This is a genomic window from Oscillibacter sp. ER4 (genome assembly GCF_000765235.1).
GTDB lineage: Bacteria > Bacillota > Clostridia > Oscillospirales > Oscillospiraceae > Hominicoprocola > Hominicoprocola fusiformis.
Genome location: NZ_JPJG01000056.1, coordinates 1 through 53,274 on the forward strand (window position 1 = coordinate 1; position 53,274 = coordinate 53,274).

Consider the following 53,274-nt stretch of genomic DNA (forward strand, 5'->3'; position numbering starts at 1 on the left):
ATTTATGAAAGGAGAGTAACATCTATGAAAAAGTTACTCGCAATGGTGCTGGCTCTGGTCATGACTCTGTCTCTGGCCGTCAGCGCCAACGCAGCTTTTAAGGATGCTGACAAGGTCAACGAGACTTACGCCGAAGCAGTCGACGTGCTCAATGGTCTGGGCGTCTTCAAGGGCTACGAGGACGGCTCCTTCAACCCCACTGGTGACATCACCCGTGCTGAGGTTGCTGCGATCGTCTACCGCATCTACACCGGCGACACGACCGACAAGCAGGCCGGTCTGTACGCCAGCTACAACAAGTTCAGCGACATGAACGGCGCTGGCTGGGCTGCCGGTTACATCGGCTACTGCGCGAATGCTGAGTTCGTCAAGGGCTATCCCGATGGCACATTCAAGCCCTCTGGCAAGGTCACCGGCTACGAGGCTCTCGCTATGATCCTCCGCGCTGTCGGCTACGACAAGAACGGTGAGTTCTCCGGTGCTGGCTGGCAGCTGCATGTTGCTCAGGTTGCCCAGCAGAACGGCCTCCTGAAGAACGTCAAGGGTGTTGACCTGAACAAGGCCGCCTCCCGTGAGCTGGTCGCCGAGCTTCTGTTCCAGACCATCACCAAGGCCAACATGGTCACCTTCACTCCGGCCTTCGGCTATGTGACCGATAAGGTCGCTGACCTCGACCAGACCACCCTCGGCTACAAGACCTTCGAGCTCCAGTCCGTCTCCGGTGAGATCTCCAAGGTCAGCTACATCGACAAGACCACCCAGTTCACCTATGAGGTCGCTAAGAAGAACAACGCGACCAAGACTGAGACGAAGGAAGTCCTCAACGTTGATGCCGGCTTTGAGGCTCTCGGTTACGAGGGTTATGTCTGGGCCGTCCCCGGCGCCAAGACCAACACCCTGACCGCTGTTTCCGCCGCTTACCTGACCGGCGAATCCCTCGGTTCCTCCACCAACGGCACCGCTTATGGCGAACTGACCGACAAGGACAACGATGCTTACATCGCTAACGATGCCGCTCGCGTCTACTACAACGGCGTGCTCGTTACCGGTACGCTCACCTCTACCATTGCCAAGATCAACAAGGTTGGCGTGAAGGTCGACTTCATCGACAACGATCACAACGGCAAGACCGATGTCGTCGTCGTCACCGAGTACACTGCCGCTCTGGTCAACGGCATTGCCAAGGATACCACTTCCACCGGCTCCAACGCTGTTGAGAAGAACAAGTACTACTTCAGCGAGGGCATCGGCGGCTACAAGGCTTCCGCTGTCTGCTGCGCTGACGAGCTGGCTCTGGACGATCTCGTCACTGTTGTCGAGTACAACAAGGCCATCTACGTCAAGAAGGCTGACTTCGTGAGCGATACCTTCTCCGCCATCAACCGCAACAAGGTTGGCGCTGCTCCCTATAGCTACGACATCGGCGACAAGACCTATCTCGTTGCTACCAATAGCTACAATAATTTCAGTGCTGAGCGCCTGTTCAATAAGGACAACCTGAACAAGAAGGTCGACATCTACACCGATCCCTACGGCCACATCATCTATGCCGAGCTCAGCAAGGCTGACGTCAACTACCTGTTTGTTCTCAAGAACGACCACACCAAGGCTACCACCGGCCTGACCGACACCAAGGTCGTCTTCGCTGCTGATGCCAAGGAAGACGTCATCGGCGTGAACAAGGTTGGCGATCAGAAGATCTTCAACGTCAACGAGATCGACAACCACATCTACAGCTACACCGAGAACACCAACGGCAGCTATGCGCTCAAGCTCGCTCACACCGACGACATGACCGCCAGCTACACCACCAAGACCGCTCAGTGGGGCGACCTCGGTGTGAACAAGAACACCAAGGTCATCGACCTGCGTACCGGCAAGGACAACGCTGTCTACACCGGCTATGACGAGATCCCCAGCCTGACCAAGGCCACGATCTGCTACATCGCGAACGATGACGACATCATCACCCTTGCTTACCTGATCAGCGGCACCAACACCGAGGATCTGACCGCCGACCTGATCGTCTTCACGACCGACGCGAACAAGGAGAAGAAGGTCGATGACGAGACCTACTTCTACCTCGACGTCATCTCCGACGGCAAACTGGTTGAGAACTATGAGCTCACCGAGAAGCAGTATAACTACATCGTTAAGCTCGGTGTCGGCGAGTACGTCTACGACGAGAATGGTACGCTTGACTCCTACATCGCCTTCCCCGAGGAGTGGCTCGATGCTAAGTGGTCCGACGGCACCATCAAGATCGGCGATAAGACCTTCAAGACCATCAACGATGATGTTGTCTACAAGGTGCTCGACATCACCAACGGCAAGTCTTATGACCTCACTCGCGTAGTGATGGGCGATCTTGGCCTTTTCGAGCAGGACGGCAAGGTCAACGTCAAGGCTTACCTGCACTATGACAAGAAGAACAACGCTGTTACCGAGCTGTACGTGATCGTCGGCGAAGAGGCTACCGGCGCTGCAACCGTGACCGGCACCAATCCCGCTTACACCTACATTGTTGACAATGCGCACAACAAGATCACCACGATCGAGAAGGCTGCTGAGGTTCTGAAGGCTGCTGACTTCCTGCGTGAAGCCAAGGTCAACAGCTTTGTCGGCAAGCTCAACGACAAGGGCGACGGCAAGGCCGCTGCTACCGCTTTTGAGCTGGTCGCTACCGGCTGCGCTTCTAAGGTCAATGCTGCCAATCCTCAGACCCTTGATGTTGTCGCTAAGGGCACTGACATGACCGTTACTGTTTACACCGACGCGGCTGCCGCTACCGCTCGCGACTCCAGCAACAATGGTGTCATGAACTTCGAGGACGACACGTATAAGCAGGCTGCTGACAACTGGTTTGTCTTCACCATCAAGAATGCTGATGGCAAGGTTGCTTACTTCAAGATCAGCCAGAAGCTGCTGAGCGCCGCTTGCACCGTAGAGTCGAAGAACCAGCAGAACGTCAAGATTGAGGGCACTGAGATGAAGGTCGCTCCCAATGTCGCTGACATGTCGACCGATGCTGCTACGGCCCTTACCAACATCAAGGCTAACCTGACCGTCCCCGCGGGCGCTACGGTTTCCTATGCTGATGGCAAGCTGACCGTTACTGCTGAGTGCGGTGATCACGTTACCGTGTACACTGTTAAGTTTGTTCCCTCTATCTAATTTCAGCAAAAAAGAAGACCCCCTCGGGGGTCTTCTTTTTTTATTTCTTTAGTCCATAAAGTACCGCGCTTGCGCCCGCGCGCCCAGTGAATTTGAGCGTCAGGCTTTGCATCGAGTTCCAAACCGCGTCTTCATTGAGCAGTGCGCCGCTGACACCTTCGTAACTGCTGTTGCGGTTCTGCGTGGGCGTGTGATATCCTGCGCCTACGCCTCTATACGCGGGGAAAATCCACGCGACCGTGGATGCGCGCCCGCCGGTGGCGTTGCCCAGCTCGCCGAGGTTTTTATCGTTGCACAGCAGTTCAATTTTGCCCGCGTCACTTACGCTCGAGCCCGCTGCGTTCACCGACGCAAACACCAGAAACGCGCGGTAGTCCGCCATGTTCAGCGCCGAGAGGTCGTAGACGATGCTGCCGTTCGCCGCCGTCGTCGTGCGCACATCGCCGAGCGACACGAGCTTGATCTCCTGCTCCACCGCCACGATCTGCTCTTGCACGGCGGCGATCTGCGCGTTCACGCTTTCCGCGTCCGCCGCGCGGTTTATCGCGTCGGCGTTCGCCTTGAGCGCCGCGTCGATTTTACCGAACGCCCCGTTAAAGTCGTCCATCTTGATCTGATCCGCCTTGACCCATTGCGGAAGTTTGTAATTTGGTGTCGTCTCCATGCTCTTTCCCCCAAATTTTGATAATGTTGGAAAAGGCACCGCACACCCCCCTGCAAACGCGGGGACACTGCTGCATGGTTTGCCTTTTCATGATACGCCGTATCATGAAGCAGCGTTGCACACAACGCGGCAAAAAGTTGTACCGCCTCCGGTATTAGAATTCACGATACCACAAATTGCCGCGTTGTGTGCAACGATCCCCGTTGTGCGCGGGAACTTTTTCGGCTATCATGCGTCTATAGAAGTATCCGAAAGAAACGAGGACTGACCGATGAAAAACCTCCTTTCCCTCCTGCTCCCCCTCGCGCTGGCCCTTTCCCTCGCCGCCTGCGGCGAAAAAAGCGCAGACGAGGCCGCGCGCCAAACCCCGCCGACACTGACGGTGACAAGCGCAAACGCTTGCAGCGTCACCCTCAAAAGCAGCAGCTACGACTGGACCTACACCCAGGGCCTACAGAGCATGACCGACATTGCCTGCGGCGCGCACCCGCTGGACGAAAACTGCCGCGATATCACGCCTGTACTGGAAATGCCCTTTACAGTGTCGGCCGCCTATTTCTACACCGTGACCCTCGATTTCGGCGATAATTCGCCTGATTCCGCCAGTCTCCGCTGTTGGCCGTCCGACGCCTGGGGCAGCACCGGCATGCCGTCCGAGACCGTGACCGCCCAGCAGCAGGATAACGGCACATTCCGCGCAGAACTGCCGCAAAGCGACGGCATTTTCGCCGTCGACGCGCTCTGGGACGGCAGCAGCGCGACCTACACCTTCTGCACGCAGGCGGAGGGGAGCGAAGAGCTCCACCCGGGCGCGGTGCTCAGCATCGGCGAGAGCGAAGACATCCGCAAGATCGACATCTCGTGGCGCAGCGGCAGTGTGAACATCTATGCCGCCGAGCAGAGCGCGCAGATCAGCGTGAAGGAGGAATCCACCGCGCCGCTCGCCGAGAGCGAGAAGATGGTCTGCGCGATCGACGGCGACACGCTGCGCATCCGCTTCCTCGGCGACGCTTACCGCGGCAGCTACGACGGGGAAAAGTACCTCGACGTGGGACTTCCGAGGGAGCTGGTCAGCGCCGGTCACTTTGAGGAGATAAAAGTCGAAACAACGGACGCCTACACCATCGTGGGCGCGGACGTTTCCGGCAGGATCAAGCTTTCGACCGTCGGAGGCGACGCGCGCGTGATGGGCGCAACCTGCCCCACGGTCGAGATCGAGACGGTGAGCGGCAGCGTGGGCGTGGTGGACGGCACATGGGGGGAAATTGAGCTCTCGACCGTCTCCGGCGTGATCGAGCTTGCGGGCGAAGCGGAAAATGCCGAGATCGAAACCGCGAGCGGCAAGGTGGAATCGCCGGCGCGCTCGGCGCGCTGGACTTCGAAAGCGTCAGTAGTGACCTGATTTTGGCTACCGAGCGTGCGCTGCGCCTTGATGCCGAAACGGAGAGCGGCAGCATCTATCTAACCCTTCCCGCGCAGGACGGGTTTACTCTCGACTATGAAACGAAAAGCGGCGCGTTCCGCTCCGCGCTCACCGAGCGCGAAGGAGCGCTCATCACCTGTCTCGACGACCACGCGACGCACTACTCTGTGCCCGCGCTCGACGGCGGCGCGGTGAGCGAGCTTACGATCGAAACGATGAGCGGCGAGGTGACAATCGAAGCCTCTTCCTCGGGCAGCAACTGAAGCGAACGAAAAAAGAGAGCGGCAACGCCGCTCTCTTTTTTCGTTATTTCTCATCGATTGCAAGCCACGTCTGGTCGAAGCCGTAGGGAAGCAATTCCTTGATGTGCAGGCGCTTTTCTTCGTTGTCCTTGTTCAGGCAGATGACCTCCATGTCGGGGCCGAACTCGTAGAGCACCTGACGGCACGCACCGCAGGGGTAGCAGTAGTCGTCGCTGCGCCCCGCGATGACGATGCGCTTGAAGCGCCGGTGCCCCTCGCTCACGGCCTTAAACGCCGCGGTGCGCTCGGCGCAGTTCGTCAGGCCGTAGCTCGAATTTTCGATGTTGCAGCCGGTGAAGACCGCGCCGTCCTCACATTCGAGCGCCGCGCCCACGGGGAAGTGGGAGTACGGCACATACGCCATGTCCAGCATGGCGACGGCCTTCGCCTTGAGTTCTTCTAACGTTGCCATAAAAACGCCTCCTCACCAGTCTACGCCGAGATCAGGACGGACTTGCGTATCCATGATGTCCTCGGCGTTATAGAATTGCAGATAGCGGCTGCGCGCGTGGCGCAGCGTGGTGCCGTCCGGATGCAGACGGTCGCAGATGACGGCGGAAATGTCGGGCTTCACATAGCTGAACGAACTCGTGCCGACGCTCGCGAAGATGCGGAAGCCCTGGCTTTGCAGGTACTTGAAGCGCTCGCCGGTCTGGTGCCAGTCGTCACCGTCGGGACGGCCGCCGTGGGGGTAGAACAGAATTTGCGTCGGACCGACGAGCGAGCCGACCTCGTCCGCCCAGCGCTCGGTGTCGTTGATGACGGTCTGGAGCGGCTTCGTGTCGAGGCGGATGTGGCCCCAGGTGTGGCTGCCGAACGTCCAACCGGTCTCCTTCAAACGCTGGATGACGGGCTTGACGGCCTCAATCTCGCTCGCGCGGTAGGCATCGAACGCGGGGCGGTCGGGCGAATCTGCCGCGATGTCGCGGTCATCCTGCGTGCGATAGCCTAAAATACCCTGATAGCCCGTCAGCGAGAAGATGGCCTTCGCGCCGTTGAGTGAAAAGTCGGGGTGCTCGTAGACAAACTGGTCGAGAATGGGCGTCGCGTCGAGTTCCTTGGTCAAAAAGGTCTCATTTGTGTACGGATCGGTGCACTGCGCCCAGATCTCGCCGTCCTCGCCGACGACGAGCTTGCTCGTGAAGCCCTCGTCGAGCATATAGGGGTAGTAGTTCACGTCGTCAAAGCTGATGACGAGCGGCTTTTTGCCCTCTGGCAGCATCAGGGTGTTTCGCACCATGTGCGTGCCGGACTCGTCCGTCACCTCGCTCCACACGTCTTCCATCGCGACTAAGATGTAGCCCTTGTCGTACACGGACTGCAAGATCTTCTTGTACTCGTCCGCCGTGACCATCCAGTCGTCGAGGCCGTAGCGTTGGTCCTGACTGGCATTGCAGTCGTGGAAGGCCCACTGCGGATAGGCGATGATCGGGTGGAAAAAGAGGTGCTCCACCACCTGATCCGGTCCCCAGGCCTGCGTGAGCTGGTCCTCCGACCAGTAGTTGCGCACGGCGTCATAGGGGTCGGCCGTGTCGCCGGTGTTGTTGTCGGTATCGCCGCCATTCTCGTCCGTGACGGTCTGATTGTCGCCGTCGGACGGCGTCGTCTTGTCGCCGCAGGCAGTCAGCAGCGACAGCACCATCAGCACGCTGAGCAGCAGTGCAAAAAAGTGTTTCATGTCAAAATCTCCTCTCTCAAAACTGCGGGGCTATTATAGCAGACTCTATTTCTTTTGACTACGCTTTTCACGCTTTTGTTCCCATTTGTAACTATTTACCACAAATAATTAAAGCGTCACAGCTTTTCGCGTCCGCAGACGGGAAATGATTTCGAATCGTTTTTTGGCTTCGACATGCGCGTGCCAAAAAACTCTTCTCGCTCCGCGCGTGTCGAAGCCGCCCTTTGGGCGGCAAGGCACGAAGCGGAGTGTAATTCTCAAAAAACAAGGGACACGGTTTCCGTGTCCCTTGTTTTTTGAAGAATTAGAAGTCTGCGTTGCCCACGGTGCGGGGATGCAGCTCCACGTCGCGGATGTTGCCGATGCCCGTTAAATACATCACCATGCGCTCGAAACCGAGGCCGAAGCCCGCGTGACGGCAGGAGCCGTAGCGGCGCAGGTCGCAGTACCACCAGTAGTCCTCGGGATTCATGCCGAGCTCGCGGATGCGCTTTTCGAGCAGCTCGATGCGCTCCTCGCGCTGGCTGCCGCCGATGATCTCGCCGATGCCCGGAACGAGGCAGTCCGCCGCGGCGACGGTCTTACCGTCGTCGTTGAGGCGCATATAGAACGCCTTGATCTCCTGCGGATAGTCCGTGACGAACACGGGGCGCTTGAAGATCTGCTCGGTCAGGTAACGCTCGTGCTCAGTCTGCAGGTCGATGCCCCACTCGACGGGGTAGTCGAACTTCTGGCCGCTCTCCTTTAAGAGCTTGACCGCCTCGGTATACGTCACGCGGCCAAAGTCGGAACTCTCGACGTGCTGGAGACGCTCCAGCAGGCCCTTGTCGACAAAGCTGTTGAAAAACGCGAGATCGTCCGGGCAGCGCTCCATGACGCGGCGGATGATATGCTTGACCATCGCCTCCATGACCTCAAGGTCGCCGTCGAGGTCGCAGAACGCCATCTCCGGCTCGATCATCCAGAACTCGGCAGCGTGGCGCGCGGTGTTGGAATTCTCGGCGCGGAACGTGGGGCCGAAGGTGTAAACGTCACCGAACGCCATCGCGAAGTTTTCGGCGTTGAGCTGGCCGGAGACGGTCAGGCTCGTCTTCTTGCCGAAGAAGTCCTTGCTGTAGTCGATCTGGCCGTCCTCGGTACGGGGCGGGTTTTCAAGATCCAGCGTCGTCACCTGGAACATCTCACCCGCGCCCTCGCAGTCAGAGCCGGTGATGATGGGGGTGTTGACATAGACAAAGCCGCGGCTCTGGAAGAACTCGTGCACGGCGTAGGCCGCCGCGCTTCTCACGCGGAACGCCGCGGAGAAGAGGTTCGTGCGCGGACGAAGATGCTGGATGGTGCGCAGATATTCGACGCTGTGGCGCTTTTTCTGTAAGGGATAGTCGGGGGAGGACGCACCCTCGACCTCGATCTCTGTTGCCTTGACCTCGAGCGGCTGCTTGGCCTCGGGCGTCAGCACGACGGTGCCGCGCACGATGAGGGCGGCGCCCACGTTCTGCGCGGCGATCTCCTTATAATTAGAAAGAGAATTCGCATCCATCACAACCTGCAAATTGCGGAAGCACGAGCCGTCGTTCAGCTCGATGAATCCGAAGGTCTTCATATCGCGGATGGTCTTCGCCCAGCCGCATACGGTGACGCTTGCGCCGCCGTACTGCTCTTTGTCGGCGAAGAGCGCGGCAATTCTCACTCGTTCCATAATAATTTTCCTTCCTTTTGTGGGTTTTCACGGGATAATAGAGGTATTATATGCCACTTCCCGTGCAAATTCAAGCCCCGCTTTGTATTGACTTTTGACAAGTTGTATGTTATGATGCAATCTTACCTCAAAAGGTAAACGTGAAACTTTCACCTATTACTTTACAGGAGGATTTTAACATGAACAAGTATCTGGATATCGCCCCCGAGGTTGCCGAGGCTCTTGCCGCCGGCAAGCCCGTCGTGGCGCTCGAATCCACCATCATTTCCCACGGCATGCCCTATCCCCAGAACGTGGAGACCGCGCTCAAGGTCGAGCAGATCATCCGCGACGCGGGCGCCGTGCCCGCGACCATCGCCATCATCGGCGGACGCCTGAAGGCGGGCCTTTCCAAGGAAGAGATCGACTACCTCGGCCGCACCGGCGCGGGCATCCCGAAGGCTTCCCGCCGCGACCTGCCCGTGCTCGTCGCGCAGGGCAAGGACGGCGCGTGCACCGTCACCACCACGATGATGATCGCCGACATGGCGGGCATCCGTGTGTTCGCCACCGGCGGCATCGGCGGCGTGCACCGCGGCGCGCAGGAGACGTTCGACATCTCCGCCGACCTCGAAGAGCTGGCCAACACCTCCGTCATGGTCGTTTGCGCGGGCGCGAAGTCCATTCTCGACCTCGGCCTCACGCTCGAATATCTCGAGACCCACGGCGTGACCGTCATCGGCTACGGCACGAGCGAGCTGCCCGCGTTCTATACGCGCAAGTCGGGCTTCGGCGTCGACTACGAGCTCGACACGCCGGAGCAGCTGGCCAAGGCGTTCCACGTCAAGCGCGAGCTGGGTCTGCGCGGCGGCTTACTCGTCACGAACCCCATCCCCGAGGAGTACTCCATGGACAAGGAAGTCATCGACAAGGCGATTGCCGAGGCCGTTGAGGACGCGAAGAAGGACGGCATCCACGGCAAGGCCACGACGCCGTACCTGCTCGCCAAGATCAAGGACCTGACCGGCGGCGACAGCCTGGATTCCAACATCCAGCTCGTGTTCAACAACGCGCGCCTCGGCGCGGCGGCGGCTGTGGAGCTCAGCAAGCTCGAAAAGTGAGATATTTTGTCACCTATCTCGCCGCGATCAATCTAATTACGTTCTGCGTCTACGGCGCAGACAAGCGCCGCGCCAAGATATCGGGCGCGCGGCGCGTGCCCGAAAAGACCTTATTTGCACTCGCGCTGCTGCTCGGCAGCGCGGGTGCTCTTTTCGCAATGAGGGTCTTTCACCACAAGACGCGGCACTGGTACTTCCGGTTCGGCATTCCGGCGATCTTACTCTGCCAGTTAGCTCTGGGAGTATATGTGTACGTGCGGTTTTTCGCGGCATAAAAAATTTTGAAAAATTTGAGATTTTGTGAAACAAAATCGACGCTTTCTGCGTCTAATCAGTGAGGCAAGGGGAAGACGGGCGAACGGGAAGATGAAGAATTTATGAATTTTGCATTTTTCTGTTCCCTTATTCCCCGCGGCATGGTAAAATGCCGATGTATGAGAAAGGCTCTGTGCGCGCGGAGCCAAGATCGAAACAACAAGAAAGGATGAAGAAAATTATGAAGAGATTTCTCTCATCGCTGCTGGCGTTGACTATGATTTTAAGTCTGGTCATCGTTCCGGCGAACGCGGCAACGACCGAGGGAGCATCGGGTGCGATTACGATTACTCGCTCACCGGCCTCTGGAATCATTAAGCAAGGCGATACCGTTACTTTTTCTGCAACGGCAACTGTTACGCCCAGCGGTGGTACTGCAACTGCCGCTACTATGTCTAATGTGAATTGGTCTGTTAGTGGAACCGGCAGCACTGGACAAACGAGCGGCGACAATTATGTCGTTACTGTTGGCAGTACAGCTTTCACTGTCACTTGCACGGCGAACTTATCTGCAACGCCGGAAGGTAGCGAAAACCCTGTAACTGTTGACGGTGCTTCCCAAACTACTGACTCGATCGCCGTACTTTCTGCTCAGGCAGCTTTTGAAGCGGCTGCTAAGAAAGTTACTTACAACGGCAGAAAGTATGCAGTTACCGGTAGTAGCGCTACGGTTTACTACTTTGAGGAGTCTTTTGACGCTTCCAAGCTTGGCATTGAGGTGACTGGTTCTGCCTATTCTAATGCTACGCTGACGCACAAGGCTGACAACACCTATACTGTTAAGGCCAGCAACGCAGATAATGCTCCCAGCGTAGAAATTACCATCAATTCTCAGAAGACCACTCCTACCGTCAGCATTACTCCGGGCTTCGGTGCGAACAGTCCCATCAAGGGTCACACTTACACCATGTCTGCCAACTATGCAAATACTTACAACAGCACGGACGTTACTGCTGGTACTGTCAAGTATGTGTGGACGGTTGAACACGGCGGCAGCTCGAACAGCACGTCTGCAAGCACGAGTTCTACTTTTAATTGGAAACCTACTGACGAGGGTTCATACAAAATTACTTGTACTGTAACTGAGGGTTCTTCTCCGGCTGCAACGCATTATGAGACCTACACCGTTGTTGCTGAACCCTATCAGGCAATCTCTTCCAACGATGGCAAGACCACTCTTAGCCTTACGCCCGATAGCAATACCGTTTACATTAACACCCCGCGCATTCAGTCTAAGACCGACAGCAAGGTCGTCTATGGTACGAGCGATACTGCTCCCAACACTGTTACTTGGAAGGGCTTGGACTACAAGGACAGCAGTGACAGCAAAGTTGTCAAGATCTCCGGTCACGATGTCACCGGTCTCAAGAAGGGAACTGCAAAGGTCATTGCTACCGTTGAGTTCCGCGGTGCAGAGTATACTGTTGAGTACACCATCAACGTCACTTCCCTTGATGCCGACACTTCTTCCGTTACCAACGGTGATGAGATCGAGTACACCCAGCGTGAGCTGAAGAATCTTCTGGAAGACGCAATTGACGATGTTTATTCGTCTTTCTCTTCCAATGATATCACCATCATTAAGCTTGTTGAAAATGCATCTGGCTATCTGACTCTCAAGGATGATAGTACCACCCTGAGAACCGGCAACAGCATTGATGGTACTCTGACCATTGCTGCCAAGAAAGGCTACATCGGCGATGCCACGTTCAAGCTGATTGTCAATAATCGTTACACTGTTACCCTGACCGTCCGCGTCGACGGCGACAAGGACATCAAGGACACCGTGACCGGCACTTCCGCCAACAAGTCCGTGACCTTCACCAACAGCGATTACGATTCCCTCTATATCTACGAGGGTTCCAGCTTCAAGACCGAGAAGTATGACGGCGACTGGAGCAAGACCAGCGGCCACACCGATTGGAAACTCGTGTCCAAGAACAAGGACTATACCGTTTCTACCAGCGCGTTCGACAAGAACGGCAAGGCTACCCTGTATGTCGTCGCCGTGGATGACGGCATCGCCTCCACCGGTACGATCACGGTTTCTCAGAAGTCTTACGACATCAACTACAACGTTGTCGCTGGTAAGAGCGTCAGCTTCTCCCAGAAGGACTTCGAGGACTTCCTCGAGGATTACGCTGAGGACGACGGCAAGTACAACCCCAAGAAGGACGACATTTCCTTTGACCACGCTGTCCTGACCTCTTCCGTCCCCAGCACCAAGAACGAGGGCACGCTGTACTATGGCAGCACCGAGATCACCTCTTCCAACAAGAGCAAGACTGACATGACCGACATGGACAAGGTCAGCTTCGACACGGTCTCCAAGCCCAGCAAGGACACCGTCTCCCTGACCTTCCGCGTCTATGGCGAGATCGAAAAGCCCAACAGCAAAAAGCCCGACAAGGTCAACTATGACGTCAACGTCGTGATCTCCGTCGTCAAGGAAGACATCACCTACACCGTCGGCATCGACGACACCGTCCAGCTGACCGCGCGCGACTTCGTCAACTTCCTGCAGGACGCCAGGACCTCTTACCGCAAGGCTGAGCTCGACTATGTCAAGTTCGACGTGAGCGGCAAGAACGTCTCCTCCTACGCTTATGGCGGTCTGTACCGCTCTTACAGCAGCTACTCCACCGGCAAGCTGGCCGACAGCACCGACAAGTTCTACTATGAGCCCTCCCGCACGCAGTACGACCTTGCGGACGTCGCCTACCACACCACCAGATGGGCCGAGGCCGGCAAGACCGTCTACATCCCCTTCACCGTTTACGGCACCAAGGGCGAAGAGGCCTCCGGTACGATGGCTATCACCATCGCCCAGACGATGAACTTCATCGACGTCAAGGCGAGCGACTTCTTCTATGAGCCGGTCAAGTGGGCCGTGAACAACAAGATCACCAACGGCACGTCCAGCACGACCTTCTCCCCGTACAAGAACTGCAACCGTGCCGAGATCGTGACCTTCCTGTGGCGCGCCGCCAAGTCTCCGGAGCCGACCATTACCCGCAACCCGTTCAGCGATGTGCAGTCCGTCAGAGACGCCAGCTACTACAAGGCCATCCTGTGGGCCAGCCAGAACGGCATCACCGCTGGCACCACCGCGACGACCTTCTCCCCGTATCAGGAGTGCACGCGCTCCCAGATCGTGACGTTCCTGTACCGCTACGCCAAGGCGACCAACACCACGACCTACAACCCGTTCAAGGACGTCAGCTCCGTGAACGAGGCGAGCTACTATAACGCCATCCTGTGGGCTGTCGGCAAGGGCATCACCCAGGGCACCAGCACGACCACCTTCTCCCCCTACGCCTCCTGCACGCGCGGCGAGGCCGTGACGTTCCTGTATCGCTACGTCAACGGAGTAAAATAACTTAAAAAATGCCGTCCCGAAAGGGACGGCATTTTTTATTTCTTGCGCTCCGCTGCAGCGCACGCGCCGTAGGCGCGCACGTTTGCGGAGCGAGAGGTGTTTTTTCTGACGCGCTTGTCGTCAGAAAAAACAATTTGAATTTATTTCGCCGCGGGAGCGGCGAAACTCTGCGAGGCGGTTGGGGTGGTGGGCCCCCCTTGCCCCCCTGCAACCCGCCCGACGGAGTCGGGCGGGTTGCGTTTACTCTTTTCTATTCTGTAAACTTTTGTTCAAACGCCTTTACGGGGGTTCAAAAAGCGTGTAGAATGGCAACATCAAGATTTTAGGAGTGTTTTTTGTGAACAAATTCCGCGATGCCCTTTACCGCTTCATGTATGGCCGCAACGGCGTGGATGCGCTGAACTGGGCGCTCGTGATCCTTGAGCTGGCCGTGAGCATTCTGAGCTCGATCATCCGCGTGCAGGGCGTTTCCCAAGCCCTGTACTTTGTGTCGATGGTGCTGATGTTCATTGTGCTCATCCGCATCTTTTCGCGCAATCTCGCGCGCCGTCAGGCCGAAAACGCGAAGTTTCTGACCTGGTGGACGCCGAAGGCGAACGCCATCCGCGGCGCGAAGGCACGCCGCGCCGACAAGGCGCACAAATACGTCCGCTGCTCCTGCGGCGCGTACTGCCGCGTGCCGAAAAACATCGGCAAGGTCGAGCTCACGTGCCCGAAGTGCGGCAAGAAAAAGGTCGTCAAAACGTGAAAGAAAAAATCCGTCCCGCGGGACGGATTTTTTTGTAAGAAAATCAATTCTCCGCCGTCTTATAGACAGAAAGGGGTGAGGGCGCTGACGAATTTTGAAGAGGTGTACGCCGTGTACTTCGACGACGTATATCGGTATCTGCTTTCGCTGTCCGGGAGCGAGAGCGTCGCCGAGGAGCTGACGAGTGAGACGTTTTTCCGTGCGATGGACGCCCTCGACCACTTTCGGGGCGAGTGCAGCGTGCGCGTCTGGCTGTGCCAGATCGCGAAAAATCTGTATTATTCGCAGCTGCGGCGCGAGAAGCGGCTTGCCCCGCTCGAAGACTGCCGGATCGCCGAGGAGCGCCACGAGGAGGAGTTAGAAGATCACAGCGAGGCCGCGCGCATCCAGGAATTGCTGCACGCGCTCAGAGAGCCGTACAAGGAGGTCTTCATGTGGCGCGTGTACGGTGAGAAGAGCTTCCGCGACATCGGCGCGCTCTTCGGCAAGACGGAAAACTGGGCATGCGTGACGTATCACCGCGCCAAGCGCATGATCCGCGAGGGATTGGAGGACGACTGAAATGGACAAAACTTGCAGCATCGTGCAGGACCTTCTGCCGCTCTATGAGGAAGACATGCTGCGCGTGGAGACGAAGGAATTTGTGGACGGGCATTTAGCGCAGTGCGCGGCCTGCCGCGCCGAACTTGACGCGCTGAAGGCGGACGTGAAGCCCGCGCCCGTCAGCGCGCAGCCGCTGCGCGACTTGAAGCGGCAGCTTCGACGCAAGAAGCTGACCGCCGTACTGCTGGCCGTCACACTCGCGCTGACGCTGGCGACGGCGGGATTCGCGTATCTCACCGCGCCGCAGTATTTGCCGTACAGCGAGACAGAGTGGGCGATCTCGCGCTCGCCCAGCGCGCTCGCGGACGACGGCTCGGCAGCGGATGGGCTTTCTGATCTCAGCGGCGCGGAGAGCATCTCCGTCAGCCTGCTCGTGCCGGTCTCCGGCGCAGAGGTCACAAACACGCAGGACCCCAACAGCGGCAAAACCATCTACTTCATCACCGCATGGCGCACGCCGCTCGACACATGGCGCGGCGCATTCGACAAAACTGGGGGCGCTCCGAACACACACAGCGCAAATGATCGCACACAGCGCGAGGCGGACGCACTGCAAGGCGTGCTCGCCAAGGCGGAGTCCGCGCGCACGCTTTTCACGCTCGACGCCGCGAACTGCGCGGCAGTCTGCTATTCTCAGAACAACGGGCAGGACGATGTGCTGCTCTGCGGCAGCATGAACGGCGGCATCATTTCGCTGCCGAGGCTGGCGTTGGGCTATTACGTTTTGCTATCGTTAGCACTCCTTATTACGCTGGGTATTGCATTTTTCGCCTGCCGCAGGAAGAAAACGGGCAAAGCGCTCGGCTATCTCGCGCTGATTCCCGCGAGCTATCTTGCCGGTCATCTACTCGTCAAGGGTTTCACGACGACGAGCTACCAGATGCAGCGCGACTTCTCGCTCATTATCCTCGCCGCCGCGCTGATCTACGCCGCGGTCATGCTGGCGATCAACCTCTGGCGGCAGAAGCGGGAGAAGGTGTAAAACAAACAGGAAGAGACGCGAATGCGTCTCTTCCTGTTTTGGCGCAGCGGGAGGGATTCGAACCCTCGTGAGGTTTCCCTCAAACTGATTTCGAGTCAGCCCCGTTATGACCACTTCGATACCGCTGCATATTCAGTTCGCTGTTATCAGCCAAACTATTATGCCATAACTTTTTGCGTCTTGCAAGGTCTTTTTTCGCATTCGGGGCATATTCTGTGCGTATGAAGACTGTCTATTTATCGGTACGCCTGAAAAATTACGAAAATGCGCTCGCGCTGGTCGGTGCGCCGCTCACCGAAACGCCGGAGAACGCGGACGTTTTGCTGCTGCCCGGCGGGGGCGACATGCACCCGCGCTTTTACGGTCAAGCGCTGAACGGCTCGGAAGATCTCGACGAAGCACGCGACGCGCGTGAGCTCACGCTGATTGACAACTTCCTGTGCGCGGGAAAGCCTGTCATCGGCATCTGCCGCGGGCTGCAAGTCCTCAACGTCTATTTTGGCGGCACGCTGTGTCAGCACATCGAGGGCCACAGTCAAATTGACGGCGTTGACCGGCTGCATGCCATCAACACCGCGCCGGGCCTTCTGCGCGAGCTGTACGGCACGCGCTGCACGGTCAACAGTGCACACCATCAGGCCGTCTGGCGGCTAGGGACGGGGCTTCAGGTCTTCGCCTGCGCGGAGGACGGCACGGTCGAGGCCGTCGGCCACAGGACGCTCCCCGTCTTTGCCGTGCAGTGGCATCCTGAGCGGCTGTGCGGCGCGTTCGCGCGGCCGGAAAGTGCTGACGGTGCAAGGCTTTTGCGCGCTCTACTCAGATAACATAAAAAAGTGCAGAAAAATTCTGAAAAAACGTTGACAAAACGGGACACTGATGCTATTATAACAGAGCTGACGATTTTTGCGGAGGGCGCATGCAGGTGTAGCACAATGGCTAGGGCACCAGCCTTCCAAGCTGGGGATGCGGGTTCGATTCCCGTCACCTGCTCCATTCAATTCGCGCCAGTAGCTCAGTTGGATAGAGCAACTGCCTTCTAAGCAGTAGGCCGGGGGTTCGAATCCCTCCTGGCGTACCATTTACAAGGCGTCCCTCAGCAAAGCAGCAAATATCGCACGGATACAGAATATGTGGTGGGTGTAGCTCAGTTGGTTAGAGCACCGGATTGTGGTTCCGGGTGTCGAGGGTTCGAGTCCCTTTACCCACCCCACAAAAAGAGAGGGATGGGATTTGGTCCCAGCCCTCTCTTCCCAATAGGGGTGTAGCCAAGCGGTAAGGCAAGGGACTTTGACTCCCTCATTCGCTGGTTCGAGTCCAGCCATCCCTGCCAGATTTTTACCGCTTCGGTGGTTTGGAATAGAATATGCTTCGTTAGCTCAGTTGGCAGAGCACCTGCCTTTTAAGCAGGGTGTCCGGGGTTCGAATCCCCGACGAGGCACCAAAAAAGAGATGGCTTTAAGCTGTCTCTTTTTTTTGGATTCCGTTAGAAATTAAAATACTCGGGGCAAATAAACACCTCAGGGCAGCTTCTCTTGCCGCTCTGCGGCAATTCACCTTCTGTCGCGGCAGAAAACGAATTTGAATTTATTTCGTGCCGTGCGCGGCACGAAACTCTACGGGGCTTTTCATTCTACGCCGCCCGCAAAGAACCTTTGCTTGTCTGCTCGTGGCTTTTTTGCTATGATGTGAGCAGCAAGGGAGGTCGATCTATGTCTGATTTCAGTTCCAACCTGCGGCGGCTGCGGAAAAGGGCAGGTCTTTCGCAGGACGCGCTCGCGACCGATCCGAACGAGCTGCTTTACCCGAATCAAAAACGCAGGAGCGGCGGCGTGAGCCGCCTTGTGGACGACGACTTTTTCGGCAAGCTCACGGTCGTCATTTGGATCGTGGGGTTCCTGCTCGGCCTGCCCGCCGGCAGTCAAGGCTATGCGTCGGGGCCGAACACCATCTCGTGGCATTTCGTGTTTTCCGACGCGCTGCGATGCTGGGCTCCCGCATTTTTGACCGGCATGGCGTTTCTCGGCCTTCAGAAGATCATCGACCTTTTGAAAGAGCGCGGCGAGTGAGCGGGCATCTTTGCCCAGGCTCTTGCCATTCTCCTCAAAAACGGCTATGATGGACTTACTTTACATGAACAGGAGAAGCGCATTGAACATCACGACCATTTTATTCGACCTGGACGGGACGCTGCTGCCGATGGATCAGGAGGCGTTCACGACCGGATACTTTAAGATCCTCGCCAAAAAGCTCGCGCCCTACGGCTACGAGCCCAAATCCCTCGTCGACGCCATTTGGGCGGGCACGGCGGCCATGGTCAAAAACGACGGCAGCTGCACGAACGAGCAGGCCTTCTGGAAGAAGTTCGCGGCGATCTACGGCGAGGAAAAGTGCCAAAGCGACCAGGGCCTTTTCGAGGATTTCTACGCCAATGAGTTCAACGCCGCGCGCGACATCTGCGGCTTTAATCCCGCATCGGTGGAGACGGTCCATAAGCTCAAAGAGTGCGGCTACCGCGTTGCGCTGGCGACGAATCCGATCTTTCCCCACATGGCGACGGAGAACCGCATCCGCTGGGCGGGCCTTGTGCCGGAGGATTTTGAAATTTACACGACCTACGAGTCCTCGACCTTCTGCAAGCCGAATCCTGCTTACTACCTCGAGGTCGCGCGCACGCTCGGCGTCAAGCCGGAGGAGTGCCTGATGGTCGGCAACGACGCGACCGAGGACATGGCCGCACGCGAGGTCGGGATGGATGTCTTTCTTTTGACCGACTGTCTCATCAACGCGAAAAAACGCGACCTGAACGCCTATCCCCGCGGCGATTTTGCCGCGCTGAACGCTTACATTGACGCACTGCAATAAAAAACTGCCGCCCAAACGGGCGGCAGTTTTTACTTTTCGAACACTACTTTCTGCTTTTCCCGTTCTGCGCGGTGACGAGGCGGAAGATCGTGGACACCAGCAGGATCGCCACGGCGATGCTGCCCGCGACGCCCGCGGTCTCAAGTCCTTTGTGCACCGCGGCCTGCACATCGCCGCCCAGGCCGAGGCTCATCGTGTAGTAAATGCCCGCGCCCGGCACCAGCGGCAGGAGCGAGATGACGAGGTACGACGTGACGGGGTATTTGCGCGAGCGCGCCATAAGCTCAGAATACAGCGCCGAGACGACGGCGGCGAAGAAATTCATGCTGTAAATGCTCATGCCCAGATCACGGCAGAGCAGGTACGTCATCCATGTGAACACGCCGCCGAGCGCGCAGAGAATGCTGCCCCAGTCGTGCACATTGAAGAGAATGAAAAAGCCCGTACAGGCGACGAAGATCATCACGGCCTGTGCCCAGGCGGGATAGCTCGCTGAGCCGGACGCGACCGTCAGCCCGTATACGCCGGACGTGACGCGCCATGCCGCCGCCGTGCCGAGCGCGATGGCGAACGCCGAGAGAAGCACCTGCACGATGCGGTTGATGCCGGAGTTCGTATCGCCGTAAATGATGTCGCGCATGGAGGTCGTGATGAGAAGGCCGGGGACCATGATCATTAAGGTGCCGATGATGACAAAGTCGATATAGTCGACCAGATGGAAGCCCGCGGCGAGATACGCCGGCACCGCGATGGCGAACGCCTCGACGATGGTGCTGAAAAACGGGTTCGTCTCGCGCCTGTCCATCTGGCGCGAGACAAAGCCGATGATGAGGCCAAGAAGGCCCGCGAACAGGCTGTCGCGCAGCGTGCCGCCAAACACCGGGCAAAAGCCCGCCGCGGCGCAGAAATTGCCCAGGTAATAAACGGGCACCGAGTAGTGCCGCCGCCCCTTGAGCGTTTCGTCGAGCCACTGCGCGGCGACGCTCGGGTCAGGCGTTTCGGCGCAGATGCGGCGCGACAGCGCGTTGAGCTTTTCCACCGACTCGAGGTCATTGCCGTGAAAGCCGACGCGCTTCATCACCATCAAAGGCTTGCCGTTGGCCGCCTCGAGGCTGACCATCACGCAGTTGGGGATGGAAAAGGCCTCGCATTCAATGCCGTAGGCACCGATGATGCGGCGTATCGTCTCTTCGACGCGGAACGTCTCCGCCCCGCTGAGCGCCAGATGATAGCCGACGCGCGCGGCCAGATCGGTCAAAAGGTAATAATCCATAAAAAATCCTCATATTTTTGGGAAATTTGCCGTCAGCGGGCCTTATATTACAGCGAAACGACCGTCCTGTCAATGCTGACAGGGCGGTCATGCAAAAAACATTTGCCATTTTGCCGCGGCGGCACTATACTGGTGCTCGGTCAAGCGGAAAACAGAAAGAAATGAGAGAGATCATGGGAACTACAGTCAAAAAGCATGAGATCGACATGCTGCACGGCTCCATCTGGAATAAGCTGCCACTCTTTGCCCTGCCGGTCGCAGCCACGGCGATCTTGGAGCAGCTCTTCCACGCCTCGGACGTTGCCATCGTCGGCAACTTCACGGGCGATGCGCGCACAGTCGCCGTCGCGGCGGTGGGCGCAAACGGCCCGATCATCGGCCTCATCGTCAATCTTTTCATCGGCATCGCGCTCGGCGCGAACGTCGTCATCGCGAACGCCATCGGCTGCCGCGACGACAATGCCGTCAAGCGCGCGGTGCACACGGCCATCGTGTTTGCCGTGTGCGGCGGCGCAGCGGTCGCATTGCTCGGACAGTTCATCGCCTCGCCGCTGCTCAACATCTTGAACGTGCCGGAGGACGTGTTCCCCTATGCGCTTTTGTATCTGCGCATTTACCTTCTCGGCATGTCGGTGATATTGCTCTACAACTTTGAGGCCGCGATCTTCCGCAGCATTGGCGACACGAAAGTGCCGTTCGCAGCGCTTGCGATCTCCGGTGTGCTGAACGTGCTGCTGAACCTCTTTTTCGTCATTGTGCTGCATATGACGGTCAACGGCGTCGCCATCGCCACGGTGGCGGCCAACGCCGTGAGCGCGGCACTGCTCTACGTCCGCCTGACGCGCACGGATAAATGCGTGCGCGTGGAGCGGAAAGCGCTACGCATCGACGGCGCGAGCTTGAAGCGCATTCTGCGCATTGGCTTTCCCGCGGGCGTGCAGAGCGCGGTGTTCTCGTTCGCCAACATCGTCATCCAGTCGGCCATCAACACCCTCGGCACGGTGGCGATCGCGGCGTCGAGCGCGGCGTTCAATGTGGAAATTCTTGCCTACGACGTGCTCAACTCGTTTTCGCAGGCCTGCACGACCTTTGTCGGCCAGAACTACGGCGCAGGGCAGATCAAGCGCTGCAAGAAGACGATGCAACTCAGCTTTTTGGAGGGGGCCATCGCGACATTTGTCTCGGTCGTTGTCCTGCTGCTGAGCGCAAGGTCGCTGCTCGCCATTTTCAACAGCGATCCCGAGGTCATTGCCATCGGCTATATTCGCCTTGCGACGATCCTGCCGGCGTATGTTTTCTGCCTGATCTACGAAATACTCTCCGGGTATCTGCGCGGCTTCGGCACTTCGCTCGCGCCCGCACTTTTGACGATGCTCGGCGTGTGCGGTATCCGCATCGCGTGGGTCAAGTTCGTCTTCCCGATGAGCATGACGTTCCAGACCGTCATGTGGGTCTATCCCATCAGCCTTTGCGCAACGGCGATCCTGATCTGCGGCGCGGTGCTCTTCTACCGCCCCTCGAGGCGCTTTGCCCGCCTTGAGCAGGAAAGCGAAAACAAGTGAGGGTGGCCCCTCACTTGTCAAAATGCTCCCAGAAGGCGCGCACGGCGGCCTCGTATGCTCCGCGGCCCATATAGTAGCTCATCGCGTGGTCCGCGCCGGGCACGACGAGCAGCTTGCAGGGCGCGGCGCAGGCGTCGCGGTTTTCAAACGCCATCTTGAGCGGGACGAAGTGGTCGTCCTCGCCGTGAATGAGCAGGATCGGAACATCGGTATTTTTGAGCGCCTCGACGGTGGAGTAGCTGCCGGACGAGGCGTTCAGTCTCTTCTGGCACAGAAGATCGGCGATGACGGTTGCTGCGCGGACAGGAAGGTGCAGGTTCTTCCCCATCACGTGCTGCCAGATCGCACGCGGCGAGGTGTAGGCCGAGTCGGCGATCACGCCGTGCACCGCGGCGGGGAGAATATCGCCTGCGGCCATGAGCACCGTCGCCCCGCCGAGCGACACGCCCATAAGGTAAACGGGCAGGCCGGGGAAGCGTTCGGCTGCCCAGTTTGCCCAGTCGACGCAGTCGTAGCGCTCGGTCAGGCCGAAGCCGATGTATTCGCCCTCGCTCTCGTTCTGCGCGCGCTGCTCCACATAGAGCACGCTGCACTGCTCGCGGCTTAAAAAGTCCGCAAGCAGGCCGAAATCGCGGTACCACGCTGAGCGCCAGCCGTGAAACGCGATCACAAGGCGCTCGGCCTTTTCGCATTCACGAAGATGGCCCACGAGCGTCAAGCCATCGCGGTTTTCGAGCAGCACTGTCTCCGTTTCCGAAGAGGCGAGCTTTTTCGCGGCGGCGCGCTGCGCCTCACGGTAGGGCTCGTCACGCTTTTCGCCCGTGAGCTGGGCGCTGCCCTTGTTTTTGAGCGCCTTGGGCGCTTCGCGCTTCATCGCGACGTCCATGAGCGTTCTCGTCACGCCGTAGGCCGCCGCGCCGTAGAGTGCCGCCGCAGCCGTGACGAATATAGCCGCCTTTGCCGTTTTTTTCATAACTGTAACCTCCTTGTATCCAAACTGTAAACTCTTATCTTGGGTACTGGACAGGGATATTTTCCCGTGTTATACTCCAAACTAATCTAAGTTCCGGGCGGTTTCGACCGCCCGTCTCTTCTTTCAGCGTAGCAAAAACTCCGGCTTTTTGCTACGTTCAGTTTTTCCCGTTTGTATGCACTTCCTGCCGGAAATTTCAATGATGGGAGGAACGCATTTTCATGAACGAAGTCAAGTCCCCGAAAAAGCCGCTGCTGTACTACTACTTTGTGGCGATGCTGCTTGTGATGCTCTTCAACTTCATCGCCATGCCGTGGATCTCTGAGCACCAGATCAAGGACGTCGACTACAACACTTTCGTCACCATGACAGAGCAGGGTGAGGTCGGCCGGGTCGAGATCCAGGAGCAGTCCAACCGCATTCTCTTCACCAGCAGCGATGAAAAGACCGTCTACAAGACAGCGATGGTGCCTGACGACGGTTTGGTGCAGCGCCTTTTGGACGCGGGCGTCTCCACCACGGGTGAGGAGATCGAGCAGACGTCCACGCTCGTCAGCATTCTCGCCTGGGTGTTGCCCATCATCATCTTTGTCGCGCTGGGACAGTATATGTCGCGCAAGATGATGGAGAAGATGGGCGGCGGAGGCAACTCCATGATGTTCAACATGGGGAAGTCCAACGCCAAGGTGTATGTCAAGTCCGCCGAGGGCATCAAGTTTGACGATGTCGCGGGCGAGGATGAGGCCAAGGAGAACCTCACCGAGGTCGTCAACTACCTGCACGACCCCAGCAAGTATCAGGAAATCGGCGCGTCGATGCCCAAGGGCATTCTGCTCGTCGGCCCTCCGGGAACCGGTAAAACGATGCTCGCCAAGGCGGTCGCCGGCGAGGCGAATGTGCCGTTCTTCTCGATGTCGGGCTCTGAATTTGTCGAAATGTTCGTCGGCATGGGCGCGAGCAAGGTGCGCGACCTCTTCAAGCAGGCCAAGGAAAAGGCCCCCTGCATCGTCTTCATCGACGAGATCGACGCCATCGGCCAGAAGCGCAGCGGCCAGTACGGCGGCAACGATGAGCGCGAGCAGACCTTGAACCAACTGCTCACCGAAATGGACGGCTTTGAGGGCAACAACGGCGTCATCATTCTCGCCGCCACGAACCGCCCCGAATCCCTTGACCCCGCGCTCACGCGCCCGGGGCGCTTCGACCGCCGCGTGCCGGTGGAGCTGCCCGACCTCAAGGGACGCGAGGCTATCTTGCAGGTCCACGCGAAGAAGATCAAGGTCGCCGAGGACGTTGACTTCAACAAGATCGCGCGCATGGCCTCCGGCGCTTCCGGCGCGGAGCTTGCGAACATCGTCAATGAAGCGGCGCTGCGCGCCGTGCGCGACGGCAGACGCTTTGCCACGCAGGCAGACCTGGAAGAGAGCATCGAGGTCGTCATCGCCGGCTACCAGAAGAAGAACGCCATCATGACCGACGAAGAAAAGAAGATCGTCTCCTACCACGAGATCGGCCACGCGCTCGTGGCGGCGATGCAGACGCACTCCGCCCCCGTGCAGAAAATCACCATTGTGCCGCGCACCTCGGGCGCGCTGGGCTACACGATGCAGATCGAAGAGGGCAACCATTATCTCATGAGCAAAACCGAGATGGAGAACAAGATCGCCACGCTGACCGGCGGCCGCGCCGCGGAGGAGGTCGTGTTCCACTCCGTCACGACCGGCGCGTCGAACGATATCGAGCAGGCGACGAAGCTCGCCCGCGCGATGATCACGCGCTATGGCATGAGCGACGATTTCGACATGGTCGCGCTTGAGACGGTCAACAATCAGTACCTCGGCGGCGACGCATCGCTCGCTTGCTCTGCCGAAACGCAGACGAAGATCGACCAGCGCGTCGTGGAGCTGGTGAAAGCGCAGCACGAAAAGGCTGTGAACATCCTCACCGAGAACCGCGCGAAGCTCGATGAGCTGGCGCAGTACCTCTACGAGAAGGAGACCATCACGGGCGAAGAGTTCATGAACATCCTGAATGCGCAGTAAACTCCATAAATAGAAAGAAAGGCACAGCCGTTTGGCTGTGCCTTTCTTTCTATTTACAGGTTGCTTTCTTTTCTGCTCGTGCAGCTGCGCAGGTAGTCGCCAAGGTTTGTGATGCAAAGGAGTGTCACGACCAGAAATACGCCGGGGATGAGCAAGATCCACCACGCGTCGGTCATCAGCGCCTTTTCCGCGAGTGAGAGCATGCTGCCCCAGGTCACGACCTCAATGGGCAGGCCGAGGCCCATGAAGCTGAGCGTCGACTCGGCGATGATGGCGCTGCGCACATTCATCACCATCATGAAGAGGATGGACGAGAAGAAATTCGGCGCAAGGTGACACCGCAGAATGTGGAAAAAGCTGCCGCCCATGCACTTAGCCACGATGACATACTCGCTCGCGCGCAGCTGCTGCACCTCTGTGCGCACGACCTTGGCGATGCTCGTCCAGCTCGTGAGGCCGATGACGAACGCGATGCTCCACGCGCTCGGCGTGCCGATGACTGCCTGCAGGAAGATGACAAGCAGCAGGTTCGGCACGCTGAGAAGAATTTCGGTCAGGCGCATCAGCAGCGCGTCGAGCCATTTGGGCGAAAGTCCGCTGACCGCGCCGAACAAAATGGCGAGCAGCGTCGAAATGAGGGTCGAGCCGACGCCGATGAACAGCGACAGCCGCCCGCCGTACCAGATCATCGAAAAGATGTCGCGCCCCATCGTGTCCGTGCCGAACAGGAATTCGCGGCACGGTGCGGCCGAGCAGTGGGCGAGGTCGAGATGTGCAGCTCGCCGATGAGGCAGGGGTTGTTCTTCATGCGGCGGGACAGGGTCCGAATGACGCGCTGATTTCCTCGTCGCGGCCAATGACAGGATCCAGCTTGCCCATCCGGGCGTCCGCCGTCAGGTCGCGGGTAAATTCCGCCAGCGTCTTATTGTTTTTGCCGTTCTCCTCAACGCCTCCGACGGTTTGAGCATCGCCGCTTCCGCTCTGAGCGCGGGACGCGGCGCTGAGCTTCTCCATCAGCGCGGTGTAGAGCTGTCGGGCGTCCACACCGGCAGAGCGCAGAATACGGACGGCCATATTGTTGCCCTCGCGGAGGATACCGGCCAGCAGATGCTCTGTGCCGATACAGGCGTAGCCGCCGCGGGCGGCGTCCTCCATGGCGATCTCCAATACGTGCTTGGCGCGGGGGCTCAGGCTTTGCGCGGAATTGCTGCCGGACAGTCCGGTACCGGCGCTCTTGCGAATCATCTCCGTCAGCAGATCGTCGGTCAGACCTGCTTCGGTCAGTACAGTGTGGGCAAGGCCCTCGTCCTCCCGCATCAGGCCATGCAGCAGATGCTCCGTGCCCATGTAGCCGTGACCCAGCTCGCCCGCAGCCTCTTGAGCCAGCTGCAGGGCTTCCTCCGCAGTAGGAGTGAATTTATTTTCATCCATCGTTCAATACCTCTTTTATTTTGGGGTGTGTTTTATCTTTTCATCTGTGCTTTAAGCGGTTTCTTGATTGTCCTTTTGGGACTTCTCAGCGTCCTTGTGCGCTTCCTCCAGCTTGTGGATCTCATCCCGCAGCTGGGCGGCGCGCTCGAAGTCCTCTTCCGCAATGGCCTTTTCCTGCGCCTGCTTCAGCGCATTCTTCTGGCGCAGATAGGAAAAGCGGTTCTGATCCTCATGACTCATGAGGTTGTCCTTTTTCTCCTCCTGAACCTCCTGCACCGGTGCTGCGCCGATGGCGGGCATGGTATCGAAGAAATCATCAAAAGGACTCTCCAGCATCCGCCCCATCAGGGACGGTGTGGAGCCGAAGAACGCATCATTGCCAAAGAAACTGTCCAGCATGGACGGCCGCTTGGAGAAAAATCTCTGGGTATAGCCCAGCTTCTCCGCACAGGCCTGGCAGAGGTGATGCTCCTCCGTTCTGCCGTTGATGCTGCTGCGATAGATGAAGTTGGCTTCATTTCTGCCGCAATTTTCACATTTCATAATTATCCCTCCGTGAATCTGTATATAAATCGTTCAAACTTTCCTTTCTGACACACAGTTTAGCTTTTCCTCTTGCAAAAACAAGAAGCTGCCGATACAACAAAGAAAAAACGACTTGTACCGAATGCACAAGCCGAAGAAGGAGACAGACCATGGAGGAAAAACGCTTGGAATCGTGCAATGCAGAGGCGCTGCTGGATGAGTTCTTTTCGCAGGATAATTTCCGGCAGTTAGCGCTGAGCACAGGGGAGCTGATAGGCTGCCCGCTTCTGGTGCTGGACGACACCTTCCACGTCGCGGCGCACTACCTGCCGCTCGGCTTTTCCGATGCGCTCTTTGAAACCGCCGTACGCTGCGGCGAGATCACCTACGAGGCCGGCGCAATCATCAGCAAAAATGCGATGCTCACAGCTGGTTGGGCGGACTATGTCCAGCTGGCTGATAGCCCCTATCGGCGGCGTTTTGCACCTCTCATCAGCACGGGCGTGCGCCTCGGCTGCCTGATCTGCGTGGACACGGACGGGCACTTGGAGCAGACCCCTCCGCATACCTGGGAGATGGTGGAGCACATCACCGCCAAGCAGCTGTTCATGGAGGTGAGCCGTCAGGACAAGCCTTCCGAGACGGTGGAGGACATCCTCATGCACCTGCTGGACGGCGGGTTTTCCGCCGCCGCGCATTTTCAGCTTCAGGCCTCCGGCACCTACCCCGCGGACTTTCATCCGCGCGCCTTCGCCCTCATCGACCTTGAGACCTACCACAGCGCTTACATGGGAAAGCAGCATCTGAAAGAGGAGCTGGAAGCGCAGATTGCGGATTCCCACCCCTTTTTATATAAGGGCGATGTTTTTCTCTTCCTGCACCGGGAGGGGGATGGCGACATCTTTTCCGAGCTTGCGGAGGAATTTCAGCTTAAAATTCTCATCTCTGCGCCGATCGACGACCTTTTCACCCTCCCGCAGCTCTACCGCACGGCGCGCGAGGCATTGGAGCTGATGAAAGATGAGCGCTTCCACGGTGAGGCCGTCTGCACAGCGCAGCAGCTGCGCACGCCGCTGCTGCTGAAAAATCTGGAGGGGCGCGGCGACCTGATCCCGATCGCGCTGCGCCGCCTTGCCGCCCACGACCACGAAAAGGACACCCAGTACTGCGAAACGCTTTACCATTACCTCACCTGCTGCCACTCACTGAAAAAGACCAGCAACGCGCTCTATACCCACCGCAACACCGTGCTTTACCGCATCCGCAGATTGCAGGAGAATTTCGCGATCTCGCTGGAGGAGCCGTCCCAGCACGCCGACCTGCTGCTGGGCGTGTCGCTCATTTTGTTTGAGATCAAGGGGCCGGACTTTTTTCTGCGTGCGCCGAAAAATGAAGCATAAAACCGGCGCGATCACGCGCCGGTCAGATAGAAAAGGATGATATCATGAAGGAAAACAGAAAGCTTTTGAGAGAAGTCCTCAAGGACATCTGCCACGACATGACGGACGAGGAAGTGCTGAACCTGCTGGCGGACAGTAAAATTTCCGAAAATCTCGCAGGCGAAAAGGAAAAATACACCATTGGCCAGCGCGCGGCAGACGCCATCGCGAAATTTGCGGGCAGCTGGGCGTTCATCTTTGCCTTCACCGGCGTGCTGATTTTGTGGATGCTTGTCAACACGCTTCTGGCGGCAAAGGCGTTCGACCCGTACCCCTTCATCCTGCTCAATCTGGCGCTCTCCTGCGTGGCGGCCATTCAGGCGCCGCTCATCATGATGAGCCAGAACCGGCAGGAGGAAAAGGACCGCCGCCGCGCGGAGAACGATTACCGAGTCAACCTCAAAACGGAGATCATGATCGAGGATCTCTACGACAAGGTAAACGCCATTCTCGCCAGACAGACCTCTTTGGAAAAACAGCTGGCCGAGGAGGACGGTGAAAGCACAGAGCAAAAATGAGGGAGGACGATTCTCCCTCATTTTTCTCTATTTTTGCGCAATGCGGCATTCCCTGCCGCAGAATCTGCGCGCTTTTGTTGAGATGCCTCTCCGGCGCATCAAGCCCTTATACGTGCAAGACTCTATGTTGCTTTACAGCCGGAAGTGCTTCTTAAGTTCTTGGTTTTCCCCCAGCACCAGCAGCGTCATATCAGCGTCCAGCACAGTTTCCGGTGAGACGTTCACATCGGTCTTGCCGTTCCGCTTCACACCGAGGATGTTGACGCCGTATTTTCTGCGGATGTCCAGCTCGCCGATGCTGCGGCCCTGCCAATCCTCCGGCACGGCAACCTCGATAATGGCGTGCTGCTCGTCCAGCTCAATGTAGCTAAAAATATGGTTGGCGGTATAGCGGATGGCCGCCCACTTCGCCAGCTGCTTTTCCGGGTAGGCGACCGCGTCCGCGCCGTTGCGCAGCAGAAATTTCGCCTGCACATCCCGCTCAGCGCGGGATACCACATATTTTGCTCCCAGCTCCTTGAGCAGCGACGTCGTCTCCAGCGAATTCTGAAAATTTCCGCTGATGGTGACATAGCAGACATCGTAATTGCTCACGCCCAGCGAGCGCAGAAAGTCCACACGGGTGCTGTCGCCGATCTGCGCGTTGGTGACAAAGGACATGCACTCGTTGACGCGCTCCTCGTCTTTGTCCACCGCCATCACCTGATGGCCCAGCTCGTTGAGCTGCATGGCAAGATGCCGCCCGAAGCGGCCCAGTCCGATCAATAATACCGTTTTCATTGTATGCTCCTTTCAGCCTACGGTAATTTTCTCCTGCGGATAGCGGGCGTAAGTCAGATCAGACCCGGAGAATGCGGCGTAGATCAAGGTCAATCCGCCGACGCGCCCGAAATACATCAGCAGGATGAGAATGCTCTGCGACAGGACTCCCAGCTGCGGCGTCAGCCCCAGCGTCAGGCCCACCGTACCGGCGGCGGACGCTGTTTCATAGAGACAGGCACCGAGGGGAAGCTCCTCCGCTGTGCTGATGACCGCCGCGCCCGCAAAGGTCAGCCCCAGATACAGCAGCAGAATGGCGGCGGCGTTGCGGACGGCGGATGTCTCCAATCTGCGGTGGAAGAGCTGCGGATCCTCTCGCCTGCGGAAGGCGGCAACGGCGTTGGCAATCAGGACGGCCAGCGTTGTGACCTTCATGCCGCCCGCCGTAGAGCCGGGGGCCCCGCCGGTGAGCATCAGCAGAATGGTGACCGCCTGAGAGGCATCCGTCATCTCCGTCAGATCCACTGTGTTATAGCCGGCCGTCCGCGGCGTGACCGACTGAAAAAGGGAGGCCAATATCCGCTCTCCTATCGTCAGGTCCGCAAAATCCGTCAGGAAAAAGAGAAACGCCGGAATCGTGATCAAAAGCGCCGTCGCGCTCAGAATGACCTTGCTCTGCATCCGGTAACGCCGCAGGTGCAGCCCGTGCGTACAGACATCGTCCCACGTTAGAAAGCCGATGCCGCCCACGATGATCAGCAGCATGATCACAATGTTGACCAGCGGGTCGGCGGCATAGGCCGTCAGCGAGGGGTAGAGGGAATCCGTCCGCCCCAGAATATCGAAGCCCGCATTGCAGAAGGCGGAAACGGAATGGAAAACGGACATCCATACGCCCCGCAGTCCATAGTCCCGGCAAAAGGCTGGCAGCAGCGCCAGCGCGCCCAGCAGCTCGACCAGAAAGGTCCCCTTGAGGATAAATCTCGTCAGGCGCACGATGCCGCCCACCGCAGGGGCGGAGATGGCGTCCTGCATGGCGCTGCGCTCCTTGAGCGTGATGTTCCGCCCAGCGAGCATCAGGAAGGTCACCGCACCGGTGATCACCCCCAGCCCGCCGATCTGGATCAGCAGCAATATGACTGTTTGACCGAAGGCGGACCAGTAACTGCCGGTATCCTGCACCACCAGCCCCGTCACGCAGACAGCGGAAGTGGAGGTAAACAGTGCCTCATGAAACGGCGTCCAGACACGCTGTACTGTGGCGATAGGCAGCATCAGCACCAGCGCCCCCAATAGGATCACGCCCGCAAAGCCGAGGATCATGATTTGAAAAGAAGTCAAATGCCGCTTTAAGCGAAACAAAGTCTCCGTCACATCACACACCTCCTTGAAACAATGGTACTCTCAATCTTCCGTACAGTATAGCACGGCTTTTGCAATGTGTCTGTATGTATCTTGTACAATTTTCAGGTGCAGAGTCCTTATTTGCGGCCCGGAGGCGGTCTGCAAAGCTGCGGTTGACAGACTTTGGTGCATAGAATTCTCCGCGTGACCTGTAAATCTTTCCTGATTTTTTACAGAAACCGTTGCCTTTTTTCAATATTTGTTCTAAGATAAGCTCTCTGTCTGTCATATTCAGCTGAAATTCTACAAAGCTTTTTAAAAAAGTCCCAACGGGAGAACCAATATGCTCAAAGAAAAAACATCCGATGTATCCATGACAAATACGAATCAAGGCTCTGGCACTGCTGCTGAAGCGGCAGTGCCCATGAGCCGTGGCCTTTGGAATACGTGGCGCAAAAATCTCCTGCTGTTCTGCCTGACCGGCGTTTATGTGGAGCTGTGCCTGCATCTGTGCGTATTCGGCTCGATGGACCGGTACGCGGGATATCCTGTCCTGTTTGGCCTGCTGGGTGGCGCACTCTGCACGCTGGTAGTCTCAAGCCTGCCAAAGGTCCTGCGCCAGATCACAGGGGTTTTCCTGGTCGCGGCACAGGTGCTGCTGGCCGAGGTGCAGTTGGTCTATCACTGCATCTTCGGAGATTTCATGCCCGTCAGCCAGATCGGCATGGGCGGAAATGTGGTCGTCAATTTCAACTCGCAGCTTCTCTATGGGATCCGCCAAAATCTGCTGAAGATCCTGCTCCTCCTGCTGCCGCTGATTGCCGTGATCCTCTGCCTTGCCCTGCGAAGGGGGCAGGCTCTGAAGCTGCGGCTGCGCTGGAAACAGACTATGGCCTCCTCTGCCGTGCTCCTCGCACTGCTGCTGACGGTCACGGGACTCATGTATGTTGGACGGGACAACGCCTTTTCCGTCTATCGTACCTTCACCAATGTGAACACCTCCACCGACAGCAGTTATAAAAAAATCGGTATGCTGGCCACCACGGCGCAGGAGCTTCGATACATGCTCTTCAGCGGCAGCGGCAGCATTATGATCACGCCGTCGTCCTTGAATATGAGCGATGTTCCGCGGACATACAGCAGCAACTCCTATAACGTGATCGAAAGCATCGATTTTACGGCTCTTGCAGACAGTACCGACAGCGATATTCTCAAGGCCACAGACGAGTATCTATCAAATGCAACACCCACCCGCAAAAACAACTACACAGGACTTCTTAAGGACTATAACCTCATCACCATCTGCGCCGAGAGCTTCTGCCCGTGGTTTATCAGCGAGGAGCTGACGCCGACGCTCTACAAGCTGAGCCATACGGGTATTCTCTTTGAAAATTACTACGGCACGTTCCAGTCCGTCACCACCAACGGCGAATACACCATGTGCATGGGGCTTTATCCGGATATGTCCCGCACGAAGACGGATTCCAGCTTCAATGTGGCGGGCACCAACTATCTGCCGTTCTGCCTGGGCAATGCGCTCAAGGGCATGGGCTATCAAGCCTGGGGCTATCACGACTACATCGGGGATTTCTACAACCGGAACATCACCCACGCCAACATGGGCTACACGTTCAAGGCGGCGGATTCTGGTCTGGCCATGAAGATCGACTGGCCCTCCTCCGATCTGGAGATGATGGAGGCCTCCATAGACGACTACATCAACAGCGGAGAACCCTTCCACGCCTATTACATGACCTTCAGCGGTCACTACCAGTACAACTGGGACAACGCAATGAGCGCCAAAAACCGCGACGCGGTGAAAGATCTGCCCTATTCCGAGCCGGTGAAGGCGTACATTGCCTGCAATCTGGAGCTGGAATACGCACTGGAGTACCTGATGCAGCGGCTGGAGCAGGCTGGCGTTGCCGACAAGACCTGCATCGTCCTGACCAACGACCACTACCCCTACGGCCTGACCGAAGACGAGTACAACGAGCTGGCCGGGCAGACGCTGGACACCACCTTTGAGAAGTACCGCAACAGCTTCATCTGCTATGTTCCCGGCCTTTCAGAGAACATCGTGGTGGATGAATACTGCTCCACGGCGGACATCTTGCCGACACTGCTGAATCTCTTCGGCGTGGACTACGATTCCCGCCTGCTGGCGGGCACCGACGTGCTTTCCAGCGGCCTCCATGTAGCGGTGCTGTCGGATAAGTCCTTTCTGACGAAGACCTTCCGCTATGACGCCGGTACGGAAACCGTGATCCCCGCCGACGAGAATACCACAGTCTCCGACGAGCTGGCGGAAGCCTACCGGCTCTATGTGGACAGCCGGTTCCAGCTCTCCGGCAACATTCTCAACAGCGATTACTACGCCCACGTCTTTTCCAAAGAGTCCAGCGGCGGGAGCCTTGCGGACACGGTGGTGTTCACGGACATCAAGAGCATCTTCAATCAGGCCAGCGTCCTCTACATGTACCGCAAGGGCTATGTGGATCCGGAAACACCGGACACCTTCGGCGGCAAGGCCACGGCAAGACTGGGTGAGTTTGTCGATGTGCTCTACCGCATCGCGGGCCGGCCGGAAACGGACAACACCGCCCTTCCGGCTGACTACGAAAACGAGGAATTCAACGCGGCCCATCCCTATTATAATGCCGTGTGCTGGGCCTATCAGACAAGGCTGCTCCGGCAAAATGATCCCAATGCCGAATACGATGACAAGGTGGACTATCAGACGGCGTGCGTACTAATCCGCCGCTACGCGATCATGGCAGGCGTCGATACCGGCGTGGATCAGACGCAGCTCAGGCAGCTTCTTCGGGATGCCCCCGATCTTGGCAGAGAGGCCGTCAAAGCGATGCTCTGGTGCGACGAGAAAGACATCACCACCCGGGACAGCAACCTTGACGAGCTGCTGGCGTCCGCTGGCACCCCCATCAGCCGCTACCAGATGACGTCGTTCCTGATCTACCTCTGCACCTACGAGCTGGATATTGGCAGCTGAGCATGCGGCGCAGATCCTGCCGGAGAAGTGTTCCGCGACCGATTCGCAAAAAGAGTCGCCTTTCTCGGCTGTGTACCGGAAGATACCCATTCGATGCCGCACTACGCTTAATGTTGGAATAAGTAAACATACTCACAAGCATTACACTCAGTGTAGACCTAATGTAGATTCAGACCATTCTGTGTTTACGAAAGTTTACATTGAGTGTAATTTTTTCTGCCTTGAATGGGTGGTCAAACAGGGCCGGTTTTCTACATCTATTACGAAGGGATGAGACATCCACCCCCTATTCTCACACGAAAGAAGGGGTTTGATTTGAGCAAACGAAAACACGGACCTACGATTGTACCGGCCTTATCCGCCAAGGTGGATAACAAAAAAACGATTCATTCAGGTTGGAAACTCACTGCTCCTCTCCAAGCAGTTCCACGCACTCAGCACCGGCAGCCGGTTTCTCTATTTCTGCATGGCCATGGAGAGCGGCGGAGGGAAGAATTTCATTCTTCCACAAAAGGACGCAAAAAAGTACGGGATCGCGCCTTCCAGCCTGTGGAAGCACATCAACGAGCTGGAAGCTGCCCGTTTTATCAGAGTCTATTCCGGAAAGCCCACACGCGAACCAAACCGATATGAGTTTTGCCTGAGTTGGAAGCTGCCGCCGTCACCCCTTCGTTCGCATACCCCCATGGCTATATGTAGTAAATCTGTCTCGGATGGAAACAAGGGCGGGCCGTAAAAAATCTCACTGGTTATGTCTTTTAGAATGAGTGCCGGCTGACAGAACGGAGGTCACTTGTACTGTTTTGATACAAGATCGGCATTTCTCTTGCACAAAAATGAGTCAGCCGAAATGAATGAAAGGGAATGAGAAAAAAGTGAATATGATGGGCTGAAAAGCCTTGAAAACACTTACTTTTTGAAAATCTCATTTCCTGTTTGATAGCAAAATGATAGCAGATACTAAAGCCATTTTGTTTGTTCTTGTTTTGGCGAGCGAATGGTTTGCAGGTTTGCTGTCGCATCCAATCCTATATTGAGAGCGAAAAAGGCTCTGCTGACTTTCTGTAAAAGAAGGTCGGCAGAGCCTTTTGTTATTCTTCGCTATGTTCCTTGAGATCAGCAAGGAGCAGGTCACTCAGCTCCTGCGATGGCGTGATCTTGTGCCACTGACCGGAGGTGTCAAGTTCAGGGTAGCGGTAGCGCCAGCGGTCATATTCTTCTTTGGTAATCTCCCCCGCTTTCAGCTTGGCGGCAACCGCACCCCACGCGGCAAGCATTTTGTGAAGCTCCGCTGCGTCGCGTCCTTTGTGGATATGAACGCGCAGATGTACCTCATCCTCACAGTCGCAGACCTCAAGACCGTAGCGGTCTTCCAGCGTGAACAGCGTGTGCATCAGTCCAATATAGGAGTCAATGTCCGGTACGTCCAGCGCCTTGGGCGAAACGTCAAGCACCTGCGCCAGCGCAGCGGTCACGTCCGCTTTGGGCGTTCTGGAACCATTCTCGTACTGCGCAAGGCGGACATCTGCGGATTTCTCCGGAAAACCCAGCGCCATGCCAAGGTATTTCTGCGTCATGCCCCGCATCGTGCGGAAAAAGTGGATGCGTTCACCAATCGCCATAATAGCCATCTCCTGTGTCGGTTGTCTTTGATAATGAGTATAGCAGATATGTTTAATTTCGTCAAGAAAAATCTAAGCAAGTTTATTTAATATTTTCCTGCAAACCGGCTTGACTTAAACTCATATGTATAGTACAATAGTTATAAGCTAAGCATATTAGCTTAATTCATAGAAATTTTACAATTAGGATAGTCAACAAATGCAGAAAAAATGTCCGTTGTAAAGTGAGGGGGGTGAAATCCAAAAGCCGCACAATTGAATGACCGTCCAAGGGATACTTTCTCCGGGGAAGCAGGCGATGAAATGAGCATGCCAAGGAGAAAAGAAAACGGCACAGCGCCGAAAAGGGTTGCCTGTCAGAGTCCTGCGGATAGAACGGCGAAGCAATCAACCACAAATCAGGAAAGGAAGGTATTTTGCCTATGGCAGGAGAAATTTTTATGAGAGTAAATGAAGTTGCGGAAGAGCTTGGCGTATCGGTTCCGTATGCGTATAAGCTCATCCGTGAGCTGAACGAAGAGCTGCGAAAGACCGGCTGCATCACCATTGCAGGCAGGATCGACCGCAAGTTCTTCCATGAGAAGTTCTACGGAACGAGAGAACCGAAGGAAAGAAGGGAATCAAATGGCAGCGTTTAAGGACAAGAAGAACGGCTCATGGTATGTGCAGTTTCGCTATACCGACTGGCGCGGTGAGCGCCAGCAGAAATTAAAGCGCGGCTTTGCCACGAAAAAAGAGGCGCAGGCATGGGAGCGCGAGTTTCTGATGCAGAAGCAGGCTGACATCAATATGAGCTTCGAGAGCTTTGTGGCGCTTTACGAAAAAGACGTCAAGCCCAAGCTGAAGCTCAACACATGGCTCAGCAAGGAGCATATCATCCGCACAAAGATTCTGCCGTATTTCAAAAAACGCAAGCTCTCGGAAATCACCGCCCGTGATGTGATCGACTGGCAGAACGAGATACGGCAGCACACCAAGTCAAGCGGCGAAAGCTATTCCCCGGACTATCTCAAGAACGTCCATACCCAACTGAGCTGTATTTTCAACCACGCCATCAAGTATTATGGCTTGCAGATCAATCCTGCTGCAAAGGCCGGAAATATGGGCAGCGAGCAGCCGAAGGAAATGCTGTTTTGGACGAAGGAAGAATACCTCAAATTTATCGACGCCATGATGGACAAGCCCATGCTGTACTACGCCTTTGAAATCCTGTACTGGTGTGGCATCCGCGAGGGTGAGCTGCTGGCACTGACGCCTGCGGACTTCGATTTTGAGAAGAAAACGCTCCGCATCAATAAATCCTATCAGCGCTTACAGGGCAAGGACGTTATCACCACGCCGAAAACGAAGAAAAGCAATCGCGTAATCCAGATGCCGGACTTTCTCTGTGACGAGATGCAGGACTATTTCAAGCAGCTTTACGGACTGGAATCGGACAGCCGTATTTTTCCTCTGTCCAAATATGCCTTAAAGCGTGGGATGGCGTTTGGTTGCAAGGCGTCTGGTGTCAAGGTCATTAGAATCCACGATTTGAGACACAGCCACGTTTCTTTACTTATCAACATGGGCTATTCCGCCGTTGCCATCGGCAATCGCGTGGGGCACGAAAGCGTGGAGATCACCTACCGGTACGCACACCTGTTCCCAACCGTTCAGAAGGAAATGGCAGATAAATTGAACGTCGAAAGGGGTAATTGAAAATGTCACTAAAAAATCGAGACAATCACAACCGCTGGCGCAACAAGACTGTTGCCTTCCGGGTATCACCGGAGGAAGATACGCAAATCGAAGCCTTTGTCAAGCTCTCCGGGCTGACCAAACAGGACTACATCACCCGCCGTCTGACTTGCAAGGACGTGGTAGTACAGGGCAATCCGAGGGTTTACAAAGCACTGCGCGACCAGCTTGCCGCCGTGCTGGACGAGCTGCGGCGCATTGAAGAGGGCGGCAGCGTAAATGACGAGCTGCTGGATGTGATCGAAATGATCGCCGCCATCATGGACGGCATGAAGGAGGAAAATGCCTATGGAGAATGAACTCTGCAAAAAGAAAACGACCGCCCCGGACACATCTGTTGGCGCAGATGATGGGCAGCCGCTTCACAATTCAACTGAAAACAGTATATCCGCTTTTGAGGGAGAAATCAACGGTGATTTTCAAAACAGCACGGAAAGTCTGGACGAAATCTATCGCAGGATACAGAGGTTGACCGATCCGCATTACCTGCACACGATCTCCATGACCGAGCTGTACCAGACCGCGTATCAGAGCAGGCCGCCCATTATCGACGGCTTGCTCTACGCGGGCGCGTACATCCTCGCAGGTGCGCCAAAGATCGGCAAATCATTTCTGGTGGCGCAGATTGCCTATCATGTCAGCACCGGCAAAGCGCTGTGGGACTACGAAGTCCATCCCGGTACGGTGCTGTACCTTGCCTTGGAGGACGATTTTCAGCGCATCCAGAGCCGTATGTTCATGATGTACGGCGTCAACGACACCGACCGGCTGCACTTTGCAACCGCTGCGGGCAAGATTGGAAACGGGCTGGACGAGCAGCTTGAGAATTTCGTGTGCGAGCATCCCGACACCAAACTCATTATCATTGACACCATGCAGAAAATACGCGAGGTCGGCGGCGAGGCGTACAGCTACGCCAGCGACTATGAGATCATCGGCAAACTCAAGCAGTTTGCCGACAAGCATTGCATCTGCGTCCTGACCGTCCACCACACCCGCAAACAGCCTGCCGGTGACAGCTTCGAAATGATCTCCGGTACAACGGGATTGCTCGGCTGCGCAGACGGCTCGCTGCTTATGCAGAAGAAAAAGCGCACGGCGCTGGAGGCAACTATCGACGTGGTGGGACGCGACCAGCAGGATCAGATCCTCTATCTGAAAAAGGACGCCGATACGCAGATTTGGAATCTCGAAAAGTTGGAAAACGAGCTGCACAAGGAACCGCCTGATCACGTTCTGGAAGCTGTTTCAAGGCTGGTGTCCGCAGATCAACCGGTGTGGACAGGCTCGCCCTCCGAGCTTGCCGATGCCGTCCATGTCAGCATGGCGGCAAATGCGCTGAGCAAGTATCTGAATGTAAAATCCGGCAGGCTGCTGGATGAATACCATGTCCGCTATGAGAACAAGGTTCGGCACGAAGGGCGGCGTATCACACTGACCTTCATAGCCGAAAACGAATAAGCCGCGCGACAGCTGCGACGGTTGCGACGGTAAATCTGATACCGCCAAAACAACCGTCGCAATCGTTGCGACCGTCGCGGAAAGGAGCGATACAGAATGAAAACCGTACAAATCCCCTATGACCTGTTTCTCGACCTTGCCATGTACCATCTGCGGGGCGAGGATGATTACGAAGAAGAAATCCGTCAGGGCTTGGAGCAGAAGCTCGACTCCATGTTGAACCGGCAGCTCTATTCCCGGTATAAAACGGCACCGACCGAGGCAGAACGGGAACAGGCACGACAGGAATACCTTGACCGGCGCGGTGTTCCGCAGAGCTATCGGTGGACTGTTCCTCCGTGGAAGCTGTGACAGGAGCGTGCCACGCTCCTGTGGCTGGCAAACAAGGCAGAGCATTGGCTGCTATCCCCTCGCGTCCTCCGTCCCCATCGAAAAATCCGCAGAGTTTGAGATGGATGTGGGCAAAAGATTATGCGCAGGAGCTGTCTGCAAATAAGCTGCTGACCACGCCGGTTTTTGCGGTTTGTATCCACACTGCAAGCCGCAAAACCGGCAGAGGCATCCGCAGATGCCGCATATTCCCCGCGTCCCCCTCGGAGAGCCCACGATACTTTGCAGCCGCAGGATGAAAGTATCATAGTGGGTTATTACACTTCCGCAGAAGTGCCTCCCCGAAAGCTACCCGTCCTGCACAATCTGAAATCAGGAGGTAAACTGCCTATGGCAAGAGGCGACGGTATCCACCGTACCAGCGCAAGAAACGCAAGAATGAAAGATACAGACATCGACAACGCACAGGCGCATAATGAGCGCGAAAAATCGTCGTATGTCAATCAGGACATCATTCCTGAACGGACGCCATACAACGTCCATTTCAAAACACCAACCGCCGGGTATAAGGAGATGTTCGAGCAGATGCGCTCTGACGGCGTGATCTCAACACGCGGTCTGAAAGCGGATGCCGAGAAATTCGGAGAGCTGATCTTCGATGTCAACTCTGCCTACTTCTTCAACCACGGCGGCTATGAATTTGCAAAACAATTTTACGCCGATGCCTACAAAGCTGCAATCAAAATTGTCGGCGGTGAGCAATACGTCCTTTCGGCAGTCATGCACGCCGACGAGCGCAACCGCGCCATGTCCGACGCGCTGGGACAAGACGTGTACCACTATCATCTTCATGTGATCTATATCCCCGTCGTGGAGAAACAAATCCTGTGGTCGAAACGCTGCAAGGATAAATCTATGGTGGGGACGGTCAAGGAGACGATTCAGCAGGTCAGCATGAGCAAGAAGTGGGCTTCCAAGCCTGCGCTGGACGAGAACGGTGAGCCGATTTTAAGTTCCAAGGGCAAACCCATTCTCAAGAAGTCCTACAGCGTTTTGCAGGATGATTTCTTCCGGTATATGCGCGACGCCGGGTACGACGATGTGGAGCGCGGCGAACGCGGTAGCTCCGAGGAACACCTGACGGTGACGCAGTTCAAGGTGCAGCAGGAGCAGGCGCGGCTGGCAGAACTCACAGAGCAGAACCGCCAGCAGGAGCAGCAGGTAGCGACGCTCGGCAAGCAGATCGAGAAAATTCGGAATCAGCAGGTCAATGTGGCGGCTATCGAAAAGATTGAGGCCAAGCCCGTTCCACTGTCCTCCAAGGTGATATTGGAGCGTTCTGAATACGAATCGTTGGCAATAGCGGCAAAGAAGTACATTACAGCCGAGAAAAAGGAATCCAAACTGCAAAAGGCTCTTGACGCTGCAAACAGGCTGATTGCAAAGCTCAAGGCGGAGATCACCGGTTTGAAGCAGGAGCTTTCCGAGTACAAATCCGTTCGCAGCAAGCTCCGCACATCGGATCTGGAACGCGAGAACGCAGAGCTTCGAGGAAAAGTGCAGCGCTACGAGGATGTGATCCAGCGCAATAACCTCTGGCATTTCTTCCGTCCGCACAGAGAAAAAGTGGCAACGCGTGAAGATGTCCGCTGATGCCGTGTTGAACTGAGAAAAACGGATTTTACCGAATGGGAGCGTCCAGATCGAGCCGCGTATCATTTGGGCGCTCCCCATGCAAAAATCAACCTGTTTTTGCAAGTGTAGAGCTGACAAAGAATCTTGAAAATGCGCCTGTTTTTACAGAACAGGCAGAAATGGAGGCAACATGAAAACCGGACTGACCAAACGGCAGAAAACGACCTGCATCTATTTTGACGAATCCAGCAAAACCGTTGAAATCCAGACACACAATACCGCGCTCAAAAAGCGGCTGGCACAGTATGCAGCAAAGCATCCCGATTTGTGCAGGCAGACCGACGATGATGAACAGGGCGGTCTGACCTTCGAGATCGACCGCAAGCGTTTTGCCGTCCGTCTGACCGCGCCGTATTCGGATACGCGCCGACAGGCAGCAAGTGAGCTTGCCAAGAGAAACGGACTGAAAGGACGAGATAGAACCGGAAGTAAGTGATTTATCTGCTAATGTCCATAGGAGCCGCCAAGCTCCTATGGACATTGTTGTGAGCAAGAAATATTGGTAATTACGTACTTGTTCCCTGATCCAAAGTATGATATACTGATAACAAGTTCAGCGAAAGCTGATTTTTACTCATTAAAATATGAATTCAATTTACTGTTGGAGTGAAGGACATGGCTGTAAGTTACAAGAAATTATGGAAGCTGCTAATTGATAAGGATATGAAGAAAAAGGACCTTTGCGCAGCAGCAGGCATCAGCCATGCATCAATGGCAAAGCTCGGTAAAAATGAAAATGTTACAACCGATGTTCTTGTGAAGATTTGTACCGCTTTGCAATGCGATATTGGTGATATAATGGAACTTACACCCGAGGTCAAAGCCTGAGAGGAGACGGCAAAATGCGAAGTAATACAGCAGCACAGATTTCTACAATAGCCGCCAAACCGATTCTCAAGTGGGCAGGCGGCAAGACTCAAATGCTGGGAGAACTGCTTCCAAAGGTTCCTTCTTCCTATGGACGTTACATTGAACCTTTTTTCGGTGGTGGTGCCTTGTTTTTTGCATTGCAGCCCGAAAATGCTGTCATTGCAGATAGTAACCCCGAGCTAATCAATATGTATCGCCAAGTGGCAGACCATGTGGACGATGTGATCAGCTACCTTGAAAAATACCAAAATACAAGTGAAATGTTTTATTCTGTACGCAGTTTAGATTGGGAGACTTTGCCCAAGGCAGAAGCTGCCGCAAGGACGATTTATCTCAACCGGACATGCTACAATGGACTTTATCGTGTCAACAAAAAAGGACAGTTTAATGTACCATACGGAAAGTACAAGAATCCAAAAATATGTGACACTGAAGCGCTTCATGCGGCGTCACAGGCTTTGCGGAAAGCTGATATTGTCTGTGGAGACTATTTCCTTGTTCTGGAGCATTATGCTCAGCCGGGTGATTTCATTTTCTTAGATCCTCCATATCTCCCGATTTCCGAGTATTCGGATTTTAAGAGATACACTAAAGAACAATTCTATGAAGAAGATCATGTTGAACTTGCAAAACAAGTCATGCGTTTGCACGAAAAAGGCTGTCACGTCATCCTGACAAACTCAAACCATCCTCTTGTGCATGAATTATATGCTCCGTTCAAAATTGATGTTATCCAAACTAAGCGTCACATTTCCTGCAACGGAAGTACACGAAAAGGCGAGGACGTGATTGTAACCGTTCCACCAAAGCAGCACTTTCTTATCAAACTTGCCCCTAAGCCTTTACCGGAACAGGTTTCTGCATATCCTCCTACACGGTTTATGGGTTCAAAGAGCAAACTACTGTCTGAGATATGGTCGGTTGCTTCTCAGTTCCAAGCCGAAACAGTAGTGGATTTATTCTCTGGTTCTGGCATTGTCGGGTATATGTTCAAGGCGCAAGGCAAAACGGTAATCAGCAATGATTATATGTCTATGTCGGCAACTTTTACAAAAGCAATGGTCGAGAACAATAATGTTACCCTGCCGCTCAATGAGGCAAAGAGTCTGCTGGTTACGCACAAGGAATCCGATCATTTTGTTGCAAGCACATTTAAGGATTTGTACTATACGGACGATGAGAATGATCTCATTGATACCCTTCGCACCAATATTGCAGGAATACACGACCAATACAAGCGCGCGATTGCAATGACAGCATTGATTCGCGCCTGTACCAAAAAGCGTCCTCGCGGTATCTTTACATACACTGGAAACCGTTATAATGATGGACGAAAAGATTTGCAAAAGGCACTCTCCCAGCAATTCCTTGAAGCAGTTGATGCAGTAAATAAAGCCGTCTTTGATAATGGAAAGCCGAATAAGTCACGAAATGGTGATGCAATGGATCTCCGCATTGAACAGGCTGATTTGGTGTACATAGACCCCCCATACTATTCACCGCTCTCCGATAATGAGTATGTGCGCCGGTATCATTTTGTGGAGGGGCTTGCCCGAGATTGGAAAGGCGTAGAAATTCAGGAGCATACGCAGACGAAGAAATTCAAATCCTATCCAACCCCATTTTCAACAAGGAAAGGCGCAGCAGATGCGTTTGACCGACTATTCAAGAAATTTGCAAACAGTGTTTTAATCGTCTCCTATTCTTCAAATAGTCTTCCCACGCAAGATGAAATGGTGGCAATCATGGCAAAGTACAAGAAACATGTTGAAGTTGTTCCGGTAGATTACAAGTATTCTTTCGGAAATCAGAGTGATGCCAAAACACACAGAAATTCGGTACAGGAATACCTTTTCGTTGGGTATTGATCGGAGGCACAGCATGAGCGAAAAGATAAAAATATGGCTAGTTGGAAATACCGGTCTGCGTAACCCCAATCGAATTCAGGAGGGATTCGCAGCGTATGCCAGCTCTCCTTTCGTCGGAAATCTACGAGAAGAAAATGAAGTTGCCTTCATGAATTTCTTAAATGAAAAAGGCATTATTCAAAATGAAGCTGGAAAGGACGAATCCGGAAGTCACGCACGAAAGTGGCGCTTGATGTTTTCCAGAAACGGTTTTATTTATCCTCAGCTCAAGAAAAAAGATGGCGAGCAGGAAGAGTTAGGACCGCTTGATGAAATCACGCCATTTGGCAGAACCTTCCTGAAAGCAGACACATATCCCGCAGTGCAAGAGTGCTTTCTTCGTTCAATGAGCGTTGAACAATATCCAATGCCTGATGGTATGCACTATTTTTCTCCGTTAAGATGGCTCCTGGCAGTCATGCTGGAACTTGAGCGGCGAACCGGTTCTTCTGAATTGAGCAGAATCGAATTCGCACTGTGGGGACATACCACTAATCCCAGCTATAATGTGGATGAGGTTGTTGATAGGATTCTTGATCTGCGTCAACGAAGAGCTGCTGCCCCTGCCAAGCGCTCTTTTGATAAGAAAGAAATTGCAGCCAGAGGCGAAAATTACGACAAAAAGCCTGATAATTTCTTAGATTATAGCGATATGAATATGCGGTATCTCCGTATTTCTGGAATTTTCCAAAGAAAAGGCAGAGGGCTTATTATTGTCCCGACAAAGCATGTGTTGGCAGAAAAACTTGCAAAAGCAAATGCGAGTGCCGTGCCGATAATGGAGCAGTATAAAACACTCTGCAACGGTGCGCCTCTGCCTACTGATAACGCAGATATTGCAAAGTCTTTGCTTGACGATCTGATTAAGCAAATGCGAGAGCGGCACATTTTGTTTGACATTTCTGATCTCCCACTAAACACTGCCGCAGAAATCAATATTGCACGACAGCGGCTTGAGAATATTCTTGCTCAAACAGATGAAATCCAATATGCAAATGATCAGTGCAACCAGTGGCAGGAAATCAGAGACTACATGACTCTGCTGATTAGAGGCGGGGGCAAGCTGGTATATGACGAAGATAACGCCATTGAGGTACCTAAGGACGAAACTCCTGCCTACCTTGAGTGGACGCTTTGGCGAGCTGCTTTAGCCATTGATCACATGGTTAATAAGCCTTATGAAGTCCGTGGTTTCAAATTGGATTCTGATTTTATGCCAGTTTCAGCAGCGGGCGGCGGCAAGGGTGATCTGTACTGCGAGTTTAATGATTTCACTATTCTAACGGAAGTCACTATGTCTATGTCCTCTCGTCAAGAAGCTATGGAGGGTGAGCCCGTTCGCCGTCATGTTTCGGATGCAGTTCTGAAATATGCTAAGCCTGTCTACGGAATGTTTATTGCAGTGCGTATTGACACTAACACTGCCGAGACATTTCGACATGGCATTTGGTATGCAAAGGGAGATGTAAAGCAACGTCTGGACATCGTACCTTTGACATTGGCACAATTCCAGAAGTATTTCATCGCAATGTTTGAGGCAGAAAAGGCAAATCCTGAACAGCTTAGAGATTTAATTCTTAAATGCGAGTCGAGACGGGATATATTAGAGGCACCTGCGTGGAAGCAGTATATTGATGCAACGGTTTCCGACAAGGTGACTGAGATCACAAATGGAGACGTAGCACAAAATGCAGATGAAGCACCCCTCATTCCTGCCGGTGCTATTGTTCACCATACAACGTTTGGTGTGGGGCAGGTTGTAGCGATCGAGGCACACTTCCCGGAGTGTTCCGCAACAATCGAATTGCCATATTTACATTCTTTGCCTGATGATGTAAATTTCTGCCCTGACGGGAGAAATCTGATGCATGATCGTTTTGGAGAAGGAATTGCATACGCGTACGTAATTGTTTTTTCAAAAGTCATTATGAGGTTATCCTACCCGTCAGCATTTACTGATGGATTGATGATTGTGGATTAAACTTACATATTGAAAAGCGGTGAGGTAATGGAAAAGATCTGTAAAATAGTGTACTTTGACGAAGACTCGGTTACCGATTATGTTCAAATCGTAGCTGGTGGAGAACTTGAAAATACGACTGAATTATTGAAATCAAGGGATGCACAGGAAGCGCAAAGCGTTCAAGCCAACGGAAAAGTTGGAATTAGTGGAATTTTTAAGGCGTTGTTAGGCTGGGAGGCTGGAGCTTCTGCAGATGTATCTGCTGGGCTATCTTTCAATAGCAGCAAGATGGTAAAAAATATCGTTAAGAACACGATTTTAACGGACTTTCTGAAAACAATCGAGGATGTCAGCCAAGGGAGAACGAATTCACGGCTTCCCAAAGGCACCATTAAACAATTTAAAGGATATAAAATTAGTGCAGTAGAGGACTCGTTGTCATACATGGTAATGGTATCTCCATATTTAAGTATGTTAAAAAGCGGAAGCTCCATCCCTGCTGGTGAATTCAATATTGCTGTCGATAAACTCGACAATGCCCTTAGGCACGCCAAAGGATATTATGAATTTGTTGGAACAAAAGGAAGGAGCCGTGTAATATTACGGTTCAACATTAACTCTTTCCGAAACAGTTATACCATTAGTGATTTGCTAAAAATGGACTTGAGCATTTATGCTATAAAAGTTGGTAGAACTTCTCTAGAGAATCTTAATGTCAACAAAGAACTGGGAATGAAAGTTTCTTTAATTCCAAAGGATAATCCATCTTACGAACCCAATGCGGATGCTGAAGAAGCCGCTGCCACCAGTCCAACTTTAGATGTATTCGATGTCTTACTTGCAGGAGTTGAAGCAGATGACTGATAGAATTGTAATATTCTATGGTTCTAAAAAGGATTTTGAGGAATTGGTAGCAACGGAGACGAGCAAAGAACAAGTTACCATTCCATTTATGGAACTTATTCAGCACTATAATGCGCGATTGCGTCCAAATGAATCTGGCGTAAGAGAATCTGCGCTTAGTCGCAATATTGATGTAGATAATTGCGTTGTCAGAGCTGATGATTATGGTTCCGTTTTAGAACATGTTCTCTCTAATTTTGTTAATGTGGTTACACTCAATCATGACATTGGAACCTTGTTTGTTCACAACCCACCAAGAAAAGTTAGAGATTCCTTACGCTCTGCCTATGGTGATGATATAGAATATTTAGGAACCCAGTATCCGGATTTGTCAAGAGAAAAGCTAAAGGAAGTCTATTCAAATATTGAAAAGGATATTTTAGGACAAAGTAATTGTAAGAAGCAGATCATCAGTGGTATGTATCGCCTGATTGCAAAGGCAAATAACAAGCCAGTTGTTTTAATGTTATATGGCCCCTCAGGAGTCGGCAAAACCGAGAGTGCTAAGAGTATAAGTAAAACAATGGGCGGTGAGCTTTTAAGAATCCAGTTCTCAATGATGCAGACTACAGAAGCATACAATTATGTATTTGGTGCTGAACATTCAAAAGGTAGTTTTGCAAGGGACATGATGGCAAGAGAGTCAAATGTTATTTTAATTGATGAGTTTGATAAAGTTAATCCAGCCTTTTATAATGCTTTCTATGAACTGTTTGACGAGGGGCGCTATGTTGATACAAATTACGATGTAAACTTAGGACAAGCCATTTTTCTACTAACTTGCAATTTCGGTAGCGAGGAAGAAATCAAAAAAATCCTAGGCCCAGCTATGTTTTCAAGGATAGGATGTTGCATTGCATATGAAGAGCTTTCTACAGAACAGAAACAGACCATTGTTCATAATTGGTATGAATCTATTCTGTCCGTCCTTAAAGCTGATGAAAAAGAGGAAATTGAAAAAACAGATATTTTGGATTGGTTCATAAAAAACGCCGAACGATATGACAATATTCGCATCCTGAAAACAAAATTAGAGAATGCCATATTTGATAGGCTGTCAGAGGTGTTTATCATTTCCTAAGCACGACAACAGTTAAGCTTCATAGTATTAAGCAAATCCCATAGGTTTGAAAGGAGAGCAGAAAAGTGTGAGAGTTCCTTTGCAAACGCCCCATATGCGTGATATGACAGCAACCACAGTTGATGTTGTCTCTACTTCTTCTTCAACAGCAAACGCATCTCCTGTTGTATTACATCAAACGGATATGCTTAGATTCAAATTTATTCCAAGCCTTGTGAAGAATGAGAAAGAACCGCAGAAATCCGTTTCGGGAAAACTTCTATACGAGAAAAAGCGAAAAAAGGATGATGTTTTCCCTACCGACAGCGGTGATGTATCTTCCAAAGTCTCACGCGGTTCTGTTAAAGCTGGCGACTGGATGGAATTTCAGTTGGACACCAGTGAAACCTATGAATTATACCATGGGCTAGCACAGCTATATGCGTTATACGGCAATATGAAAGACATACCGTATGGAACAGCTACTTATACTCGAGTTGATAATGCTTTCCGTCAATTCTTGTCTATAATTCAAAATGATCCTTCAGCAGCTCGAATGATTGGAAATGAGGAAAATTTTGATCTCGTCAAAACACTGCTAAGGCTGATTACTCAAACCGAATCTCTTGAGTCTCTGAAGAAGAGTCTTATGGAGTTGCAGGACGATAATTTGCAGCATCTAACGACAACACTGAATATTGAAAAACTTCAACGGGTTGCCACACTCATGGCAGACAACCTCGATAACAATAGCGAAGAGTTCTGGCAAACTACTGTTTTCAAGGAAAACCAGTGGGTTCTGGCGCAAATATTTGCGTGCCCTTGCACAATTTTTTCTGATAAAGCCTATGTTGGAGGCAAGGGTGTAGACAATAGTGGCGGTAATTTGTGTGACTTCATATATCAAAATCGACTATCACAAAATGTAGCGCTGATTGAAATCAAAACCCCTTGTACAGAGATAATTGGAAACTCGTATCGCGGCACTTATAGCTTCAGTCACGAATTGAGCGGTGCAGTAAATCAGGTTTTGAATTACCGTGATAATCTCACAAAATCCTACTATACCATATGTCACCAAAGTGCTTCTCAATTTGAGGTGTTATCTCCTAAATGCGTTGTTATAATAGGCAAACTTGCGTCCATGAATTCGACACAAATTGCAGCTTTTGAGAGCTTTCGCAATAGCTTAAGTGGAGTGCAAATTCTAACGTTTGATGAGCTATATCAGCGCGTTATAGATCTTATTGCTATTTTGTCCGAAACACCATCTCCAACGCAGCATACTCCTGAACTAGAGGACGAGGGTGACGAATTCCCATTCTAACCATATTGCCAATTCTTCAACATACATGATATAATATAAATATCTCACACAGCAAATTTCCGCTATTGATAGCATCCCCTGATAGCTTTTTGATAGCAGAAAGTCGGATACCCCATAGGATTGGGATAATTGGTATCAAATAAAGCCAAATGGGATCAAACAGTCTATACAAAAAAGTTTAGACTTCGTTTCCACTTGGCGAAAGGGTACAAAATGGACCAATTCAGTTTCCGTAGCAGGAAGATGCTTTTAGAGGCTGTCCACTCCGCGGAGGACGCAGCCATCCAACTCCGACAGTACGCAGTGGCAACGCTGCCGCCCGTGCGGGAGATTCCCGAAATAAGCGGTGACGCCGATTTGCCTGCCTCTATTGAGATCGCGGCGGAAGACTGGCTAAGAATGGAACTCCCCTGCGTCATGCCGCGGCGAGAGGACAATAACCGATCCCGCCTCCTGGCAGGACTGCTGTGGAATGCGATTCATCGGGCATTTCCGAAGCATGATCAGCCGAGATTTTACACCTGCGTACTGGTGTATGAGCACATCTACGATCTCAGCCAAAGCAGGCGCTTTATCGACCACGATAACCTGGAGCTGAAGCATTGTCAGGATGTGCTGGAAGCAGCCTTCCTGACCAACGACACCTCAGCGCTCTGCTCTGCGTTTCAATGCAGTCATCGGGGCCCGCAAGACAGCGCCCGCATTTGGATACTGACGCCGGAGCAATTTCTCGAATGGCTGAAAAAACACCGTGAATGTTGGAATGGCAGCACCGAAAATAGGTAAGAGACAACCCGAAAACGCCTACCAATTCCTGTTCAAATGGCAGTGCGGATTTTCGGTGTTCTGTAGCAGAGGAAAACCCTTGCGGCGCAAGGACTCTCGGCCTTAAAAACGGTCGGGGGTAGGGTTTATAGGGTAAGGACTTTGGATAACGGTAAAGAGACCGTTCCGGCAGTCTGAGATAAGTATGCTTGCCGATCATAGGCTGCGCGTGTGAAGTGTCCGGCAGCCTTGCTGATCAGGCTTTCTGCTTGCCCCTGTGAGTTGGCTGGATGCGCTGTTGAGAGAATAATTGACCGAACAAGAATGAGGATATATTGATGCAATTAAAAAATGAATGTATGGCAGTAAAGCTGCTGGATTTTATAGGCCTGTGCGGCGAAGTGCCGGTTTCTCTGGTAAGAATGCTGCCGGGATATTATGACTATAATCGGCATGTGGTGACAGCGCTGATACGGGAGGGCTACTTAAAGGAACGGCGCATAAAGGGGTATCGACGCAGAATCGTTCGCTCCCTGAGCTTGACGGAATTGGGATCGAAACAGCTCCAGCGGGTCAGTCCCGGACGGGCGCAGCGCGTCCACAGTCATGCGCTGGCTCCAGAGAACGGACATGGCAGCTGGAAGAAAACACTGCGGCTCCACCGCGGCGCGGCCTGCCTGTTGGCAGCAATGAGGCTCTGTGTTATCCGGCAGCCTGGGAGCCAGAAAGAGTCCGCGATGGGACAGCAACTCGTCTATTTCAGCGCCTATGAACTGACCCAAAAGTATGGTTGGGACAACAAGAGAGCCAGATTGTCGGGCATTTTTGTGTACAGGTATTAGTTTAGGGTCAAAGTCATAAATTCTGATCAAATCTCTCGAGTAGAACATCGGAGGCATAAATAACATGATAAAATGAAGAATCAGTTCCTTCCGGTGCTCCTGCTCACTCAAATAACGTGTTATAAAATCCGAGTCTAACCCGCTCCTCAAATCTTCGGAATGAAGAAAATCTGTATCGTTTTTAATATCTGCAACTACACGATTACCGCTACGCCTATAACGAATCATGTATTGCTTATCGGCAGCAGTAATGCATTTTTCACCCTTGACAAAATCAAGAACTTGATAGTATTTCAGGCATAAAGAATCTTGCGTTATTGTAAAACCGGATCCTCTCTTATGAGGTGTAATTTGAAATTGGTAGTCGAATCCGGCCAGTAAGAGGCTGATATCCTGTTTTCGATCAACATATCTAATCCAATTTTCTTCTTCGCAATCAAAAGAAAAAGCAATCGAAAGAGGTTTGCTTTTTCCAATGGATGTGTTCAGCACATATTCAATTCCGCCAGACAGTGATATGGCGTTTTCAATGCCATAGTCCACAATATGATCAATAAAACGCAGAATATTAATTGTATTGGATTTGCCTGATGCATTGGAACCTATCAGAATATTCAAGTCACCAAACGATATGGTTTCGTCTCTATAACTTTTGAAATTACTGACGGATATACTGGATATTTTCATATACTGTCTCCTTTCATTCCACTGTAGCTTGTCCGTTCATGAGCATTGGAAGGAGCCAATCACGGAGTTTTGTGAGTTCGCGGTTTTCTTCTTCGATAATACGAATTTTTTGTTCAATAGGTTGTACGATTTCCTCAAAAGATTTTACCAGTACGGGATTAGGGATAACCACTTTCGTTTCATATAAGGTATCCTTTGTAATAGAACCGAATGTGGTGCCATTGCCGTCCAGTACGTTGAATAACTGCTTGAAACCCGCCAATGTATACCATAGGTAAAGCTGTGATCCTATTTTACTGTTCAAAGCTGCAAGGCCACGCCCAATGCTGCAATCCTCAATTGCCACATTCAATGTCCCGACAGGCGCACGAACACTCATGAGAATATCACCGGATTTTGCAAACCTCGTTGGTGCTGTTGTATATACTCTGGGGACAGGGAAACGAGTGCCAAAGTCAGTACATCCCTGATAAAAAATCATTCCATTTCCATTTTCATTGTATGTTTCACCTGCTGGAGACTGTCCCATGGCAATATTTGCAATATCCGACAATTGACCAACGTTCCACCCCTTCGGAATCTCGCGATTGAGCTGATCATTCCAGATCATTTCGCCGCCGGAGGAACGATAGGGTTTGCCGTTTTTATCCGGAAAGTCAAACTGCGTAAACCAATTTCTGCGGAGGAACAGAAAAAGGTGCAAATGCGCAGTCAGCAGCGTCAGTTTCAGGCGGAACACGCCGAGGATAGCAATACAAGCTCTTCGGCAAAAATGCGGAGCTGCTGATTGACCATGCGTGGGGTTGGGAGCCTTGCACCATTGAAGCAATCAAAGCATATCGGCCAAGCACAAACAGTCTCGGCTCCGGTCAGGTTTTGCACCAGCCCTACACTGCCGAGAAAGCCAAGCTCGTTCTCCGCGAGATGGCTGACCTTCTCGTTTTGGACTTGGTGGACAAGGGACTTGTCACAGATCAGATCGTTGTCACGGTTGGCTATGATATAGAAAATCTCACCGATCCTGAGCGAAGCAAAAAGTATCACGGAGCTATCGTGAAGGATCACTACGGACGGCAGATACCGAAACACGCGCACGGCACTGCCAACCTTGACGGTCACACGTCATCTACGAAGAAAATAATGAGTGCTGTGTCAGAACTCTTTGACCGGATCGTCGATAAAAACCTTCTCGTGCGCCGGTTGAACATCGTCGCAAACCATGTTCTGCCCGAAGCAGATGCACCTAAGAAGAACGACGGCTTTGAGCAGCTTGACTTCTTCACAGACTATGCAGCTCTTGAGGCAAAGCAGGAACGGGAACGCGCCGAGCTTGAGCGTGAAAAGAAAATGCAGCAAGCCATGTTGAGCATCAAGAAGAAGTTCGGAAAGAACGCTGTCCTCAAGGGCATGAACTTAGAGGAAGGCGCGACGGCGAAGGATCGCAACGCACAGATTGGTGGTCATAAGGCTTAGGAAAATTTGAAGTTTACAAAGACATTAAAATTGCAGAAATATGCTCAAATAGTCAAGTGAATATTTCCTTACTGTGATAATTTTGAAAGGAAAGGAGGAGCCACTTGAAGCATTATTTTGAATTAAAGAACGCAATCGAATATATCGAAAATCATCTAATGGACAACCTGAAGCAAACAGATATTGCAAGGAGTGTAGAGGTGTCTCTTTCATCATTACAGAAGCTGTTTAAGCATAGCTTGGGATATAGTATCAATGAGTATGTCATGAAAAGGCGTATGTCAGAGGCTGCCACAAGACTTGTTTTGGAAAATGCACCAGTAACCGATGTGGCTTTTGAATATGGGTACAATACAGTTGAATCTTTCAGTCGAGCATTCCATAAGGTGTATGGTGTGTTACCATCAGAGTACAAAAAGGATGCAAGGCATGGCGAACTGTTTACTGTGGTGGATATTTTTGAAGATGCAGTTACAAGAGATTGCAGCCGTTTGGTAAACGTTTTACGAGAAAGTAAGGACAGTTATGTGGTCTGTTTCGATATTGTCGGAATTGTTCAAATCAATGATATTTCAAGGAACGCAGGAGATATAGCGATAATCACTGCATTACAACGTATTCATAAATATACCGAAGAAGGATTTTTTGTGTTTCGTATAGGTGGAGATGAATTTGCAGTTGTAACACCATTTGAGAATGTAACTGATGCAGAAATTTTCATGAATAAAGTTTTGAAACATAATGCAGAAACATTTCTATTTGATGGTATGCAGATACCGGTATCTGTAAGAGGTTGGATTGGAAAGAATGAGAACACCTATCAAATG

General features: G+C 53.6%; 46 protein-coding genes, 6 tRNA genes and 1 pseudogene. 38 read left to right on the plus strand and 15 right to left on the minus strand.

Translation table 11 applies throughout. From position 1 onward, the window contains the following. Positions 1–24: 24 nt before the first annotated feature. Positions 25–3,174: an S-layer homology domain-containing protein gene (locus NI20_RS0108995; RefSeq protein WP_081958443.1), complete on the plus strand. Its 3,150-nt coding sequence runs from the start codon at positions 25–27 to the stop codon at positions 3,172–3,174. Between the two features lie 40 nt (positions 3,175–3,214). On the opposite strand, the gene NI20_RS0109000 is transcribed toward NI20_RS0108995, so the two are convergent. Further along, positions 3,215–3,838, minus strand: coding sequence for a hypothetical protein (locus NI20_RS0109000; RefSeq protein ID WP_033121078.1), 624 nt, complete (start codon positions 3,836–3,838; stop codon positions 3,215–3,217). Between the two features lie 271 nt (positions 3,839–4,109). On the opposite strand from NI20_RS0109000, the gene NI20_RS0109005 reads away from it, so the two are divergent. Together NI20_RS0109005 and NI20_RS0109010 are read left to right on the plus strand one after the other, a co-directional pair. Further along, positions 4,110–5,240, plus strand: a complete 1,131-nt coding sequence (locus NI20_RS0109005; RefSeq protein ID WP_033121079.1) for a DUF4097 family beta strand repeat-containing protein — start codon at positions 4,110–4,112, stop codon at positions 5,238–5,240. Between the two features lie 2 nt (positions 5,241–5,242). Continuing rightward, positions 5,243–5,524: a DUF4097 family beta strand repeat-containing protein gene (locus NI20_RS0109010; RefSeq protein WP_033121080.1), complete on the plus strand. Its 282-nt coding sequence runs from the start codon at positions 5,243–5,245 to the stop codon at positions 5,522–5,524. A gap of 43 nt (positions 5,525–5,567) precedes the next feature. Here the strand turns inward: NI20_RS0109010 and NI20_RS0109015 are convergent, their stop codons facing one another. The 3 genes from NI20_RS0109015 to asnS all read right to left on the minus strand — a co-directional run bounded on the left by NI20_RS0109015 (position 5,568) and on the right by asnS (position 8,940). Further along, positions 5,568–5,975, minus strand: a complete 408-nt coding sequence (locus NI20_RS0109015; protein WP_033121081.1) for a cytidine deaminase — start codon at positions 5,973–5,975, stop codon at positions 5,568–5,570. A gap of 12 nt (positions 5,976–5,987) precedes the next feature. After that, positions 5,988–7,241 (minus strand): polysaccharide deacetylase family protein, encoded by a 1,254-nt coding sequence (locus tag NI20_RS0109020; RefSeq protein ID WP_033121082.1) that lies wholly within the window; start codon positions 7,239–7,241, stop codon positions 5,988–5,990. Positions 7,242–7,545: 304 nt separating this feature from the next. Next, on the minus strand, positions 7,546–8,940 hold the full coding sequence (asnS, locus tag NI20_RS0109025) for an asparagine--tRNA ligase (RefSeq protein ID WP_033121083.1): 1,395 nt from the start codon (positions 8,938–8,940) through the stop codon (positions 7,546–7,548). Positions 8,941–9,119: 179 nt separating this feature from the next. Between asnS and NI20_RS0109030 the strand changes: the two genes are divergently transcribed. From NI20_RS0109030 to NI20_RS0109055, 6 genes are all read left to right on the plus strand, one after another. Continuing rightward, entirely contained in the window at positions 9,120–10,040 is a 921-nt protein-coding gene (locus NI20_RS0109030) for a pseudouridine-5'-phosphate glycosidase (RefSeq protein ID WP_033121084.1), read from the plus strand. After that, on the plus strand, positions 10,037–10,315 hold the full coding sequence (locus tag NI20_RS0109035) for a DUF1294 domain-containing protein (RefSeq protein ID WP_033121085.1): 279 nt from the start codon (positions 10,037–10,039) through the stop codon (positions 10,313–10,315). The genes NI20_RS0109030 and NI20_RS0109035 overlap by 4 nt, the downstream gene beginning before the upstream one ends. Positions 10,316–10,746: 431 nt before the next feature. Then, positions 10,747–13,734, plus strand: coding sequence for an S-layer homology domain-containing protein (locus tag NI20_RS14620; protein WP_197055374.1), 2,988 nt, complete (start codon positions 10,747–10,749; stop codon positions 13,732–13,734). 337 nt (positions 13,735–14,071) lie between these two features. Further along, positions 14,072–14,482, plus strand: coding sequence for a hypothetical protein (locus NI20_RS0109045; protein WP_033121087.1), 411 nt, complete (start codon positions 14,072–14,074; stop codon positions 14,480–14,482). A 111-nt stretch (positions 14,483–14,593) separates the two neighbouring features. After that, positions 14,594–15,043 carry a sigma-70 family RNA polymerase sigma factor gene (locus tag NI20_RS0109050; protein ID WP_242842971.1) on the plus strand — a complete coding sequence of 150 codons (450 nt, stop codon included), beginning with the start codon at positions 14,594–14,596 and terminating at the stop codon, positions 15,041–15,043. A 1-nt stretch (position 15,044) separates the two neighbouring features. Next, a complete protein-coding gene (locus tag NI20_RS0109055) occupies positions 15,045–16,067 on the plus strand; it encodes a zf-HC2 domain-containing protein (protein ID WP_033121088.1) in 1,023 nt (340 codons plus the stop codon). A gap of 39 nt (positions 16,068–16,106) precedes the next feature. On the opposite strand, the gene NI20_RS0109060 is transcribed toward NI20_RS0109055, so the two are convergent. Then, positions 16,107–16,195, minus strand: a tRNA-Ser gene (locus NI20_RS0109060). A 93-nt stretch (positions 16,196–16,288) separates the two neighbouring features. On the opposite strand from NI20_RS0109060, the gene NI20_RS0109065 reads away from it, so the two are divergent. The 8 genes from NI20_RS0109065 to NI20_RS0109100 all read left to right on the plus strand — a co-directional run bounded on the left by NI20_RS0109065 (position 16,289) and on the right by NI20_RS0109100 (position 18,929). Then, positions 16,289–16,891 carry a gamma-glutamyl-gamma-aminobutyrate hydrolase family protein gene (locus NI20_RS0109065; RefSeq protein WP_052084555.1) on the plus strand — a complete coding sequence of 201 codons (603 nt, stop codon included), beginning with the start codon at positions 16,289–16,291 and terminating at the stop codon, positions 16,889–16,891. Positions 16,892–16,985: 94 nt separating this feature from the next. Beyond that, positions 16,986–17,060 (plus strand) — tRNA-Gly (locus NI20_RS0109070). A gap of 8 nt (positions 17,061–17,068) precedes the next feature. After that, a tRNA-Arg gene (locus tag NI20_RS0109075) sits at positions 17,069–17,145 on the plus strand. Positions 17,146–17,200: 55 nt separating this feature from the next. Further along, positions 17,201–17,277: transfer RNA gene (locus NI20_RS0109080), tRNA-His, on the plus strand. A 45-nt stretch (positions 17,278–17,322) separates the two neighbouring features. Next, positions 17,323–17,397 (plus strand) — tRNA-Gln (locus NI20_RS0109085). A 35-nt stretch (positions 17,398–17,432) separates the two neighbouring features. After that, positions 17,433–17,508: transfer RNA gene (locus NI20_RS0109090), tRNA-Lys, on the plus strand. A gap of 268 nt (positions 17,509–17,776) precedes the next feature. After that, positions 17,777–18,133, plus strand: a complete 357-nt coding sequence (locus NI20_RS0109095; protein WP_033121089.1) for a transcriptional regulator — start codon at positions 17,777–17,779, stop codon at positions 18,131–18,133. A gap of 82 nt (positions 18,134–18,215) precedes the next feature. Beyond that, positions 18,216–18,929: an HAD family hydrolase gene (locus tag NI20_RS0109100; RefSeq protein WP_033121090.1), complete on the plus strand. Its 714-nt coding sequence runs from the start codon at positions 18,216–18,218 to the stop codon at positions 18,927–18,929. A 43-nt stretch (positions 18,930–18,972) separates the two neighbouring features. On the opposite strand, the gene NI20_RS14235 is transcribed toward NI20_RS0109100, so the two are convergent. Beyond that, positions 18,973–20,202 carry a threonine/serine exporter ThrE family protein gene (locus tag NI20_RS14235; protein ID WP_052084556.1) on the minus strand — a complete coding sequence of 410 codons (1,230 nt, stop codon included), beginning with the start codon at positions 20,200–20,202 and terminating at the stop codon, positions 18,973–18,975. A gap of 173 nt (positions 20,203–20,375) precedes the next feature. Between NI20_RS14235 and NI20_RS0109110 the strand changes: the two genes are divergently transcribed. Beyond that, on the plus strand, positions 20,376–21,764 hold the full coding sequence (locus NI20_RS0109110; RefSeq protein WP_033121117.1) for an MATE family efflux transporter: 1,389 nt from the start codon (positions 20,376–20,378) through the stop codon (positions 21,762–21,764). 10 nt (positions 21,765–21,774) lie between these two features. Here the strand turns inward: NI20_RS0109110 and NI20_RS0109115 are convergent, their stop codons facing one another. After that, positions 21,775–22,737 (minus strand): alpha/beta hydrolase, encoded by a 963-nt coding sequence (locus tag NI20_RS0109115; protein WP_033121091.1) that lies wholly within the window; start codon positions 22,735–22,737, stop codon positions 21,775–21,777. Between the two features lie 221 nt (positions 22,738–22,958). On the opposite strand from NI20_RS0109115, the gene ftsH reads away from it, so the two are divergent. Further along, positions 22,959–24,779: an ATP-dependent zinc metalloprotease FtsH gene (gene ftsH / locus NI20_RS0109120; protein ID WP_033121092.1), complete on the plus strand. Its 1,821-nt coding sequence runs from the start codon at positions 22,959–22,961 to the stop codon at positions 24,777–24,779. A gap of 53 nt (positions 24,780–24,832) precedes the next feature. Here the strand turns inward: ftsH and NI20_RS0109125 are convergent, their stop codons facing one another. From NI20_RS0109125 to NI20_RS0109135, 3 genes are all read right to left on the minus strand, one after another. Next, positions 24,833–25,489 carry an ABC transporter permease gene (locus NI20_RS0109125; RefSeq protein WP_052084557.1) on the minus strand — a complete coding sequence of 219 codons (657 nt, stop codon included), beginning with the start codon at positions 25,487–25,489 and terminating at the stop codon, positions 24,833–24,835. Positions 25,490–25,583: 94 nt separating this feature from the next. Beyond that, positions 25,584–26,210 (minus strand): Clp protease N-terminal domain-containing protein, encoded by a 627-nt coding sequence (locus NI20_RS15895; protein WP_033121093.1) that lies wholly within the window; start codon positions 26,208–26,210, stop codon positions 25,584–25,586. A 51-nt stretch (positions 26,211–26,261) separates the two neighbouring features. Next, on the minus strand, positions 26,262–26,753 hold the full coding sequence (locus tag NI20_RS0109135) for a UvrB/UvrC motif-containing protein (protein WP_033121094.1): 492 nt from the start codon (positions 26,751–26,753) through the stop codon (positions 26,262–26,264). A gap of 152 nt (positions 26,754–26,905) precedes the next feature. On the opposite strand from NI20_RS0109135, the gene NI20_RS0109140 reads away from it, so the two are divergent. Then, complete coding sequence (locus NI20_RS0109140) at positions 26,906–28,135, plus strand: CdaR family transcriptional regulator (protein ID WP_033121095.1); 1,230 nt, start codon at positions 26,906–26,908, stop codon at positions 28,133–28,135. A gap of 44 nt (positions 28,136–28,179) precedes the next feature. Then, entirely contained in the window at positions 28,180–28,692 is a 513-nt protein-coding gene (locus NI20_RS0109145) for a DUF1003 domain-containing protein (protein ID WP_033121096.1), read from the plus strand. Positions 28,693–28,824: 132 nt separating this feature from the next. Here NI20_RS0109145 and NI20_RS0109150 read toward each other — a convergent pair whose 3' ends face one another. Both NI20_RS0109150 and NI20_RS0109155 read right to left on the minus strand, forming a co-directional pair. After that, positions 28,825–29,472: a TrkA family potassium uptake protein gene (locus NI20_RS0109150; RefSeq protein WP_033121097.1), complete on the minus strand. Its 648-nt coding sequence runs from the start codon at positions 29,470–29,472 to the stop codon at positions 28,825–28,827. Between the two features lie 12 nt (positions 29,473–29,484). Continuing rightward, a complete protein-coding gene (locus NI20_RS0109155) occupies positions 29,485–30,774 on the minus strand; it encodes a TrkH family potassium uptake protein (RefSeq protein WP_369699412.1) in 1,290 nt (429 codons plus the stop codon). Positions 30,775–31,138: 364 nt separating this feature from the next. On the opposite strand from NI20_RS0109155, the gene NI20_RS0109160 reads away from it, so the two are divergent. Beyond that, a complete protein-coding gene (locus NI20_RS0109160) occupies positions 31,139–33,805 on the plus strand; it encodes an LTA synthase family protein (RefSeq protein WP_033121099.1) in 2,667 nt (888 codons plus the stop codon). Positions 33,806–34,896: 1,091 nt separating this feature from the next. On the opposite strand, the gene NI20_RS0109165 is transcribed toward NI20_RS0109160, so the two are convergent. Next, positions 34,897–35,427 (minus strand): helix-turn-helix domain-containing protein, encoded by a 531-nt coding sequence (locus NI20_RS0109165; protein ID WP_033121100.1) that lies wholly within the window; start codon positions 35,425–35,427, stop codon positions 34,897–34,899. 422 nt (positions 35,428–35,849) lie between these two features. Here NI20_RS0109165 and NI20_RS0109170 point away from each other — a divergent pair, with 422 nt between their 5' ends. The 14 genes from NI20_RS0109170 (at position 35,850) to NI20_RS0109235 (ending at position 49,466) form a co-directional block, all read left to right on the plus strand. Continuing rightward, complete coding sequence (locus NI20_RS0109170; RefSeq protein WP_033121101.1) at positions 35,850–36,065, plus strand: transcriptional regulator; 216 nt, start codon at positions 35,850–35,852, stop codon at positions 36,063–36,065. Beyond that, positions 36,052–37,125 (plus strand): site-specific integrase, encoded by a 1,074-nt coding sequence (locus NI20_RS13855; RefSeq protein ID WP_156108605.1) that lies wholly within the window; start codon positions 36,052–36,054, stop codon positions 37,123–37,125. Before NI20_RS0109170 ends, NI20_RS13855 begins: the two co-directional genes overlap by 14 nt. A 2-nt stretch (positions 37,126–37,127) precedes the next feature. After that, the gene (locus NI20_RS15090; RefSeq protein WP_033121102.1) at positions 37,128–37,463 is read left to right on the plus strand and encodes a hypothetical protein; all 336 of its coding nucleotides are present in this window, start codon (positions 37,128–37,130) and stop codon (positions 37,461–37,463) included. Continuing rightward, the gene (locus NI20_RS0109185) at positions 37,453–38,625 is read left to right on the plus strand and encodes an AAA family ATPase (protein WP_033121103.1); all 1,173 of its coding nucleotides are present in this window, start codon (positions 37,453–37,455) and stop codon (positions 38,623–38,625) included. Before NI20_RS15090 ends, NI20_RS0109185 begins: the two co-directional genes overlap by 11 nt. Before the next feature lie 96 nt (positions 38,626–38,721). Continuing rightward, complete coding sequence (locus tag NI20_RS0109190; protein WP_033121104.1) at positions 38,722–38,976, plus strand: hypothetical protein; 255 nt, start codon at positions 38,722–38,724, stop codon at positions 38,974–38,976. 369 nt (positions 38,977–39,345) lie between these two features. After that, a complete protein-coding gene (locus tag NI20_RS0109195; RefSeq protein ID WP_033121105.1) occupies positions 39,346–40,608 on the plus strand; it encodes a plasmid recombination protein in 1,263 nt (420 codons plus the stop codon). 172 nt (positions 40,609–40,780) lie between these two features. After that, on the plus strand, positions 40,781–41,086 hold the full coding sequence (locus tag NI20_RS0109200; protein ID WP_033121106.1) for a hypothetical protein: 306 nt from the start codon (positions 40,781–40,783) through the stop codon (positions 41,084–41,086). Positions 41,087–41,265: 179 nt separating this feature from the next. Continuing rightward, entirely contained in the window at positions 41,266–41,478 is a 213-nt protein-coding gene (locus tag NI20_RS0109205; protein WP_033121107.1) for a helix-turn-helix transcriptional regulator, read from the plus strand. Positions 41,479–41,492: 14 nt separating this feature from the next. Beyond that, on the plus strand, positions 41,493–43,388 hold the full coding sequence (locus NI20_RS0109210; RefSeq protein ID WP_033121108.1) for a Dam family site-specific DNA-(adenine-N6)-methyltransferase: 1,896 nt from the start codon (positions 41,493–41,495) through the stop codon (positions 43,386–43,388). Positions 43,389–43,401: 13 nt separating this feature from the next. Continuing rightward, positions 43,402–45,408 carry an AlwI family type II restriction endonuclease gene (locus tag NI20_RS0109215; RefSeq protein WP_033121109.1) on the plus strand — a complete coding sequence of 669 codons (2,007 nt, stop codon included), beginning with the start codon at positions 43,402–43,404 and terminating at the stop codon, positions 45,406–45,408. 27 nt (positions 45,409–45,435) lie between these two features. Further along, positions 45,436–46,254 carry a DUF6414 family protein gene (locus NI20_RS0109220; RefSeq protein WP_033121110.1) on the plus strand — a complete coding sequence of 273 codons (819 nt, stop codon included), beginning with the start codon at positions 45,436–45,438 and terminating at the stop codon, positions 46,252–46,254. Next, entirely contained in the window at positions 46,247–47,374 is a 1,128-nt protein-coding gene (locus NI20_RS0109225) for an AAA family ATPase (protein ID WP_033121111.1), read from the plus strand. The genes NI20_RS0109220 and NI20_RS0109225 overlap by 8 nt, the downstream gene beginning before the upstream one ends. 67 nt (positions 47,375–47,441) lie before the next feature. Beyond that, positions 47,442–48,680, plus strand: a complete 1,239-nt coding sequence (locus NI20_RS14240) for a Shedu immune nuclease family protein (RefSeq protein ID WP_052084558.1) — start codon at positions 47,442–47,444, stop codon at positions 48,678–48,680. A 213-nt stretch (positions 48,681–48,893) separates the two neighbouring features. Then, entirely contained in the window at positions 48,894–49,466 is a 573-nt protein-coding gene (locus NI20_RS0109235; RefSeq protein ID WP_156108606.1) for a DUF6100 family protein, read from the plus strand. A gap of 464 nt (positions 49,467–49,930) precedes the next feature. Here the strand turns inward: NI20_RS0109235 and NI20_RS0109240 are convergent, their stop codons facing one another. Continuing rightward, on the minus strand, positions 49,931–50,974 hold the full coding sequence (locus NI20_RS0109240; protein WP_033121113.1) for an AAA family ATPase: 1,044 nt from the start codon (positions 50,972–50,974) through the stop codon (positions 49,931–49,933). A 13-nt stretch (positions 50,975–50,987) separates the two neighbouring features. Further along, a complete protein-coding gene (locus NI20_RS0109245; RefSeq protein ID WP_081958445.1) occupies positions 50,988–51,584 on the minus strand; it encodes a restriction endonuclease subunit S in 597 nt (198 codons plus the stop codon). Between the two features lie 143 nt (positions 51,585–51,727). Between NI20_RS0109245 and NI20_RS0109250 the strand changes: the two are divergent. Further along, positions 51,728–52,447: pseudogene (locus NI20_RS0109250) on the plus strand (DNA methylase); the annotation flags it as partial. A 104-nt stretch (positions 52,448–52,551) separates the two neighbouring features. After that, a partial coding sequence (locus NI20_RS0109255; protein ID WP_052084560.1) for a helix-turn-helix domain-containing protein occupies positions 52,552–53,274 on the plus strand: 723 nt, incomplete at its 3' end.

Excerpts from the sequence above, each read along its gene's own strand:
- NI20_RS15090 (WP_033121102.1), top strand. The coding sequence starts at position 37,128 with ATGTCACTAAAAAATCGAGACAATCACAACCGCTGGCGCAACAAGACT.
- NI20_RS0109195 (WP_033121105.1), top strand. The coding sequence starts at position 39,346 with ATGGCAAGAGGCGACGGTATCCACCGTACCAGCGCAAGAAACGCAAGA.
- NI20_RS0109245 (WP_081958445.1), bottom strand. The coding sequence starts at position 51,584 with ATGATCTGGAATGATCAGCTCAATCGCGAGATTCCGAAGGGGTGGAAC.
- NI20_RS0108995 (WP_081958443.1), top strand. The coding sequence starts at position 25 with ATGAAAAAGTTACTCGCAATGGTGCTGGCTCTGGTCATGACTCTGTCT.
- NI20_RS0109095 (WP_033121089.1), top strand. The coding sequence starts at position 17,777 with ATGTCTGATTTCAGTTCCAACCTGCGGCGGCTGCGGAAAAGGGCAGGT.
- NI20_RS0109110 (WP_033121117.1), top strand. The coding sequence starts at position 20,376 with ATGGGAACTACAGTCAAAAAGCATGAGATCGACATGCTGCACGGCTCC.
- NI20_RS0109190 (WP_033121104.1), top strand. The coding sequence starts at position 38,722 with ATGAAAACCGTACAAATCCCCTATGACCTGTTTCTCGACCTTGCCATG.
- NI20_RS0109140 (WP_033121095.1), top strand. The coding sequence starts at position 26,906 with ATGGAGGAAAAACGCTTGGAATCGTGCAATGCAGAGGCGCTGCTGGAT.
- NI20_RS0109165 (WP_033121100.1), bottom strand. The coding sequence starts at position 35,427 with ATGGCGATTGGTGAACGCATCCACTTTTTCCGCACGATGCGGGGCATG.
- asnS (WP_033121083.1), bottom strand. The coding sequence starts at position 8,940 with ATGGAACGAGTGAGAATTGCCGCGCTCTTCGCCGACAAAGAGCAGTAC.
- NI20_RS0109240 (WP_033121113.1), bottom strand. The coding sequence starts at position 50,974 with ATGAAAATATCCAGTATATCCGTCAGTAATTTCAAAAGTTATAGAGAC.
- NI20_RS0109135 (WP_033121094.1), bottom strand. The coding sequence starts at position 26,753 with ATGAAATGTGAAAATTGCGGCAGAAATGAAGCCAACTTCATCTATCGC.
- NI20_RS0109185 (WP_033121103.1), top strand. The coding sequence starts at position 37,453 with ATGGAGAATGAACTCTGCAAAAAGAAAACGACCGCCCCGGACACATCT.
- NI20_RS0109000 (WP_033121078.1), bottom strand. The coding sequence starts at position 3,838 with ATGGAGACGACACCAAATTACAAACTTCCGCAATGGGTCAAGGCGGAT.
- NI20_RS0109200 (WP_033121106.1), top strand. The coding sequence starts at position 40,781 with ATGAAAACCGGACTGACCAAACGGCAGAAAACGACCTGCATCTATTTT.
- NI20_RS0109155 (WP_369699412.1), bottom strand. The coding sequence starts at position 30,774 with ATGATCCTCGGCTTTGCGGGCGTGATCCTATTGGGGGCGCTGGTGCTG.
- NI20_RS0109225 (WP_033121111.1), top strand. The coding sequence starts at position 46,247 with ATGACTGATAGAATTGTAATATTCTATGGTTCTAAAAAGGATTTTGAG.
- ftsH (WP_033121092.1), top strand. The coding sequence starts at position 22,959 with ATGAACGAAGTCAAGTCCCCGAAAAAGCCGCTGCTGTACTACTACTTT.
- NI20_RS0109205 (WP_033121107.1), top strand. The coding sequence starts at position 41,266 with ATGGCTGTAAGTTACAAGAAATTATGGAAGCTGCTAATTGATAAGGAT.
- NI20_RS0109065 (WP_052084555.1), top strand. The coding sequence starts at position 16,289 with ATGAAGACTGTCTATTTATCGGTACGCCTGAAAAATTACGAAAATGCG.
- NI20_RS0109030 (WP_033121084.1), top strand. The coding sequence starts at position 9,120 with ATGAACAAGTATCTGGATATCGCCCCCGAGGTTGCCGAGGCTCTTGCC.
- NI20_RS0109160 (WP_033121099.1), top strand. The coding sequence starts at position 31,139 with ATGCTCAAAGAAAAAACATCCGATGTATCCATGACAAATACGAATCAA.
- NI20_RS0109115 (WP_033121091.1), bottom strand. The coding sequence starts at position 22,737 with ATGAAAAAAACGGCAAAGGCGGCTATATTCGTCACGGCTGCGGCGGCA.
- NI20_RS0109210 (WP_033121108.1), top strand. The coding sequence starts at position 41,493 with ATGCGAAGTAATACAGCAGCACAGATTTCTACAATAGCCGCCAAACCG.
- NI20_RS0109125 (WP_052084557.1), bottom strand. The coding sequence starts at position 25,489 with ATGGGGCGCGACATCTTTTCGATGATCTGGTACGGCGGGCGGCTGTCG.
- NI20_RS0109150 (WP_033121097.1), bottom strand. The coding sequence starts at position 29,472 with ATGAAAACGGTATTATTGATCGGACTGGGCCGCTTCGGGCGGCATCTT.
- NI20_RS0109235 (WP_156108606.1), top strand. The coding sequence starts at position 48,894 with ATGGACCAATTCAGTTTCCGTAGCAGGAAGATGCTTTTAGAGGCTGTC.
- NI20_RS0109055 (WP_033121088.1), top strand. The coding sequence starts at position 15,045 with ATGGACAAAACTTGCAGCATCGTGCAGGACCTTCTGCCGCTCTATGAG.
- NI20_RS0109015 (WP_033121081.1), bottom strand. The coding sequence starts at position 5,975 with ATGGCAACGTTAGAAGAACTCAAGGCGAAGGCCGTCGCCATGCTGGAC.
- NI20_RS15895 (WP_033121093.1), bottom strand. The coding sequence starts at position 26,210 with ATGGATGAAAATAAATTCACTCCTACTGCGGAGGAAGCCCTGCAGCTG.
- NI20_RS0109005 (WP_033121079.1), top strand. The coding sequence starts at position 4,110 with ATGAAAAACCTCCTTTCCCTCCTGCTCCCCCTCGCGCTGGCCCTTTCC.
- NI20_RS0109215 (WP_033121109.1), top strand. The coding sequence starts at position 43,402 with ATGAGCGAAAAGATAAAAATATGGCTAGTTGGAAATACCGGTCTGCGT.
- NI20_RS14620 (WP_197055374.1), top strand. The coding sequence starts at position 10,747 with ATGTCTAATGTGAATTGGTCTGTTAGTGGAACCGGCAGCACTGGACAA.
- NI20_RS0109145 (WP_033121096.1), top strand. The coding sequence starts at position 28,180 with ATGAAGGAAAACAGAAAGCTTTTGAGAGAAGTCCTCAAGGACATCTGC.
- NI20_RS13855 (WP_156108605.1), top strand. The coding sequence starts at position 36,052 with ATGGCAGCGTTTAAGGACAAGAAGAACGGCTCATGGTATGTGCAGTTT.
- NI20_RS14235 (WP_052084556.1), bottom strand. The coding sequence starts at position 20,202 with ATGGATTATTACCTTTTGACCGATCTGGCCGCGCGCGTCGGCTATCAT.
- NI20_RS0109170 (WP_033121101.1), top strand. The coding sequence starts at position 35,850 with ATGGCAGGAGAAATTTTTATGAGAGTAAATGAAGTTGCGGAAGAGCTT.
- NI20_RS0109220 (WP_033121110.1), top strand. The coding sequence starts at position 45,436 with ATGGAAAAGATCTGTAAAATAGTGTACTTTGACGAAGACTCGGTTACC.
- NI20_RS0109020 (WP_033121082.1), bottom strand. The coding sequence starts at position 7,241 with ATGAAACACTTTTTTGCACTGCTGCTCAGCGTGCTGATGGTGCTGTCG.